The organism is Parasedimentitalea maritima, assembly GCF_005771405.1.
Taxonomy (GTDB): Bacteria; Pseudomonadota; Alphaproteobacteria; order Rhodobacterales; family Rhodobacteraceae; genus Parasedimentitalea; species Parasedimentitalea maritima.
In genome coordinates this window covers 337,055-391,465 of the sequence record NZ_VAUA01000003.1, presented here as the reverse complement: position 1 = coordinate 391,465, position 54,411 = coordinate 337,055, and the positions used below count along the sequence as shown (strand labels likewise).

Here is a 54,411-nt window from a genome sequence, read left to right as displayed (position 1 = left end):
GGTCGGAAGCCTTTTTGTCTGATATCCCTGGCGCGGCACCCTGGGCCGGTCAACGCCACTGGAACATGGAATCGATCTATGAATATGGCGCGCGGGCCGGTTTCTGGCGCTTGCACCGGCTGTTCACCGGGGTGGATATCCCGGTTACCATTTACGGAGTCGCCACGGCACTGGCACGCTGTCCCGACCAGTTGTCAGCGATGAAATCAGCAGGTTGGGAGATCGCCAGCCATGGCCTGAAATGGGTCGAACACAAGGACATGCCCGAGGACGATGAACGCGCCACTATTGCCGAGGCGGTGCGGCTGCATACGGAAGTGGTCGGAGAGCGCCCGCGGGGTTGGTACACAGGCCGTTGCAGCGCAAACACCGTGCGACTGGTAACTGAAGAGGGTGGATTTGATTACATCTCGGACACCTACGATGATGATCTCCCCCATTGGCGAGAGCAGGGCGATCGCGATCAATTGATCATCCCTTACACGCTGGAAGCCAATGACATGCGCTTTGCCACGGCACCCGGATATACAACGGGTGAGCAGTTCTTCTCATATCTCAAAGATGCCTTTGACGTGCTCTATGCCGAGGGCGGTCAGGGTGCGGCTAAGATGATGAGCATCGGCTTGCACTGTCGTTTGATTGGGCGTCCGGGTAAGATCGCCGGGTTGAAGCGCTTTATCGAGTACATCCAAGGGTTCGAGGGTGTCTGGTGTCCGCGTCGCATTGATATTGCCGAACACTGGGCCAAGACCCATCCGCATCAGCGGTATGAGCGTCCGAGCCAAATGGAGCGCGAGACCTTTGTGGGCAAATATGGTTCCATTTTTGAGCATTCAGCTTGGATTGCCGACCGGGCCTTTGATCTGGAGCTGGGCCCTGCGCATGACACGGCTGGCGGTCTGCACAACGCGCTGTCGCGGATGTTCCGCAGTGCCAGTGAGGACGAGCGGCTCGGCGTGTTGACGGCGCACCCGGATCTGGCCGGGAAACTGGCATCGGCTGGACGGTTGACGGCAGAAAGCACGGGCGAGCAAGCTGGTGCCGGGTTGGACATGCTGACGGATGAGGAGCGTGACACCTTTACCCGGTTGAACAGCGAGTACGTAGAAAAGCACGGTTTCCCGTTCATCATTGCGGTACGCGATCATGATAAGGCGAGCATTATGGCGGCGTTCCATCGTCGGATTAATAACAGTCGCGAGGTTGAGTTTGCCGAGGCCTGTAAACAGGTTGAACGCATTGCCGAGTTCCGGCTGCGCGATGTTTTGCCGTCGTGATTGTAGCTGCGGTAGCCCATTCCCTTACTTATCTCCCGGATTGCTTGCGATCCGGGATGCGCCCGCCCGCCCCCAAAGCGGGCGCATTCGCGCCCACCACGGGCAAACGCATCCCTACTGTTGAGTGCCAAATCAAATGACAGCAATCCTCACCCAACCGCTGACCGCCGCAGCCTTTGCCCCCTTTGGTGATGTGCTGGAGCTCAAATCTCAGCCCGACAAATTGATCAATCAGGGCCTCTGTGGTCGCCATCATGATCTGGCCGAGATGGACTTCCACGGCGGTCGCGCCGGGATCTCTCTGTTTGATGCGCAGCCACGCAGTTTTCCTCATACGCTGGATATGGTTGAACGGCATCCCGACGGCAGTCAGGCTTTTATCCCAATGTCACAGACCAGCTTTCTGGTCATTGTGGCCCCGGATCAGGACGGCAAGCCCGGCACACCACTGGCGTTTGAAACCGCGCCGGGGCAATCAATCAACCTGCATCGCGGCACTTGGCACGGGGTACTGACACCACTGTCGGCACCGGGGATGTTTGCTGTCGTCGACCGGATTGGGGACGGCGACAATCTTGAAGAATACTGGTTCGACACGCCTTATACGGTGTCGCGCCCATAAATCCAAAGCTACCCGCATGAGAGGTGGCAAGGACCAACACGGAACGACCATTAGGGAGGACACTATGTCAACTGGTTCCATAGGGACGCCGCAGCAACTGCGCGATCCCAATTATACGCCTGCGTTATCGCGGGCCATTCCGCTGGGCATTCAACATGTGCTGGCAATGTTTGTATCCAACGTCACGCCAGCCATCATCGTGGCGGGGGCGGCTGGATTTGGCTTTGGCTCCAACTCACCCGATTTTCCGGAACTGCTCTATATGATCCAGATGTCGATGCTGTTTGCCGGCGTTGCGACGCTGTTGCAGACGGTGACTGTTGGTCCTGTAGGCGCGGCGCTGCCGATTGTACAAGGCACCAGCTTTGCCTTCTTACCAATTATGATCCCGCTAGTGGCGGGCAAGGGCGTTGATGCGCTGGCGGCCCTGTATGGCGGTGTCATCATTGGCGGCATTTTCCATGCTGCTTTGGGAACGGTGATCGGCAAGATCCGCTTTGCCCTGCCACCACTGGTCACGGGGCTTGTGGTGCTGATGATTGGTCTGATGCTGGTCAAAGTTGGCATTCAATATGCGGCTGGTGGTGTCCCTGCCAAGATGTCAGGTGCGGCTGAGTATGGCTCGCTTTTGAACTGGTCTGCGGCGCTGGTGGTGATTGTTGTAACCCTTGGGCTCAAGTTCTTTACCCGTGGCATGTTGTCGATCTCAGCCGTGTTGCTGGGCCTGGCCGTCGGCTATGTTTATGCGCTGATGATGGGTATGGTCACCGTTGAAGCCATTGGGACCAGCTGGTCGCGTGCCTCCGCCTTTGCATTGCCAGTTCCATTCAAATACGGCTTTGAGCTGTCCATCGCTGCGATCTTGGGGTTCTGTCTGATGGCCTTTGTCTCGGCTGTTGAAACGGTTGGTGATGTCAGCGGTATCACCAAGGGGGGTGCCGGTCGTGAAGCAACCGACAAGGAAATCGAAGGGGCCACCTATGCCGACGGTATCGGTTCGGCAGTTGCTGGCCTGTTTGGTGCCATGCCCAACACTTCGTTTAGCCAGAACGTTGGCCTGATTGCTATGACCGGTGTGATGAGCCGCCACGTGGTGACAATTGGTGCGATTTTCCTCATCATTTGCGGGCTGATCCCAAAGGTGGGGGCCATCATCCGTACCATTCCAATTGAGGTGCTGGGCGGTGGTGTCATCGTGATGTTTGGCATGGTTGTTGCCGCAGGTATTTCGATGCTGTCAGACGTAAACTGGAACCGTCGCAACATGGTGATCTTTGCCATCTCGCTGTCGATTGGCCTCGGCCTGCAGTTAGAGCCGGGTGCTGTGCAGCACCTGCCAGATACGCTGCGCATCCTGATGACCTCGGGGCTGTTGCCTGCTGCGGCCCTGGCGATGGTATTGAACCTGCTCCTGCCTGAAGAGCTGGCAGATGAATCCACCGACGAGGTCTCTGGTGGTCATGCCGGCCATGGAGAGGGCAGCCTGCCGGGAGAGTAAGCTACAGGCGCGAGGGGGCAGCCCCTCGCGCTCTCACAAGTTGCTGATCGAATGTTTTTTTGGGCGTTGGGACGGTTGCAGCGTTTTGATGTAAGCTTACAAGGGGAGTGATGGGGAATCGTGTAGCGGAGAATTTGTTGGTGCGCATAGGGCGTCATTGGGTGAAAGAGCCGAGCTTAGCCGCCCGCTTTGCGTCTATTGTTGGTGCGGCCTGTCTTTGTAGTGCGATGTTTTGGCAGGCAGCGATTGCTAAGGGCCACAAGGATGGTTGCTCTATCAAGTTCTTTGCAGAAACAGCGGAAATCATAAGCGTGTTTCGCAAAATTGGGATGCTGTCGAATACTCTGCTACATGCGCAGTCTCAGGCTCTTATCGAAATGCAGTCTGGTCTTGTGCTTGGGATCGACGATGGCGGTTTTTTCGGGCCAACCGGAACACTTAGTAAATCGACAGGCAAAGCCCAATCCGACCTTAGGAACCTGACATTTGTGGTCAAACGGTTAGCGCTTGATGCAGATGCCGCCAGCCGTCTTTCCAATGCGTTTGCGGAAGTGGAAGGGCTGGTAACAGCAGGGTTCGAAATGACAGGGCAGCTTGAAAAAGATCAACTTGCAGAGGCCGTGCGCATCTACGCTCAGAAATCGCTTCCACAGTACAAGCAAGTATTTTCAACAGTTTACACTGAGGTTTCAGGGCGCGAACGCGAGCTATCTCTATTGGCGGCTAAGTGTAGATAGCATTTATTCCGCTGCCATTCGCCGCGCCACATCCAGCATCCGGGCGGAAAATCCCCATTCGTTATCATACCACCCAAACACCCGGACCTGACGATCCCCCACCATTCGGGTCTCGGGGGCAGCGATAACCAGTGATTCCGGTCGTGCACGCAGGTCTGATGACACCAGTGGCATTTCTGTCCAACCCAACACAGGTGAGTTGGCAACGCCCTCTTTCAGGGCAGCGACAAATCTATCCTCAGCGAAGGGTTGTGACAGCTGAGCGACCAGATCAACAGCTGAGACAGAGGCCGACGGGACCCGCACTGCTGCACCGCTGATCCGGCCTGCCAGATGCGGCAGAACCTGGTCAATCAGATCTGTTGCTGAAGAGGTTGTAGGCACCATGGACTGAGCACCACCGCGGGAACGGGCAAAGTCACCACGCGGTGCGTCGACCATGGGCTGGCTATTGGTATAGCAGTGAATGGTGGTCATATGGGCGGTATCAATACCCGCGATTTGATTTATCAGATTGACCAGCGGGGCCAGCCCATTGGTCGTACAGGATGCGTTTGACACAATCCGGGCGCCTTTCAGCGCCTCGTCATTGGCGCCCAGAACCACGGTTTGCTCGGCAGCGGGCGAGGGACCTGAGATCAACACCTTACCTGCCCCCGCTGCCAGACCACGCTCGGCCACGTCAGAGGTTCGGGCAATGCCGGTACATTCTAACACTACATCAACACCAGATAGGTCTGCCTGCGTCAGGTCAGCATGGTGGCTCATCGGGATAGAGTGACCCAAAACGTTCAGCGTGCTGTCGCCCACCTCAACGGGTGCAGGGAAGGGCCCAAAGGTGCTGTCGTACTGAAACAGATAGGCGCACATCTCTTGTGTCGCGATATCGTTAATCAGTACCACTTCAATGCCTGCACCTCGTGGAGAGGTCAGGATTTGGCGCAGAATTGCGCGGCCGATGCGGCCGAATCCGTTGATTGCAATCTTCATGACGTAGCTATGGCAGGGGTTGTGGTGCGGCTCAATCCACTTTGGCGGTGAATTTGATCACATTTTGTGAACGGCGCAATCCAGCTCACAACTGGGTCGCGCCGTTTTGCCCAAGCTGGATTAATTTGGGCAGATCATTTGGGCAGAGTAAGAGCCGTCGATCGACTGTACTAAGGTGTCAATGTTGGCGCTGCATCCGGTGGCGGCCTTAAAAGCGCGCACAGCCTGACGGGATCCAATCATCGCTGGTGGGCGAAAGGGAATAAGTTCCACATTCAACCGTTCTGCACGGTAACGTCCTGGTGCGTCCTCGACAGCAGTCACCACCCAATTGCGGCCCAGCACTGTGACCTGTTTGCCAGGGGCCTCTTTGGCCTGTGCCAGAGGCGTCAGTGCCAAGCCCAGTGTCGCGGCTAGGGTCAGGTGTTTTAACATGGCAAATCTCCGGCTTAAATGTTTGCCCCAACCCTAGCGTTTGCGCCGTCACATGCAATGGTGATCAGCCCGTTGGTTTCAACCCAGCGGCATGTGACGGTTGACGTCTTTGTACAGCAGATAGCGGAACCGGCCCGGCCCGCCCGCATAACAGGCCTGCGGGCAGAAAGCGCGCAGCCACATAAAATCGCCGGCTTCCACTTCGACCCAGTCCTGGTTCAGCTTGTAGACGGCCTTGCCTTCAAGCACGAAAAGTCCGTGTTCCATCACGTGGGTTTCAAGGAACGGGATCACGCCGCCGGGTTCAAAAGTCACCACTGTGACGTGCATGTCGTGACTCATGTCTTCAGGATCCATGAACCGGGTTGTGGCCCAGCGGCCTTCGGTATCGGGCATCACATTTGGGGCGATGTCCTGTTCGTTGACCACATAGGCCTTGGGCTTTTGAACGCCCGGTGCAGATTTCCACTGTTTGCGAATCCAGTGGAATGAAGCATTGGCAGTGCTTGTGTTATGGATTGTCCAATTGCCGCCAGCGGGCAGGTAGGCAAAGCAGCCCGGTGTCAATGCATGGGCTGATCCGTCGATGGTCAGCTCAAGATCACCTTCAGTGACAAACAACCCGGCCTGCGCGGTTTCATCGCTCTCGGGGGCGTCTGATCCGCCACCAGGTTGCAGCTCGACGATGTACTGAGAAAATGTCTCGGCAAAGCCGCTAAGAGGGCGGGCAATCACCCACATCCGCATTCCATTCCAGCCGGGCAGAAATGAGGTCACGATATCGCGCATGGTGCCTTTGGGGATCACCGCATAGGCGTCAGTGAACATTGCGCGATCGGTCAGCAGTTGCTCTTGCCCCGGATGGCCCCCGTGGGGAGTGTGATAGGTGGGCGACGCCATGTGCGGATCCTTTCTCTATGATTGGCGCAACTATGCGAGTGTCGCCGACCGGCTGAAAGATGGCCTAATGAAATAGCATTCTTCGCAAATATTTGAATATCGCGCGGTGGGCTTTGGACAATCCCGCGGGAGAGGTGTAACGCTGGAGAGAGCTGCGTTGGTGGCATCGCTGAATTGAGGGATATTTATGAAAAAGCTTCTTTGTGCTTGCGCTGTTCTGGTCACCGTTGGGGCCGTTGTCCAAGCAAAACCATTGTCGCGTATTTTGGCCGAAAGTGGTCTTAGTAGTGAAGATTTTGACCTGATGGGGCAATATGCTGCCGGGCTGTACGAACGCGGTACGCCCAAAGCGGGGGCCTCGGTCCAATGGAGCAATAGCGAGTCAGGTGCGGCAGGCACTGTGCGGCTTCAGGAAGCCAGTGGTAATTGTGTTTTGCTACGCCATGAGGCGACGGCGGGTGGCAAAGACAAGCCAATACTCATCCATACTCGTCGCTGCAAAAATGCTGATGGGATCTGGGTGCTGCAGCCATGAGGAAGACGCTATAACCCCGCGACAGCGCCAGCCTGGCGGAGTTCAGCAGCGCAGAGCTGTAGTTCCCGTAGGATTTTCTCGGGTTGGTGCTGCGCATTCAGACCTCGCGGGGCTGAACTTCCCACCACGACAGGTGTGTCGCCCGGGCGTGAGACCACAACAGCATATCCAATGATGCCAACTTCAAATTCACTGTCGGTGACGACAAGCCCGTTGCGGCGGGCCTGTGAAATCCGCTCAAGGATGGTGCCGGGATTTTGGATTGATTGTTCCGTATGACTGGGAATTTCGGCGCTGTGTATTATTTTTTCGACCTGCTCCTGGGGCAGGCAGGCGAGTAGCATCCGGCCTAGGCTGGTGTGGATCAGTGGGATACGCGCGCCCGGCGTAAAGCCGTAGGTTACAGGCCCGTGGTCTACCGTTGATTGCGCCAGCAGTAGCACCTGACCATGGTCCAGCATTGCCAATGTCATCTCAGCCCCCAGACTGGTGGCATGGTGATCCAATAGGGGTTGCACATGGCGGCCAAATTGATTGGCTTGCAGAAAGCCCCCGGCCAGTTCCAGCACTCTTGGGGTCAGCGACAACATGCGGCCGTCTTGACGCAGATATCCCGCCTGAACCAATGTGAGCGCGCCGCGCCGTGCAGTCGCCCGGTCCTGACCTGTGCGACGGGCAATCTCTGCCAGGCTCATGCTGGGGGTTTGGGCGTCGAACACAGCCAACACGGCCAAGCCTTTGGCAAAGCTGGACGAAATGTTACGGTCCTGCACAGTGTTTGGCATCTTTAACCTCATTGGACTGTCCGGTCTTGACAGAACGGAGTGGCTCTTGCAATTTGATCGTATAGGCAGCGATTAGTTCGTTATGCGAACTAAGTCAAGGCTAAGCTTTCCGATTTGCCAGCGAACAGGAGCCCGCAATGATCAGCCAAGAGATGAACGATAGTCTCACCAGAGTGGGCAAGGGCAGTGATGCCGGCGAGGTCCTGCGACGATATTGGCAACCAGCCGCGCTGTTGGATGAATTGGATCAAAAGCGCCCAGTGGTGCCCGTTAAGCTGCTTGGCGAAGACCTGGTTCTGTTTCGCGACAGTTCTGGCGAGCTGGGATTGATCGGTCGACACTGTCCGCATCGCGGCGCTGACATGTGCTTTGGTCGGCTAGAGGACAATGGGCTGCGCTGTCCGTTCCACGGCTGGCATTTTGACCGCACTGGGCAGTGTGTTGAACAACCGGGTGAGCCTGAGGGCAGCCGGATGCACGAGAAGATCCAGTCCACCTCTTATCCGGTGGTGGAAAAGAACGGTATCATATGGGCCTATATGGGGCCGGGTGAGCCACCTGCCTTTCCGAACTTTGATTGCTTCCGTGCGCCAGGTACGCATGTCTTTGCCTTTAAGGGCTTGTGGAAGTGTAATTGGTTGCAGGCACTTGAGGTGGGCATCGATCCGGCCCATGCCTCGTTCCTGCACCGGTTTTTGCAAGATGAAGATCCGGCCGACAGTTATGGTAAGCAATTCCGCGACAATGCTGCAGATACAAATATCCCAATCACCAAGGTGTTGCGCGACTATCCACGACCCGAAATTCAGGTCGATGAGACTGATTACGGGTTAAAGCTGACCGCATTGCGCCACCTCGATGGCGGACAGACCCATGTTCGGGTGACCAACCAGATATTCCCACAGGCAATCTGTATCCCAATGTCGCGTGAAATGACCATCACCCAGTGGCATGTGCCGATTGACGACGAAAACTGCTATTGGTTCTCGATGTTCACCAGCTACACCGACCCGGTCGACAAAGAGCTGATGCGCGAACAGCGACTGCAAGAACACAGCCTGCCGGATTATGCACCACTGAAAGGCGCCCATAACAATTATGGTTATGATGCTGCTGAGCAGGAAAGCGAAACCTATACGGGCATGGGTTTGGACATCAACGTGCATGACCAGTGGGCGGTTGAAAGCATGGGCGCTATACAGGATCGAACGCAAGAACATCTGGGCAAGACAGATGTGGCGATCGTCCGCAATCGTCGGATGCTGCGCGCGGCCATCGCGGCCGTCAAAGAAGATCGTGACGACGCGTTGCTGATGCGAAAGGGGCTGGACCTTTCCACCCTGTTTGGCCCAGTCTCCAACGATGCCATTGCCAAGGATGGTGACTGGACCAAGGCCACTGCGGAGTCCGACGCTGCGCGGCGTGATGCCTGCCCTTGGGATGCGTCTGTCTAGGGCATGTTACTGCGGGAGGATGCGCATCATGCGTGAGACATTTAAGGCGGGCAAGCTGGCCCAAATGGGGCTGTTGTCAGCTGAAGATGGAGCGAGGGCTGCCGATCTGGTGGCGCAGGTACAGTCTGACGGTATTGAAACAGTTCGGGTGCTGTTTGTTGATCAGCATGGTATTTTGCGCGGTAAGACCATCGTTGCCAGTGCCTTTGCTTCGGTGTTTAGCGCCGGTATCGCTGTACCCTCCACATTATTGTTGAAGGATACCTCACATCGGACAGCCTTTGATGTGTGGTCACACAACAGTGGCATTCAGGCGGGTCCGATGCAGGGGGCCAATGACGTGTTGCTGGTGCCGTGCCCAGAAACGTTTCGGGTGTTGCCCTGGTCGCCGCATTCCGCATGGATTTTTTGTGATGTCGTGTTTCGGGATGGACGCCCGATCCCGTTTAGTGCGCGCCATGTGCTGCGACGTGCGATGGACCGGTTGGCCGATCAGAACATGGCCGCTGTGATTGGGTTGGAAGTTGAGTTTCACATCTTTGAGCGCACGGATACTGCCACGAACCACAGTCAGTCTGAAATGCCTGGCGCCCCGGTTGAGACCCGCAATCTGGCGCAGGGCTATCAGTTTCTGACCGAAAACCGATATGGCGAGCTGGAAGGCATTCTGGACGTTCTGCGACGCTACGCCCAGGGGCTGGGGCTGGCCGTACGGTCGGTTGAGATCGAAATGGGTCCCAGCCAGGTTGAATTTACCTTTGACCCAGCTGACCCGATGACCCAGGCGGATGCGCTGGTGATGTTCCGCACTATGGTGAAACAGGTCTGCGCGGCGAAGGGGTTGCACGCCAGCTTTATGGCCAAGCCAAGGTTGGAAAACACCATGGCCAATGGCTGGCACATTCACCAGTCACTGCTGGATGTGAACAGCGGTCGTAATCTTTTCATGCCGGATGAAGGTGGCGGGTTGACCCCGCAGGCCAGTGGCTGGATCGCCGGGTTGCTGACCCACGCCGCTGCTGCTTCGGTGCTGATCGCACCCAGCGTCAACAGCTATAAACGCTACCTGCCGTTTCAACTGGCACCGAACAAAATTCAATGGGGCGAAGACAACCGGGGCGCCATGCTGCGGGCCCTGCTGCAGGAGGGGGACGGCGCAAGCCGGATTGAAAACCGCGCCCCTGATACCTCCGCCAACCCCTATTACGCGTTGGCAGCGCAGTTGATTGCCGGCGGGGAAGGCATTTCCAATGGTCGGGTGGCACCTGCTCCGACGCAATCCCCCTATGAGGGCGAAGGTGAACAGCTGCCGCGCTCATTAGGGGATGCCCTACAGGCGTTTGAGGCCTCTTCGCTGTTCCGGCGGGCCCTGGGAAGTGATTTTTCGGACTATCTACTGCATCTCAAACGGTTTGAGTGGAACCGCTATTTGAACACCGTCAGCGAATGGGAGCAGACGGAGTATTTCAACTTATACTGAGCCTTAGTGCTGCGATGTTGCTTGAACGGATGTGGTGGGATTGATAGATTGTCGGCAACGTATACTCCTTAGGTCCAAAGGAAACCAAAGATGAAATTCACCGAAGAACATGAATGGTTGTTGCCCGAAGACGATCTGATTGTGGTTGGCATCACCTCACATGCTGCCGAGCAGCTGGGCGATGTTGTGTTCATCGAACTGCCCGAAGCGGGCATGGAAGTGACAAAAGACGAAGAAGTAGTGGTGATTGAATCGGTCAAAGCCGCGTCTGATATTCTGTCGCCTTTGGATGGTGAGATTGTTGAAGTCAACGAAAGCCTGGCCGACACACCCGGTCTGGTTAACGAAGACGCCCAAGGTGGTGCATGGTTCTTTAAGATCAAGGCATCAGACCTGTCGGTGATGGATGATTACATGGATGAAGCTGAGTATCAGAAGTTTATCGGCTGAGAGTAATCTCCTTATTTGATCTAGAATATTGTGGCGGGCCCAACAGGGCCCGCCGCTTTGGGTTTTGGACCTTTTTGTAAAAGGGCCCTGGCCTCCGGCGGGGATACTTTTGGCTAGATGAAGAGATCCGCTGAGCAAGGATTGTCGACGTTTGACGCGGTTACGTTTCGTCACTCTGGTAGACAGGCTGAGGTGGCTGAGACATGGTTCCCCATACGCAGAGCGGTTGTTGGGAAGGTCGAGGCTGATGGACATGAATTTTGGAATGCGGCAAGAGATACGCACCCTGTTGGATCGGGTCACTGCGATGATCCGTGATGAGATTATGCCGCTGGAGGATGATTATCACGCTGAGATCGGCAAAGGAGACCGATGGACCTATACGGAGCGTCAGGCTGAGATTCTGGAAGGGTTGAAAGCCAAAGCCAAGGCGGCGGGTCTGTGGAATTTCTGGTTGACTGACAGCGACAAAGGTTTTGGTTTGAACACGGTGGAATACGCTTATTTTGCCGAACAGATGGGCAAGACTCCCTTGGCGGCTGAAGTGTTCAACTGCGCCGCCCCCGACACCGGCAACATGGACGTGTTCGAGCGTTATGGAAGTGCGGCCATGAAAGAGCGCTGGCTCGCGCCGTTATTGGCTGGCGAGATCCGCTCGGCCTATCTGATGACCGAGCCGGATGTGGCCAGCTCAGACGCGACCAATGTGGCGATGTCCTGTGTGCGCGACGGCGATGACTATGTTCTGAATGGCGAAAAGTGGTGGGCCAGTGGGGCTGGGGACCCCCGCTGTAAGGTTTACATCGTGATGGTGCGGACCGCCGGTGAAGAAAAGCCCAAACATCAGCGACAATCGATGATTGTGGTGGCAGCGGATACGCCGGGGATTGAAGTGCTGCGGCCCATGCAGGTCTATGGCAGTGATGATGCGCCACATGGCCATATGCATATCCGGTTTACAAATGTTCGGGTGCCAGCCGAGAATATCCTGTTGGGTGAAGGGCGCGGGTTTGAAATTGCCCAAGGGCGTCTTGGACCTGGCCGTATCCACCACTGTATGCGGGCGGTGGGGCAGGCGGAAATTGCGCTTGAACAGATGTGCCGACGGTCGCTGGAGCGCGAGGCTTTTGGCAAAAAGCTGGCTCAGCTGGGCGCCAATTACGACATCATCGCCGAGTGCCGGATGGAGATCGAAATGGCGCGGCTGCTGTGCCTGAAGGCGGCCTGGTACATGGATCAGGGGGATGCCCGTGCGGCGGCACCGTGGATCAGCCAAATCAAGGTTGTGGCCCCACGGGTGGCGCTGAAAGTGATCGACGAGGCCGTGCAAATGTTTGGCGGGCAAGGGATTTCCCAAGACACTCCGCTGGCGCAGGCCTGGACCCATGTGCGCACCCTGCGGCTGGCAGATGGGCCAGATGCGGTGCATCGGCGTCAGGTGGCGCGGGTTGAGCTGAAGAAGTACACGCAAGAAAGGATGTAGGTGGTGCGCCTAGCCTGCTTTGATCCAGACTCAGGGTCGGATTGTGGTGCGTTCAGCGTTTGTCTTTGGCAACCTTGGCCACCTCTTGCGAGATCACCTTACGGATCAGCTTGTCATAATTCTTGATCTGGGTATCGACCAGTTTCACGTGCCGTTTTTCCATCTCCGAGATTAGTTTCTTTAGCTCGGTGATCTTCTTTTCGAGTGTGGTGTCGTGGTCGTCGACGTATTTGCGCGCACGGACCAGAGCCAGCCTGTTTTCTTCCGCTTCGTGGGCGTTGGCCTTGACCTGAGACCCGATCCCTTGAACCGCTGTGTCGACATATTTTCGCGCGCGGATCAGGGCCTGGCGGTTGCCTTCGGTGTCTTGGGTGTTTGCCTTGATTTGTGAGTCATTGGTTTTTAGATGACTGTCGATTTCGGTGAATTTTTTCACGAGGGTTTGTACGTTCTGCGCCGACTGATCTGCCTGACTTTCAATCTTGGCCGCGCGTTTTGCATCTTCTTGTTTGTTGGCCTTCAGCTTGGCTTCTAGCGTCTTCTCGATGCTCTGGACTTTTCTCTCGAGGGTTTGGATGTCATCGGGCATTGTATCACCTTTGGTTGCGATCCCATGTGATGTTGGCTGGCATTTGCCAGCCTGTCTCTCCAGTTTTCGAGATAGCGGGACTCTGCGCAAAGGCAATTTGAATTGGGCGCAATAGCGACCCTAACCTAGTTTTTCTTAAACAGGATTGTAAAAACCGAAAAGCTAAGCTGTGCGGGAAAGATAATGCTTCAGGTCTGAGTTAGAGAAATACCAATGTGAAATGTGGCTCACATTATCATGTAAATAGCCAAAAAAGCTCTCTGGGGATGAGAGGTTCAAATAGTAAAGAGCCAGTTCCTCGCCAACTGTGCCGTCTTCGTATTGCACGAAGTGGCGTTCGTTGAAGTTCTCGGGGCGAATGGTAACATTCATAAACCTCTCGGTGAGATAGACACCATCAGAGGCGTCCTGCGGAAAATCTTCAAGGAGAGCTTGTTTTTCAGATGTATCGCCAGCGTGTTCAGACGGGACTATGGGATATAGCCACAGATGCCCAATACCATTCTCGGCCAATTCGATACTTTTAAAGATGGCTGTTGTGCGTCTTTCATTCAGAGCGAGATTTATCGCCTTTGTCCACTGTGCCTTGTAGTCGTCACACGAGTAATCGCTAAGATCCGAGCAGAAGGTTTCCACGGTGCTGCCCAAAGAAATGGACCCTTTAGCTCTATCATCGATTGCATCATCAATGAATGAAATCGCAAATGTCATGTAAACACGTCCTCAGGATATCCAACCCGCGCCAAATAAAGCCCATGACCAGGACAGACTGGGCCACAGGCCGCGCGTTCCCGGGCGGCCAGTGCATCGCCAACGTCTTGGGGGGACCAGGAACCAGCGCCAACCCGTTCCAGGGTGCCGACAAAGCTGCGCACCTGGTTGTGTAGAAAGCTCCGGGCGCGGACGTGAAAGTGGATTTCCGGGCCCGAAAATCCATTAACGCGCTCAACCCGCAATTCATCCAGCGTTTTGACCGGGCTTTCGGCCTGACAGATGGTCGAGCGGAACGTGGTGAAGTCGTGGCGACCAAGCAACATGTCAGCGCCAGCCTGCATGGCCTCCACATCCAGATCATGTTTCAAATGCCAGACTTGGCCTTCGTCATGGGTGGGTTGTGCTCGACGTGTCAGGATGCGGAACAGATATTGCCGCTCCAGCGCCGAGAACCGTGCGTGCCAGTCATCCGCCACCTGAACACAGGCAACAATGGCCACAGGGGCGGGTTTTAAGTGATAATTCAATGCCTCGGACAAGCGAAAGGGATCCCAATTGCGCGTCAGATCACAATGCGCCACCTGACCGACAGCATGTACGCCTGCGTCGGTACGACCGGCAGCAGCAATGGTGTGGGGGCCAGGCTCCAGACGTGCCAATGCCGTCTCGATCGCGCCCTGCACCGAGGGCTGATCTTTCTGGCGCTGCCATCCGGCGAAAGGTGCACCTTGGTATTCGACTTTTAAAGCAAAACGAGGCATGGCGGGGCAAGTACCGCGCTATGTTAGCTCGCACAAGTCTTGTCTTTGCACACCCGATTAGGGTGGTAACCAAGGTTTAGCATGACTATCTTAGCGGGTAAGTATTTGGATAAGGTGCAGATTTGGTGATTTCTTCATTGGCCGACGGGATTGCACGTGGTGTTGAGAGCATCGGCGATTCCGTGTCTGAACGGTTTTTTGAACCCACCATCCGGCTGGGTGTAACTGGTCTGGCACGTTCTGGCAAAACTGTGTTCATCACATCTCTGGTAGCAAATCTGTTGGATCGGGGCCGTATGGTGCAACTGGCAGCAGCGCGGGATGGCCGGATTAATGCGGCTTTCTTGCAGCCTCAGCCAGACGATACTGTGCCGCGGTTTGATTATGAGACACATCTGGCAGCACTGACCGGGCCTGCGCCACAGTGGCCAGACAGCACACGGGCAATTTCCGAATTGCGGTTGAGCCTGCGGTTGGCGCCGTCGGGGCTTTTGTCTGGGTTGCAGGGGCCGAGGACGGTCCATATCGACATTGTTGACTATCCGGGTGAATGGCTGCTTGATCTGGCGCTGCTGGATAAAAGCTATGACGCCTGGTCGGCAGAGGTGCTTGAGCGAATTCGGAAACGGGGCTCTGCGCGTGACTTTCTGAAACGGGCAAAATCCGTCGATGCCACCGCAGCACATGACGAAGACACCGCACAGCAACTGGCCAAGGCATTTACGGATTACCTGAATGCGGCACGTGTGGATGGCTATTACGATTGTACGCCGGGGCGGTTTTTGCTGCCCGGGGATCTGGCGGGCTCACCGGTGTTGACCTTTGCGCCAATTCCCTTTTCTGCCGCGTCACAGCGTGGTTCAATCCACCGCGAGATGCAGCGCCGCTATGAGGCCTATAAGCGCAAGGTCGTAACACCATTCTTCCGCGATCACTTTGCCCGAATTGATCGGCAGGTCGTTCTGGTGGATGCCCTCACCGCGATCCATTCCGGGCCACGCGCATTAGAAGATTTGCGGCATGCGATGGGCGATATCTTAAGTGCATTCAGGCCGGGCGGTAATGCGCTATTGTCACGATTGTTGCGCGGTAAGCGTGTTGAAAAAATTCTGTTCGCAGCCACCAAGGCGGATCATCTGCACCACACGCAGCACCCGCAAATGACATCTATCATCAAGGCCTTGACCCGTGAGGCACAAGATCGGGCTCAGTTTTCCGGGGCTCAGACATCGGCCCTTGCGCTGGCTTCGCTACGCGCTACAACAGAGGAAATTCGCAACCATAGTGGGGCTGATCTGCCCTGCGTTCGCGGTACTTTGTTGGACAGCGGAAAACAGGCAGCTTTTTACCCCGGAACATTGCCGGACGATCCCGGCGAACTTTTGGGCGCGGCGCGTACCGGCGCCAGGGACTGGTTGAGCGGAGAGTATCAGGCAATGGCGTTTGCCCCGGCAAAAATAAAGATGAAACCAGGCTATGGGCCACCTCATATCCGGCTGGACCGGGCGGCTGAATTTCTGATCGGAGATCGGTTATGACCGTGCATATCCGCGCGGCAATTGCCGATGATGCACAGGCCGCCGGGGAAATCGTGCATCAGTTTCAGCAGGGCACCAATTGGATGCCAAACCTGTACACGCTGGACGAAGTGACCAAACTTTGCCGCACCATGATTGATCGTGGGTGGGTTACTGTGGCAGAGGTTCAGGGGCAAATGGTTGGTTTTTTGGCACGCGACAGGAGTGAAGTCTGTTCGCTTTATCTGGCGGATGATGCCCGGGGGCAGGGCTTTGGCCGGGCGTTGCTAGAGGAAGCCAAGGAGGTCAGCCCAGAATTGGTGTTGCGAACTTTCGAAGCAAATGAGGCCGCGCGGCGGTTCTACCATCGACAGGGGTTTATTGAAATCGGGCGCGGTGACGGCACGAACAACGATGAAGGCCTGCCGGATATTTTCTTACAATGGGCACAGGGGAACTGGCATGAGCAATAAGCCGGTTGTATTTGACCTCGAAGAAAATGACCTTCTGCCAGATGTTGCTGCCGCGCAAGCGGTGCCCGAACTGACGTCGGAGCCGCAAACTGCCGCACTGCAACAAGCGGCCAAAATGGTGGCGGGCAAGCCGTCCCGGCTGTCCCGTTGGTTTTGGAGTGTCATTGCGGCGCTGGTTGGCGCTGTCATTTCAGTTGCCGCTTGGGATTTTGCCAGCGATTTGATTTTGCGGATACCGATACTGGGCTGGGCGGTGACGGTTGCCTTGGCGGTGGCTCTGGGGCTGGCCCTGTTTATGGGGTTGCGTGAACTGGCTGCGCTGGCGCGATTGCGCCGGGTGGACGGGCTGCGCCGGGGCGCGGATAAGGCGCAGGGCGATCTGGCCTTGGCCAATGCCTATGCTACCCGGATCGACCGTTTCTATTCCCATCGCGAGGAACTGTCCTGGGGACGGGCGCGGCTGGCGGAACGTCGGCAGGACCTGATGGACGCCGATGCCGTGTTACATCTGACCGAGGCAGAATTGTTGGTGCCCTTAGATGCTATGGCGCTGCGTGAGGTCGAAGCCGCCGCGCGGCAGGTTGCCATGGTGACTGCCCTGGTGCCGCTGGCGCTGGCGGATGTGGTGACGGCGCTGGTGTCGTCGATGCGGATGATCCGGAAGGTGGCCGAGATCTATGGCGGGCGCGGTGGGTTCTTCAGCTCTTGGAGGCTCACCCGTGCCGTGCTGTCACATCTGGTGGCAACAGGGGCCGTTGCGGTGGGCGATGATTTGCTGGAGCCGGTCCTGGGCGGGTCCGTTTTGTCAAAACTGTCGCGCCGGTTTGGCGAGGGGCTGGTCAATGGTGCTCTGACGGCCCGCGTTGGCATCGCCGCGATGGATGTCTGTCGGCCGATGCCTTTCTCGCAGGAGCGCAAACCCAAGGTGCGCGCTGTTGTGAAACGGGCACTGACGGGCTTGTTTTCCAAAGCATCGCAATAACAGGTTATAGGCTAAAGCCCTGCCTAAACTTTGAGCTTCACTGCTAGAACAGTTTTGGGGGCTCATCTTTTGGTTGGCGCATAGAGACAATTCCGGCGCGAAACCCCTCGCCAATGCGGTCAGCCAGAACGCCCCAACTGCTGGCGGTTGGCTCTGGCAGTTCTGCCTTCAAAACCTGATGGAATAGCCCCAGCCACAGTGGAAAATGCTCTGCTTTTACATCCGGGCGCGAGAGATGTACCCGCATTGGATTGCCATTGTAGCTCTTCTCGCGCAGGATCGCATTACGCCAGAACCGGGCGATTTTGTCTTCATGCTCGGGCCAGTCAGCGTCCTCTAGATGGGCACCAAATACAGGGCCCAGATCCGGATGACGGCGAATATGTGCGTAGAACACCGTCACCACGCGGTCGATTTCACTCGCGGTGATGTCAAATCGTTTCAGTGGGTTGTCCAAAGTGGTTTCGGGCATGGGCAGGCCTGTATGTGATATTTGTTTGGCCATAGATAGGGATCGGCATGACCAAGGAAAAGAGACAAACCGCCGCGCGGGTCCTGGTGCTGGGGGGCTATGGGTTTATTGGCACCTCTGTTGTTCGGGCATTGCGCAGCAGCGGATGCGAGGTTTGCGCCGCAGGGCGCGATGATCAACTGGCTGCGCGGGTGTTGCCGGGGGTTGACTTCGTCCGGGCCGATTTACGCCACTTGCAGGCCGTCAGTGATTGGCAGGACCTGTTGGTTGGGTTTGACACAGTGGTGAATTGTGCCGGTGTGTTGCAGGACAGCCCGGACGATGATCTGTCTGCCGTCCATCACAGTGCGGTTGCAGCCATGGCACAGGCGGCTGAGCAGTTAGGGGTTGGCGTGGTGCAGGTCTCGGCGGTGGGGGCGGCGAAGACTGCTGCGACCGAATTTCTGCGCAGCAAAGGGCGCGGTGATGCAGAGCTGATCCAGTCAGGCGCCAAAGTCTGGATCTTACGACCGGGACTGGTGATCGGGCAGGGGGCCTATGGGGGAACCGGGCTGTTGCGGATGTTGGCGGCTATTCCTTGGGTGCAGCCCCTGGCGTTGGGGCAGGCGCCGGTGCAGTCGGTGGCACTGGCTGATCTGGCGCAGGTGGTCGAGGCCGCCGTTGTTGGTGACCTTCCCCCGGGGGAATATGATCTGGTTGAGGACAACGCGCAGACCCTGAAAGAGGTGGTGGCTGAAACCCGCAATTGGTTGGGTTTTGCCCCGGCGCGGGTCACTTTGCCAGTTCCGACTTGGCTCGCGAAATTGGTAGGGCGAGTGGCGGATCAACTGGGGCGGCTTGGATGGCGGGCCCCACTGCGGTCGACTGCTTTGCAGGTTTTGGAACAGGGAATTAGTGGTGATCCGCTGCCCTATCGCCGGGCCACCGGGCAGGTTTTGCAACCGTTGGGGCAGATCTATGCAGGACTGAGCGCCGGGCAAGAGCAACGTTTGGCAGCGCGTATGGCCCTGATGATGCCACTTTCGGTGGCGGTATTGTCCTTGTTCTGGCTGTTGTCCGGACTGGTTGGCCTTTGGCAAATTGGCAGTGCAGCTGCGGTCTTGACGGATGTTGGTTGGCCACAATGGGCCGCGGTGTCCTCGGTTGCGCTATGGTCGCTGGTTGATCTGTCGCTGGGCGCGGCCATTCTGTGGCGTCGCTGGGCGGCGTCAGCCTGTCTGGCAATGGCAGCGGTGTCGGTGTTCTATTTGACGGCGTCCACGGTGTTTGTGCCATCCCTATGGGCAGATCCACTGGGGCCACTGGTCAAGGTGCTGCCGACACTGGTGCTGGCCCTGATCACACATCAGTTGGTGCAGTCGCGTTGATAGAGTTGGATCTGATCCTGCGCTGGCTGCATGTCATCGGCGCCTGCGTGTTGCTTGGGACCGGTGCGGGCATTGCCTTTTTCATGTTGATGGCACATCGCAGCCGGCAACCGGCAATCATTGCCCATACCGCCGGTGTTGTTGTGTTCGCGGATTTGGTGTTCACCACCAGTGCTGTAGTGGTGCAACCCGTGACCGGAGCAGTGCTGGCCTGGCGGTTGGGGTGGGACTGGAACGAGGGCTGGTTGTTGCTGTCACTGATGCTGTACGTGTTGGTTGGGCTGTTCTGGTTGCCGGTGGTCTGGATCCAGATCCGCCTGCGCGGTCTGGCGCGGCAGGCGGAGCAAGCACAGATTCCTTTGCCAGCCGAATATTTCCGCCTGTTTGCAATTTGGTTTGCCTGTGGCATCCCGGCTTTTGTGGCGGTGTTGGTCATCTTGTGGCTGATGCTGGCGCGCCCGGATTTGGCACTGGGGTATTAATCGTGGAGGACCTGGGGTGGAGCATGAGCGGGGTTAGGGGCGCTGCCCCTCTTGGCCTATCGGCCAATTCACCCTGGGATACTTTTGGCTAGATGAAGCTGTTCTGACGGGCTAGCTGGAGAGCGGGTCAATCTGAGCCTCGCCCGAGCGGGCATAGGCCAATGGACCAAAATCGGATGGTTGTTCAATATGGCTGAACATGTTCAAAAATAGTGACCGCATTGCATGGCTGATCAGGTGGAGGGCCTTGGGCCCTGGGTGGTAGGTTTCGAAGTCGAGGCCGCCGATGTTGATGACGGAATGCCCGTCAAGGCAGAGATGGAACATTTCCACTGGCGTTGGAGGTGCAGTTTCAACAATGTTCATGCCGTCATGAAATTCTTCGACTGAGGTCAGGAGTGGCGCATCACTGGAAGGGGTGCGCAGGTGTGGCGGCGTGCGCAGCAGGCGCGCTGCAGGTCCGGCCATGACGCAGGACATCGGCTTCTGCATGCCAAAACAGTCGCCCATGAAGCTGGTCAATTTGTGGCTGCGGCCACGATTATCGGGGCGTCCGGGGATCAGGCTGGTGCAGCCCTTCCACATCAATGTTTTGGCGCCGCCGCCATGGGTGATGATGCGATCACCCGGCAGCAGATCTTCGACTGCAATTGGGCCGGTTTCGGTTGTCACCAAAGAGCCGCGTGTAAAGGCACAAAAAGCGGATTCAAATAGGGGCAAGGCAGGGGCGATGTGACGGGTTTCAGCAACGTTGCCGTTGGGTAGTAAGCTGGCGACCTCATACCGACGCAGCTGCGGCCGGTTGGCAGCGCGCAGAGCTGCAGGATCCTGCAGAATGGCTGCAGTTTCGACTGAGTTGTTCGCTGCACGTTGCAGCGAGTGGGGGATGGTCATGGCAGAAGGACCTCTCTCATTCGCGTCACTGGATCGGCCCCCACCGATAACCCAAAAACACATGATGATTGTCTATATGGTGGCAATAATGGGGGCATTTGCTTCTAATTGTCAAAAAATCAAGGCGATTATAGTTAACCCGCATCCAATGTTTGCAGGCCGTGCAGACTGTTTCCAGTTCCGCCAACAGTATTGCCACAATGTCCTAAAAAATAATGAGTGCGGGGTCCGCCGTGGGTTTGAGGCAGACCCCAGGTCCCGCTCCGCGATGGGCAGCTGTCGAAGCGGGGCCCCGGCGCAAATGGCGCTGGGGTAAGGGCGGGTGTTCAGGCGCGCTTGGCGGTTGGAGCCTCCGTGGCCTGAGTGTTGTTCTGTGCATTTCGGCGCCGGGCAATCGAAGCGCGACGGGCAGAGCCGCGTGTCCAGGGCATGATGATATCCTGGGTTTTGGCACTGGTGACTATCGAGTTCAAAAAGCGGGTTTTGGCCGTCATTGTTTTCCTCCTGCCGGGCAAGATCGGTACCCTTTGCTGTGATGGCTTAGTTATGGAGGTCCAATGCGCCGGCAATATGGCTGTTCGGGGGAATTTGATTTAATTTCGCCCAATTGATTTACGTGCATGCAAAGGGGACAGGAGAACGTCTAAATATCAGAAGAAAATACGTATTTCGAAACGTGGCTGAGAAGCGCAGTTGTTTCTGAGCAGTGACACATAGAAATTGTGGCAACAGTTCTACGATTTCGCCGCAATTGTTCTGGTTCGCTGACTTATAGTCGGATGCAAGAGATCAATCGACCGTAGTCAGCTTCTTTGGCGTGGGTCGTGCGCCGGTAAGAATAGAACCGATCTGGGTCGCTGTAGGTGCAGTGGCGGATCCATTCTGCAGTCCCGATGCCAGCTTGACGTAACTTTTGCAGGCCCAGCCCGGGTAGGTCGAACATATATCTACCTCCCTCGCCATTGGCAAAAAAGCGGGCGTTGTCGGGGTCCTGCATCATGAAATCGTCAAAGAAATCCGGCCCGACCTCATAAGCGCGCTGCGAGATGGCCGGCCCAATGACTGCTACGGTATCGTTACGGTTGGCGCCCAGCGCCTCCATGGCCTCTAGCGTGGCTTCCAGTACGCCGTCCAGCGCCCCGCGCCAGCCCGCATGGGCCGCGCCAATTACACCAGCCTGTGGGTCTGCAAACAACACAGGCTGGCAATCGGCGGTTAGGATGGACAATGCGATGCCTGGCACATTGGTCACCATGGCGTCGCCTTTGGGGCGCTCATCACTAGGTTTGGTGACAGTCACCACATCCGGGGAGTGGACCTGATGCACCCCGGCCAGAGACTGCAGGTCAACTTGCATTGCCTCGGCCACACGGGTGCGGTTCATCCGAACGGCTTCGCTTTGGTCCGATGATCCGGTGCCGCAGTTGAGCCCTTGGAAGATGCCGGATGAGGCCCCGCCATGGCGGGTAAAAAAGCCATGCCGAATGGGGGTGAGCAATTCAGAAGTGAGAATTTCCAGCGTCATGCGTTTAATCCCGGTGGAGGCGTGGTCTGGTCTGGGTAAAGACCCAGCACCTTGAACAGGTTTCCCATTTCTTCCGGGTGCGTCAACCTCTGATGTGCGGCAATGAGGTTGTCCAATGCTGGACCGTTTAGCTGCTTCGCCAAAGTCTGGGCGCGGGTGGTGATGCCAAGGCGCTCCAGAAATACGCCCTGTGGTGTCACGCGACTATAGGCACAGCCTGCGGTCTGGGCCACCTGGGCTAGGGCTTCAAAATCCACATGCGCCGTCAGGTCCGCCTGTCCGGGATCATCGAGGGTGTCGGTGGACTTATGGCTGCGCAAGGCCTGTAAGGTATCCCCTAATGCGCGCCAGTCACCGTAGTCGACAATCAGTGCTGCGCCCCCGTGCGTAGAAATGCGCTGGGCAACAGTGGCCAGTATCGGGGCAGCGGCTTCACAAATTTCGACCAGATCGCCATCTTGGGTGTCATGCTGGCGATGATCCAGTGCGGGTTGCGGGGTCGAGGGGCCTAGGCCAAAGGCAAGTTGTCCCTGTTGCAGCCCGACCCGCTTTTCGCGCCATCCATCCCCGTCACGCAAGAACTGGCGGATAGGAAGCGCATCAAAGAATTCATTGGCCACCAACCATAGGGGCGTGTCTGCAAGTGATGATACGGTGTCCTCCCACTGGACGGTATACCCGGCCAGCGCCTGTTGTTGGGCTGCCTGCAATGTGGGCGAGGCCTCGACCAGCACAATCTGCGCGGCAGCGTGAAAGCCGGGAACCGATTTGGTGGCGCGCAACAGATCTGCCATCAGTGTGCCGCGGCCGGGGCCAAGTTCGGCGAGGGTGAACGGCGCTGGAGATCCCTGATCCAGCCAGCTTTGTGCCAGTGACAGGCCCAGCAGTTCGCCAAACATCTGGCTGATTTCGGGTGCAGTGATAAAATCGCCCGCTGCGCCCAGTGGATCACGGGTGGTGTAATAGCCGTATTTCGGGTTCAGCAGGCATTCATTCATATAATCGGCCACTGACATTGGCCCATCCGCGTCAATGCGCGCAATCAGGTGGTCGCGCAGGCTCATGCCAGGCTCTCGGTTTTGGTGCGGGCGCGCTGAACGAAATACAGCCCCAGAATGATCATCGGCAGGGACAGCATCTGCCCCTGGGTGATGCCAAACCCGTCGATCTGCCAGGCTAGCCCCAGCGGGTTTCCGGGTGAGATGAAATGCGCGTCTGGCTGGCGAACAAATTCAACTATGAAACGCGCTGCACCGTAGCCAGCTAGAAATGTGCCAAGCACCAAGCCCGGCTTTTGAAATGCGCCGCGCCGATAGACCAGCCACAACAAGACGGCGCCGAGCACCAATCCCTCGAGCAGGGCTTCATACAATTGTGAAGGGTGACGGGCGCAGAGCTCTCCGACGGCTTGGCTGCAATCCTGTGCAGCGTGGCCCGGAAAGGCGACGCCCCAGGGCAGGGTGGTCGCGCGCCCCCAAAGTTCAGCGTTGACGAAATTTGACAGCCGCCCCAACAGCAACCCACCGGCAACTGTATGGGCCACGAGATCAGCCATGGCCAACTTGTCGATGTTGTGACGCGCCGCATACAGCCAGCTGGCCACAACCACCCCGATCAAACCGCCATGGAAGGCCATGCCACCCTCCCAAACTTTCAGGATCTGTGTGGGGTTGGATAGGTAATAGCTGGGTTGATAAAACAACACAAAGCCAAGTCGACCACCCAGAATGACGCCAAGAATGATCCAGGTCAGCAGATCTTCGACTTGCTCGGGACGCATCGGTGGGGTTTGGTTCGGCCATAGGGCAGGGCGCTTTAGGGCCGCTACGGCCAGCCTCCAGGCTATGACAATGCCTGTGATATAGGCCAGTGCGTACCAGCGCAGGGCGAACTCCATGCCTCCAATGGAAATCGAGAAAATCTCGGGCGAAAGGTCGGGGAATTGGATCATTGCCTGCATGTGGAACTGAATGCCTGTGCTGTTGATGCAAAGTCAACGTCTTGCCGTTGACCAATTGCTTGCCCATATAGGGAGAAAGCCAGACATGGAGAAGATGATGCAGAGCCGAAATAAGATCATGGACGATATTTCACAGCTTATGACGAACGCTATGGGCGTGGCCCAAGGCGCTAAGGATGAAGCAGAAACTGCGATGAAGAGCCTGATGGACCGCTGGTTGGCAGATCGCGACCTTGTGACCCGCGAAGAGTTCGACGCTGTCCGTGCGATGGCCCAAAAGGCGCGCGAAGAAAATGAAGCCCTGAATGCTCGCTTGGCGGCGCTTGAAGCCAACAAAGACTGAACGCCCCGCCTATGCGAACCGGTGCAACGTTGGACACTGGTCTGGGCTAAGAAATGGGTGATCCCGTGTTGGATGGGGTCACAATCCAAATGACATTGGACAAGCTGAGGTGCTGAGACCTGCCTGATGGTCCCGATATAGAATGGCCTGTATCTTGCGGTGATATGCCATTCATCCACAACTTATTGCAGTTATCCCCAAAATAAGGGTTGCCAGAGTGCGCCTTGAACTCCACCATATCTAGTATGGATACGGGGAATAACCCCGGTCAATTGTGCAATCAGCTAGCAACTGTGGACCTTTGGACCCGCATAGCTAGAGATAAAGTGAGGTGGCACCATGACCCTTTCCGAGCATCCTCTGGAAGACGAAATTCATCCAATCGACATCGTCGAACATATTGCGGCTGACCGTGATTGGGAATTTGACCGCATTGGCGACGATCAGATCGCCATGGCGGTTGAGGCGCAATGGCGCACTTACTCGCTGACCCTGGCATGGTCAGGCTATGACGAAACCCTGCGTATGGTGTGCAGCTTTGAAATGGAGCCGCCTGAAGGCAAGGTGCCCAAGCTGTACGAACTGATCAACCGGATGAACGACCAGTGTTGGGCCGGCGCCTTTACCTATTGGCCAGAGCAAAAACTGATGGTCTATCGCTATGGGCTGGTACTGACCGGGGGGCAGGTGGCCGGTTCAGGTCAGATAGACGCCTTGATCAACACCGCCGTGAGCAGCGCCGAACGATACTACCCGGCCATCCAACTGATGGTTTGGGGGGATCGTTCCCCTGAAGAAGCAATGCAGGTGGCCATTGCAGAGGCCTATGGCCGCGCGTAACACTCTTCTCTGAAAGACGACGCAGGGAAGGGCGAGCAGATGGATATGGCAGATATTGCAGCGCGGGGGCTGGTTTTACTAGGCTGCGGTAAGATGGGGTCAGCGATGCTGGCAGGTTGGCTGGAAGGTGGACTGCCTGCGGCCTCCGTTTCCGTCATTGACCCGTACCCGTCTGACTGGCTGCAAGGGTCCGGTATTCACATTAATCAGCCCCTGCCAGAATCTCCGGCAATTGTGTTGATTGCCGTTAAGCCGCAGATGATGGGGGCAGCACTGCCCAATCTGCAACTGCTGGGAGGCGGCGACACGCTGTTTATCTCGGTGGCCGCGGGCACATCAATTGCCACCTACGAAGATATTCTGGGCGCAAATACACCGTTGGTGCGGGCTATGCCCAACACACCCGCCGCGATCAGCCGTGGCATCACTGCAATTGTTGGCAATGCCCGTGCAAGTGCTGCAGATCTGGACAGCGCAGAATTGTTATTGTCAGCAGTTGGGCAGGTGGTGCGGTTGGACAGTGAAACGCAGATGGATGCGGTAACCGGCGTGAGCGGTTCTGGTCCGGCCTATGTGTTTCATTTGATAGAAACCATGGCAGCAGCAGGCGAGACCCAGGGGCTGCCGGCGGAATTGGCCATGCAATTGGCCAAGGCCACCGTTGCCGGGGCAGGCGCCCTTGCTGAGGCATCCGAGGATAGCCCCAGCCAACTGCGCGTGAACGTCACCAGCCCAAATGGAACGACCCAAGCCGCGCTTGAGGTGTTGATGGACAAAGAATCTGGGTTTCCGACACTTCTAAAATCCGCTGTTGGCGCCGCAACCAACCGATCCAAGGAGCTTTCTCGTGACTGAAATTACGTTTGATGATTTTCTGAAAGTCGACGTGCGGGTTGGCGAGGTCATCCGTGCCGAGCCCTACCCCGAGGCGCGCAAACCTGCGATTAAGCTGTGGATCGATTTTGGTGGCGACATTGGCGAGAAAAAGACCTCGGCCCAGATCACCGCGCATTATCAGCCCGAGACACTTGTGGGGAAGCAGGTCATGGCCGTGGTGAATTTTCCACCCCGCCAGATCGGCAAGTTCATGTCAGAGGTTCTGGTGCTGGGATTGCCAGACGAGAGCGGTGAAATTCGTCTGATTGGTCCTGATGGCGCTGTGCCATTGGGCGGTAGGATGCACTGATGCGGGTCTTGATAGCACGGCCAATGACGGCAGAGGTGGAAGCCCGCGCACGGTCAGAATTTGATGTCGAGATCCGCACCAATACGTCGGTGATGTCGAGGGCTGAAATGCTGCGTGCCTTGGCAGAGTTTGATGTTGTCGTGCCCACCCTGGGGGATGCGTTCGACGCCGGGGTGTTTTCTCAGGTTCCTGAGCCCCGCTGTAAGCTACTGGCCAACTTTGGAGTTGGGTATAATCACATCGATGTGGGGGCTGCGATGGCTGCCGGTGTCGAGGTAACCAACACCCCCGGCGCTGTAACGGATGCCACCGCTGATATTGCGATGACCCTGATGCTGATGTCGGCCCGTCGCGCCGGCGAGGGCGAGCGTTTGGTGCGCTCGGGTCAATGGCAGGGCTGGCACCCCACCCAGATGTTAGGGCTGCACCTGAGCGGCAAGCATGTGGGTGTTGTTGGTATGGGGCGCATTGGCCAGGCCATCGCCCGGCGCTGTCATTTTGGGTTTGGTATGCAGGTGAGCTATATCGCCCGCAGCGCCAAGCAGCTGGATTTTGAGGCCCACCATGCGGGCGATTTAACAAAGATGGCGGCTGAAGTGGATGTGCTGGTGGTGGCTGTGCCAGGTGGGGCTGAGACCCATCACCTGATTGACGCCGGTATACTGGCAGCCATGAAGCATTCGTCGCATCTGATCAATATAGCCCGGGGCGAAGTGGTGGATGAAACAGCGTTGATTGCAGCGCTACAGACGGGGCAGATCGCCGGTGCTGGTTTGGATGTCTATGAGTTTGAACCCAAGGTGCCGCAGGCGCTGATGGATTTGGATAACGTTACTCTGCTCCCGCATCTGGGCACCGCGACTGAAGAAGTGCGTAGCAATATGGGCCATATGGCTTTGGACAACGTAGCGGCCTTTGTCGCCGGGCAGGCGTTGCCAAATCCAGTCTGAACTTAGGTGCTTAGCCGGTCTAAGAATGGCTTTGGGCTGGGTTACTGTTTCGCGTTTTCAGCGGCGAGATCACCGACGGCCTCGCGCCAGTGGCGGCGACACAGCGAGACATAGGTTTCGTTGCCGCCAATTTGCACCTGGGCCCCCTCTGTGATGGCATGTCCGTTGTCATCCTGGCGGATCACCATAGTGGCCTTGCGCCCGCAGGGGCAAATAGTGCGGACTTCGCGCATTTCGTCTGCCAGCGCCAGCAGTGCAGCCGATCCGGGGAACAACTGCCCCTGAAAGTCGACCCGCAACCCATAGCACAATACCGGTAACTTCAGGTCATCGACAACACGGGCCAATTGCCAGACCTGAGCATTGGTGAGGAATTGGGCTTCGTCAACAAAAACACAGGCCAGCTTGCCCTGTTTCAGGCGGGTATCGACCATGGCAAAAAGATCGTCTTCATGGGCAAACATATCAGCCTCTGCGGTGATACCGATGCGAGAAGCGATACGTCCGCTGCCTGCCCGATCATCAATCTGAGCGGTCAGCAGATAGGTGTCCATGTTGTTTTCGCGGTAATTGTGCGAGGCCTGCAATAGAACCGTCGACTTGCCCGCGTTCATGGTGGAGTAATTGAAGTATAGTTTTGCCATGCTGCTGATGTAACCGCTGGCTGCAGGGGGGGGAACCACAAATTCGGGTGCAATTGAAAATTATGCCCAAGGCAACGCGCGCTAAAATATAGCGCTGTCTGTTTGCTTACCCAAACCGGGTGGAACAACCCTGGGGATGGACGGAACAAGACAAAACAGACAGCGCTATTGGGTCGCAAAAACGACCCAGGATCAGGTAACTCACTCACTCCCTGTCCCTGTTGGGTACCTAGATGGTTAAATTCCACCATTGCACTCTTTAAAAATCCCTGAAAACCTGAGGGATAGCAAAGGTATCGCATTTAGCATAGAAGACCATAATGGGAAAAAGATCGGGCGGTTCCCCTTGGGGCGCCGGACCGCAAGCCGGGAACAAATGTATGGCGGAAATTGGCACTTATCTGAAGAAACATACCGAGGCCCTGGTTAAGGATGTCGGCATCGAAGCGGCTTGCCAGATCACCGGTAAATCCAAGGCTACGTTGGGCCGGTATTACTCTGATAACGCCGAACATGCTGATCGTTTCATGCCTGTGGATGCAGTTGCCAAGCTGGAAGAATCCTCTTCTTATCCGCATGTGACATCGGCATTGGCGGATCTGAAAAAGATCTCTTTGTCCTATGATGACCGCAAGCCCAACTCGCCCAGCAGTGGTGGGGTGAACGCGGATGTCATCGCGCTGAGCCAACGATTCGCCATGCTGATGAGCGAGTATCAATCGGCGATGGAGGACGGCATTATCACCGTCAACGAAGCCAAGCGCCTGTTGCGCGAGACTGTAAATTTGCAACACGTCCTGATCGACATGAAGCTGCATCTGGAAGAAGAAAGCGGCTGAATTTTCTTAGACCGTTTTACCCACGCTAGCACTTTTCAGTACCGATAAGAAAACCACCCACGATTGGATGATGCATTCCAAGTTGTGGGAGGCAATTTGAAAATAGATGCCGTATTTTTGTTGGCTCCTCTGCCTTCGGCGGGGCCAAGTTTCTTTGAAAAAAAGAAGGGGCGAGGAGCAGGCCTTCGCTGCAGAATGCGTCAAGGGCTGCATAGCGGACAAAGCTAATGTTCGATAATAATTGGCGACCTAGCGTGAGCGGAGCTATTAGGTTCGAATGAAAATTGTTATTTTGCCAGGCTTAGATGGAACTGGGATACTCTTGTCAGAGATAGAAGAACTACTGGCACCAAAGCACGTTGTTGTATCTCTTCAGTACCCCACTAACTTATGCAGATATGAAGACCTCCAAACATGGGTTGAGGAACGTCTACCCAAGGGTGACTTCATCATTGTTGCGGAATTCTTTTCGGGGCCACTCGCAGTCATGCTTGCCTCAAAGAGAATTGCCAGTTTAAGAGGCGTGGTATTTGTCGCGACGTTTGTGAAAGCACCACGAAATTTGCCCTCATTCCTAACTTATGCGATCGAATACATGCCAGTTAAGTCTCGACTACTGACATGGTTGGCTCAGCCGATCCTGATGGGAAAGTGGTCAAAAACGATTTTTACAGCGAAGTTTAGGCAAGCGATGAACCTCGTTCCAACATCGACAATTGCGGGACGACTGAGAGAGGTTCTTAAGGTGGATGTGGTTGAGAAGCTTGGCCGCTTGGATACCCCCTTCATCTATCTTCAGGCAACTCATGATCGACTAGTACCTGCAAAAATGTCGCATGATTTCCAAGTCTCTCCCGACACTGTCGTCGCGATTGAGGGGCCGCACTTTCTGTTGCAGGCGAGTTTTCTTCAGTCCGCCAAGCAAATTTCGGATTTTGCAGCTCGTTTCAGTTGAGCCTTTTTGCTCAAAATCAGTCAGTATGGACACTGATCAGTGGTTTGCTGTGGACCGTTAGAAGTTTTGGCAAGGGTCGAGCATTGACGCTCGAGAAACCAAACCAACGAATAGTCACAAGCCAAAGTATTTTCCACTGATTGTTACTCTGGCAAAAGGTCACAAAACCAAGACTTGGGCTACGCGGTTTCTACTATTGGCAATTTCACCGGAGGTTTTAGGCGTTACGACGCAGGATCACCGACCCAACAGAATAGCCGGCACCAAACGAACAGATCAGTCCTAAATCGCCGACACTCAAATCATTGGAATTCTGCGAGAAGGCGATGATCGAGCCGGCCGAGGAAGTATTGGCATAGTCCTGCAGGATATTGGGCTGTTCACCATCTTTCGGGGTGCGACCTAATACCTTTTTGCCAATGAAATCATTCATCGCCTTGTTGGCCTGATGTAGCCACAGACGTTTCAGATCGGTGTTGGCAATCTCGTTGTCGGCCATGTGGTCTGCAATGTGCTTGCTCACCATCGGCAGCACTTCTTTGAACACCTTGCGGCCGTTTTGCATGAACTGCATGTCGCGGCGATCCTTGACCCCATCTGGACGCGAGCGGCGCAAGTAGCCGTTGTTGTTGCGAATGTTGTTCGAAAACTGGGTGGCACAGCGGGTCGACAGGATTTCAAAATGAGCGCCAGTTGCGTCTTCTTTGCGTTCAATCAGGGTCGCAGTGGCAACGTCGCCAAAGATAAAATGGCAGTCCCGGTCGCGCCACTCCAAGTGCCCTGAACAGATCTCGGGGTTGACCACCAGTGCCGCGCGCACCGAGCCCGAGCGCACCATATCCGCCGCAGCCTGAATGCCAAAGGTGGCCGAGGAACAGGCGACATTCATATCAAAGGCAAAGCCGGGACAACCCAAGAGCTGCTGAATTTCGATTGCCACAGCGGGATAGGCCCGTTCCAGGTTCGATGCGGCACAGATCACCAGATCCACATCCGCCGCCGAGCGTCCAGCCTGTTCCAGTGCCTTCTTCGCCGCATCCAGCGCCATTTCAGCCATGATTGACGGCTCGTCATCTTCACGCTGGCGCAGCTTTGGATGCATGACATCGGGATCTAACACGCCTGACTTGTCCATGACGTAACGCTGTTCAATGCCCGATGCCTTGAGAATGAACTCCTCAGACGAATGCGCCAGTGGTTCCATCTTACCCGCCTCGATCGCCCCAGCATTCTGGGTGTTCGTCTTATCGGCATAGGCGTTGAAGGCTTTCACCAGTTCGGCGTTTGTGATGATCTGAGAGGGGGTGAAAACCCCGGTGCCGGTGATGGCAGGAGTATACATGGCGTGGCGCTCTGGCTTTTTCAAAAGTGCCTGCGATTTGGTCATTTTAGTAGGGGGAGGTCAAGGTCAGCAGGCGGGTTCCGCTGGGGAAGGCTACAGGTTTGCTCTGTAGTTAGGGCAGCGGCTGACCTTGGGGAGGCGTGTATGCGCCTTCCCGTGGGGAAGGTCAGGCGCAGCCCGGCGGTGCCGGGTAGGTGGCATATTGAGAGCGAAGGTGTACGGCGAGGTTGGAGGAGCTCACGTTCAGGAACTCTAACATTGACAATTATCTTGCATGGGTGAAGTGTTCGGCATCGTCACACTAATGCACAAGTATGTGCCAAACGGTAGCCATTGCGTACCGATCACCTATGCCAAAAAATCGCTATGACGCGTTGTTGGACTTTGTTTGCATCAAACATGGGTTCTGTGGATGTGTCAAAAATGGAAAAAGGCTGCACGTCAATCACTTCACGCCAAGTAGTGGGCCTGTAACCGCAGCTCAGTTTGCTGAATGGGTTTTGTTGGCTGACGATGTAAATCCGAACGACCCGTCACCAAGAGTACAAAAATGGAAGCGAACCGTCAGAGACGGATTTGTAGAGCAAATGGGCGCTGAAATTGTAGAGGCAGGCGAGCTTACTTGGAACCATGATGAACAGTAGATCGGAAAAGAACGTCATTGCCTCTCTGAAGCTGGTTTTGGAACAATGTGAAGAGACTGGCCAGTTTACCGCCAATAGCCGCCGATTTTATGGCGTTGGCGAGTGGCTGCTCGCATTTGAGGGGATCTATAGGTTTGTAGAAGGAAACGTTGCATTCAAGGCTTTCGTTGAACCGGCTTACGGTGAGTTGCTTGAGCTTTTTCGCGATGACTTAGACTTGTCGAGACTCCCACCCCGGGCTTGGAAGTGGCGTAAGTGAAGGCATGAAGTCCGATGCTGGAGTCGAGCTTTGAAAACTTGCCTAGAATGCCCGTTGACAATGACAACCCCGGCCACATGGGCCGGGGTTTCTTTATTTTTCAATTGGGGTGTTTGTTTACCCCTGAAGCGATTTTACCTCAACCTCACCCTCAGCCTGGGCCTTGATTGCCAGAGCGGCTGCATTAGAGCCGGCGGCGGTGGTGAAGTAAGGGATCTTGTCGTACAGGGCGACGGACCGCATGTCTTTGCTGTCCTCAACCGCCTGCGCGCCTTCGGTGGTGTTCATCAGCAGTTGCACATGGCCGTCTTTCAGCAGGTCCACCACGTGGGGGCGGCCCTCGTAGACCTTGTTGACCAGCTCACAGGCAACGCCGTGGCCGCTCAGCCAGCTTTGGGTGCCGCGGGTGGCAAGCAGGGTAAAGCCCTGTTCGACCAGAACCTGCGCCGCCTCTAGCATCAGGGCACCCTTGTCAGCATCCTTGATCGACACAAAGGCCTGACCGGAGGACGGCAGCACCATTCCAGCGCCCATTTGCGCCTTGAGGAAGGCGCGTGGGAAGTCGCGGTCCCAGCCCATGACTTCACCGGTAGAGCGCATTTCTGGCCCCAGGATGGTGTCAACGCCGGGGAAGCGAGCGAAGGGCAGTACCGCCTCTTTCACCGAGAACCACGGCATGTTGGGATCGGCCAGTGTCATCGGATCGCCCAGTGGCAACACGTCGTCATATTTGGCGTCAGCCTTATATGGCTCGCGCATCGGGAAGTTGCTGAGCGGCTCACCGGCCATGACACGCGCCGCGATTGACGCGATGGCGCTATCTGTGGCCTTGGCGACAAACGGCACGGTGCGGCTGGCGCGTGGGTTGACCTCGATCAGGTAGATCACGCCGTCTTTGATGGCGAACTGGATGTTCATCAGGCCAACAACGTTCAGCCCTTTGGCCAAAGCGTAGGTTTGTTCTTTGATTTCTGTCAGGATTTCGTCCGACAGTGAATAAGGCGGAAGTGAACAGGCGCTATCGCCCGAGTGCACGCCAGCCTCTTCGATGTGCTGCATGATGCCAGCAACATGCACGTCTTTGCCGTCACAGATGGCATCTACGTCCAGTTCCACCGCGCCGGACAGGTAGCTGTCGAGCAGAACAGGGCTGTCGCCGGACACCACCACCGCCTCGGCGATGTAGCGTTCGAGCTGGGCCATGTCGCGCACGATTTCCATCGCGCGGCCACCCAGCACATAAGACGGGCGGATCACCAGTGGGAAGCCGATTTCGCCAGCAATTTCCAGCGCCTGCGCGTCGGTTGAGGCAATGCCATTGGTTGGCTGCTTTAGGCCCAACTCATTGACCAGCGCCTGGAACCGCTCGCGGTCTTCGGCCAGGTCAATCGCATCCGGGGTGGTGCCAAGGATTGGAATGCCTTCGGCCTCTAGTGCGTTTGCCAGCTTCAACGGTGTCTGACCGCCAAACTGAACGATCACACCGTGCAGGGTACCGTTTTGCTTTTCGGTTTCGAGGATTTCCATCACGTGTTCAAACGTCAGCGGCTCAAAATACAACCGGTCCGAGGTGTCATAGTCGGTCGATACGGTTTCCGGGTTGCAGTTGACCATGATGGTTTCATAGCCCGCGTCAGTCAGTGCGTAACAGGCGTGACAGCAGCAGTAGTCAAATTCGATACCCTGGCCGATCCGGTTTGGACCACCACCTAGAATGACCACTTTCTTGCGGTCACTTGGGCGTGCCTCACATTCCGCCTCGCCCATCATTGGGGCCTCGTAGGTGGAATACATGTACGGGGTCTGTGCTTCGAACTCAGCCGCACAGGTGTCGATGCGTTTGAATACGGCAGTAACACCCAAGGCACGGCGGGCTTTGCGCACGTCGGTTTCGGCGGCTTCAGTCAGATTGGCCAGACGCGCATCGGTAAAGCCGAGCATCTTCAGATTACGAATGCCGCGCTCGTCAGTGGGCAACCCATTGGCGCGCACTTCGGCCTCTGCCTCGATGATCTCGCGGATACGGGCCAGGAACCAAGGGTCAAACATGGTGACGCCGTGGATTTCATCATCTGACAACCCGTGGCGCATCGCCTGGGCAATGGTACGCATGCGGTCTGGGGTTTGCATGCCGATCGCCTTGATCACGGCGGCTTTGTCAGCGCTGGCATCTTCCCACAGCCCAACAGACACACCCGGAATGTCGACTTCGTCAAATCCAGTCAGGTCAGATTCCATCGACGCCAGTGCCTTTTGCAGGCTTTCGTGGATGGTGCGGCCGATTGCCATCGTTTCACCAACCGACTTCATCGCAGTGGTCAGGTAGGGTTTGGAGCCGGGGAATTTCTCAAACGCGAACTTGGGGATCTTAGTGACGACATAGTCGATGCTTGGTTCGAACGACGCCGGGGTGACCTTGGTGATGTCATTGTCCAGCTCGTCCAGAGTATATCCGACAGCCAGTTTTGCAGCGATCTTGGCAATCGGGAAACCGGTCGCCTTGGACGCCAGCGCAGAAGAACGGCTGACCCGTGGGTTCATTTCAATCACAACCATTCGGCCGTCGGCAGGGTTTACCGCCCACTGAACGTTTGACCCGCCAGTTTCCACGCCGATTTCACGCAGAACATTGACCGAATGGGTCCGCATGATCTGGTATTCTTTGTCGGTCAAGGTCAGCGCCGGGGCAACTGTGATCGAATCACCGGTGTGAACACCCATCGGATCGATGTTCTCGATGGCGCAGACGATGATGGCGTTGTCGGCCTTGTCGCGCACCACCTCCATCTCAAATTCTTTCCAGCCCAGCAGGCTCTCGTCGACCAGGATCTGGTTCACTGGAGAGGCGTCCATGCCGGTACGGCAAAAGTGGACATAGTCGTCGCGGTTATAGGCAACACCGCCGCCGGTTCCGCCCATGGTGAATGCAGGGCGGATGATGGTTGGCAGGCCGATGTCTTCCAGCGACTCGAGGGCAATGCGCACACCCTCATCCAGGTCAGCTTTGCCGTCTTCCAGTTTGGGGGCGGTGACGATTGTCGCGCGCGGGTTTTCGATGCCCAGACGATCCATCGCTTCGCGGAACAGCTTGCGATCTTCTGCCATTTCAATGGCATCGCGGGTAGCACCGATCATCTCGACGTCAAATTTCTCCAGCACGCCCATCTCTTCCAGCGCCAGCGAAGTGTTCAATCCGGTCTGTCCGCCCATGGTTGGCAGCAGTGCGTCGGGGCGCTCTTTCTCGATGATCTTGGCGACCACTTCAGGAGTGATTGGTTCGATGTAGGTGGCGTCTGCCAGACCGGGGTCTGTCATGATTGTGGCGGGGTTTGAGTTGACCAGAATGACCCGGTAACCCTCTTCGCGCAGCGCCTTACAGGCCTGTGCACCCGAGTAGTCAAATTCGCAGGCTTGGCCAATAACAATGGGCCCCGCACCAATGATCATAATCGATTGGATGTCGGTTCTTTTTGGCATGGCCATGTTCCTTTGATGTGCGCGAGTCGTGGCGCCCCCAAGCGCCAAATTGTCATGGGTTATAGGCCCCGCGAAGAAAGGTGCAAGGGGCATCGGAAATAGGTTCTAAATTGCCGCAATTACCCTATTCGTGCGTTATGCGAACATATATGTAGCGTGGTTACAGCCAATGGGATGGAACTAAGTGCGTATCAGTTTTGATCAAGGGCCGTTGGGGGCAGGGACAGTGTTTGCTGACCCGGGATGGATCATTCGAGCGGATGACATCGGTGCGGTGCCTGCTGCGCTGGATGCGCTGGATGCGGTACGTGCGGATGGGTGTTGGGTGGCAGGTTATGCCTCCTACGAGCTTGGTTATGCGCTGGAACCCAAACTAACGCCCCTGATGCCGACCAACCGACGGCTGCCCTTGATCTGTTTCGGCGTGTATGAGACCCCGGTCGCACAGGTGCAGACGTCACCGGGCAAGCTGGGGCTTCGCAATCTAGCCCCTCGTTGGGATTTTGATCGCTATACTTCGGCCTTTGCACAGGTCAATCAAGATATCGGGGCTGGCGACATATATCAGGCCAACCTGACCTTCCCGTTGGATGCCGATTTGCAGGGGAACAGCCGCGATCTTTATACCACGCTGGCTGAGTTGCAGCCCGTGGGGCACGGCGCGCTGGTCGAACAGGCCAATCTGCCAGATCTGCTCTCACGCTCGCCGGAACTGTTTTTCCGAACAGATGCAAATGGTGTGATCGAAACTCGTCCCATGAAGGGCACCCAGCCGCGCAGTGACGATCCGGTAGAAGATGCTGCCCTTCGTGAATTTCTGCAACGTGATGAAAAGAACCGTGCTGAAAACCTGATGATCGTAGATCTGCTGCGCAATGACATCAGTCGCGTGGCAAAAATCGGCACTGTGCATGTGCCGGAACTGTTTGCCGTCGAAAGCTATGCCACTGTCCATCAGATGGTTTCGACTGTGCGCGCCCAGTTGAACGACGATGCTGGGCTGGGTGACATTTTTCGAGCGCTATTCCCCTGTGGTTCTATCACCGGTGCGCCGAAAATCCGTGCGATGGAGGTCCTGCGCGGGCTGGAGCCCTGGCCGAGAGACATCTATTGCGGTTCTATCGGTTGGGCTGCACCTGATGGGCGGTCTTGCTTTAACGTCGCGATCCGTACGTTGCTGGTTGAAGATCACAAGGCGGTGCTGAATGTCGGCGGTGGAGTGGTCTGGGATAGCACAGCTGAATCCGAATATGAGGAAGCCATATGGAAGACCAGATTTGCCCAACCTCTGACCAAGACTTTCGCCTGATCGAAACCTTTGGTTTTGTACCTGGCCAGCGTGTCGCGCGCGCATCCCTGCATGTGCAGCGGTTGCAGGCCTCGGCCGCGGCGCTGGGCTTTGAAATTGATCTGGATGCCGTGTTGCAGCGGCTGAATGGTCTCTCTGCGAATGTGCCGTTGCGCTGCAGGCTGACCCTTGGCCGGGCAGGGGATCTGGGCCTGGAAACCGCCCCGATGCCCGCCCCGACGGATCTGATGCGATTTGTAATTGCCCAGGAACGGCTCGATTCCGAAACTGCTTTGTTGCGTCACAAAACAACTCTGCGAGACCAATTTGACCGGGCAAGGGCCGCGCTGCCCAAGGGCGTGAACGAAGCGGTTTTTCTGAATGAACGTGACGAGGTGTGCGAAGGGACAATCACCAACGTTTTAATCGTCACACCGGACGGGGACCACCTTACGCCACCGCTTAGTTCGGGGTGTTTGCCCGGTGTCTACCGGCAAAATCAGTTGGAACTGGGGCTGTTGCGCGAGGCAGTCCTGACACTGTCAGACCTAAAGGGCGCACGCCGTATCGAACTGGTCAACGCGCTGCGCGGGGCAACGCAGGCCATTTGGGCACCAGAATGCAGTCATTTCACCCAGTTTGCTTGACAACCGGGCCGCAACCCTGTGTATCGGCCCGGACGAATTCCGCGCTTTGATGCGCCGATACCGAGTGACGAAAGGTCAAACCATGCACGCCTATCGCAGCCATACCTGCGCCGCCCTGACTGCCGCCAATGTTGGCGAGACTGTTCGCCTGTCTGGCTGGGTCCATCGTGTCCGCGATCACGGCGGCTTGTTGTTCATCGATCTGCGCGATCACTACGGCATCACGCAGGTCATGGCCGACCCGGACAGCCCGGTGTTTGCCGAGCTGGAAAAGGTGCGCTCTGAGTGGTGCATCAAGATCGAAGGCAATGTTCTGGCCCGCGACGAAAGCCTGATCAACAAGGCGATCCCAACCGGCGAAATCGAAGTTTTCATTCGTGATATCGAAGTTTTGGGCCAGTCCGAAGAGCTGCCACTGATGGTCTTTGGCGATCAGGAATACCCAGAAGAGACCCGTCTGAAGTACCGCTATCTGGATCTGCGCCGCGAGGCGATGCAGACCAACATGAAGCTGCGTTCGGACGTTGTGACCTCGATGCGCAAGCGTATGTGGGAAAAAGACTTCCGCGAGTATCAAACACCGATCATCACCGCATCTTCCCCCGAAGGCGCACGTGACTTTCTGGTCCCTTCGCGTCAGCATCCGGGCAAATTCTACGCCCTGCCACAGGCGCCCCAGCAGTTCAAACAGCTGATGATGGTTGCCGGGTTCGACAAGTATTTCCAGATCGCACCCTGTTTCCGCGACGAAGATCCACGCGCCGATCGCTCGCCTACTGATTTCTACCAGCTCGACCTCGAAATGTCCTTTGTCGAGCAGCAGGATGTGTTCGACACGATCCAGCCGGTTCTGCAGGGCGTGTTCGAAGAGTTCGGCGGAGGTCGTAAGGTTGACGATGTCTGGCCGCAGATTTCCTACAAAGATGCCGCACTGTGGTATGGCTCGGACAAGCCTGACTTGCGCAACCCGATCAAGATGCAGGTGGTCTCAGATCACTTCCGTGGTTCTGGTTTTGCTATCTTTGCCAGCCTGCTGGAGAATGAGGGCACCGAAATCCGCGCCATCCCAGCCCCCAAGGGCGGCAGCCGCAAGTTCTGTGACCGGATGAACAAATTTGCCCAGGGTGAAGGCCTGCCGGGTATGGGTTATATCTTCTGGCGCAAGCAGTCTCCGGATTCGATCGCTCAGGAACGTGGCATCACCGTCAAAGAAGTGAACGCGCTGGTTAAATCCGGCGAGATTACCTTGGGCAACGAGGCCGCAGGTCCGCTGGCCAAGAATATCGGCCCCGAGCGCACCGAAGCCATTCGTCAGCAGCTGGGTCTGGACGTCGGCGATGCGGCCTTCTTCCTAGGTGGTAAGCCTAAGGTGTTTGAACCCGTCGCAGGCCGTGCGCGTGCCGTGATTGGTGATGAGTTGGGCCTGACCGACAAAGATCGTTTTGCCTTTGCCTGGATCGTCGATTTCCCAATCTACGAGGCGGACGAAGAAACCGGTAAAATCGATTTCGAACACAACCCGTTCTCGATGCCGCAGGGTGGCATGGACGCGCTGATGGGCGATCCGCTCAAAGTGCTGGGTTATCAGTACGATCTGGCTTGTAACGGCTACGAGCTGGTGTCGGGTGCGATCCGGAACCACCGTCCGGAGATCATGTTCAAGGCGTTTGAAATTGCGGGTTACGGCAAAGACGAAGTTGAAAAACGCTTTGGCGGTATGGTCAACGCATTCCAATACGGCGCCCCGCCCCACGGCGGTTGCGCCGCTGGTGTAGACCGTATCGTGATGCTGCTGGCCGACGAGGCCAACATCCGCGAAGTGGTGATGTTCCCAATGAACCAGCGCGCCGAAGACCTGATGATGAACGCCCCAAGCGATCCGACCTCGGATCAGCTGATGGAGCTGGGGCTGCGGGTGATCCCACAGGATCAGTAACTTGCGACACAGTTAGAACTAAAATTCAAAGGCCCGGGAAATTCCCGGGCCTTTTTTGTGAGCGAGAAGAAGCCTGCTGTCGAAAAAGCGACAGAATTTCAGTTGAGGCACGTGTAATCTGGGAAGATCCACTTTGAAGCGACCAGCCGGGTCAGAGGTGCGAAAATTGTCTGGGGGGAAGATCATGGCATTTACACCAGAGTTGGCAGAGATCCGCTTTGGATGTGGATTGTCACCCATTCTTCCCGCGAAAAACTCTGCCGAAGAAATATTGCAGCATCTAGCTGGACCAGATCACATGGCCGTTGCACACCCAATCGATAGTTCCGACAGCCTGTTGCCGTATTTGTCTGAACTCAACGCATTGCGACGTAAGCGTAGAAAAGCGCAGGGGACTGATGCTTATGAGGCATTGAACAAGACGTACAAGGCGATGCGAAAGTATGAGCGCGCCACCTGGACGCGCTGGTTTAGCCAAGTCATTCTGCGTCACAGTCAAACGAATGATGGCTTCCGTGAACGATTGGCGTTGTTCTGGGCCGACCATTTTACGGCACTTGGCAAAGGCGGTTTGCGTCGCCAGATGAATGCGCCCTATGTGGAAACAGCTATCAGACCACATTTGACAGGTCGTTTTGCAGAATTGTTAATTTCGGCTGTCACCCATCCATTGATGTTGAGTTATTTGGACCAAAACCGATCTGTTGGCCCTGGTAGCCGCGCCGCGCATCGCACGCGTAAGCCAAAGGGATTGAACGAAAACCTGGCCCGCGAGGTACTGGAACTGCACACGCTTGGGGTTGACGGACCGTACAGTCAGCAGGATGTCCGTCAACTGGCTGAACTTTTCACAGGGCTGAGTAGCAATCTCAAAAAGGGGTTTTTGTTCCGTCCTGATATGGCCGAACCGGGATATGAAACAATTCTGGGAAAGCAATATGGGGGGGACCCAGCCCGGTTGACCCAAATTTATGCCGTGTTGCAGGACCTTGCTGTGCACCCTGCAACGGCTGACCATGTCGCCCGCAAACTGGTGGTGCATTTTGTAGAGGACACCCCAGATCCTGAATTGGTCGACCATGTTGCAGCCCGGTTTCGCGATACCGGAGGCGATTTGGGGCAGGTCTATGCAGCGCTGTTGGAGCACCCGGCTGCCTGGGTGCCAGAGTTGCGCAATGTAAAACCACCTTTGGATTTTGTTGCCAGCGCCTGCCGGGCTTTGGCGGTGTACCCGGAAAAGTTGCAAGGGACATCTCCACAAAATGTCGTCAGGAAACTGATCAAACCGATGACCATGATGGGGCAGAAGTGGGAGCATCCGCTGGGTCCGGATGGCTGGCCGGAAGAGGATGACGCTTGGATAACGCCTCAGAGTTTGGCGGCCCGAATCCGCTGGGCCATGTTGGCGCCGCAGCGCCTTGTCGATCGTTTGCCGATACCTGAAACGTTTGCCATGACCAGTCTTGGCCCCTTTGCCACCGGTCCGGTCCTGTTTGCTGCGGGTGCAGCAGAAACCCATTCTGAAGCGATCGGGCTGGTCTTGTCCTCACCCGCATTTCAGCGTCGTTAACAGGAGGCGTGTCATGACCCTGACCCGACGCCATTTTTTGACCCGTTCTGCTGCTATCGGTTGTTCTGCCGCCGCGAGCCCGTTGCTGACGCCGGTTAGTTTTGCTGCTGCCCCTTGGGATACGCGACTGGTGGTGATCATTCTGCGCGGTGGACTAGATGCTTTGGATATGGTGCAGCCCTATGGTGATCCTGATTATGCGGGGCTGCGAGTTAAACTGGCCGGCGGGCCCCTGAAGGGGGGCTTGGATCTGGATGGGTTCTTTTCTTTGCATTCTGAACTGTCTCGGTTGATGCCGCTTTGGAGAGCAGGTGAATTGGGGTTTGTTCATGCGGTTTCCACGCCATATCGAAACAGGCGCAGCCATTTCGATGGTCAGGATTTACTGGAGGCCGGCAGCATGGGCATAGGGCAGGTGCCTGATGGCTGGTTGAACCGAATGCTGCAGCACATGGGAGGGGTAGAGAACCGGACCGCATTTGCCATCGGTCAGGGTGAGATGAAGTTGCTGCACGGTGGGGCACCGGTTTCGGAGTGGGGCCCAGATGCGGCGCTCATTCTCAGTCCTCAGGCACAATTACTGGCAGAGCAAATGATGCAGGGTGATCCGTTGTTCCATTCGGCTTTGGCTGAAGCCCTGACCCTGTCTCAGGGGGGGGGGGCGCAGCAGGATCCTGAAGGTGATGACAGTTCCATGATGGAGATGACCATGCCAGTGCCCAGTCGCGGCAAAGCCCATCAGAAGATAGCCGAATATGCAGCTGAAAGACTTCGCAACGAGACCCGGGTTGCGGCGTTCTCGATTAACGGATGGGATACGCACTCACGACAGGTTGCTGGGCTCAAGGCGGGGTTTGGCCGGTTGTCGGATTGTATCCTGACGCTGCGAGACGGCGTTGGTCCGACAGTGTGGAACAAGACAGCGGTTCTGGCGATGACTGAATTTGGTCGCACTGTGCGCGAAAATGGGACCGGGGGTACCGACCATGGCACGGGGGGGGCGATGTTACTGGCTGGGGGCGCCATTCGCGGCGGTAAGGTCCACGGCCGCTGGCCCGGATTGGCAGAGGCCGATCTATTTGACCGCCGGGACCTTATGCCGACCGCCGATGTGCGCGGGCAGGCGGCCTGGGTCTTGCAGGGTTTGATTGGGGTTGGCCGGGAAACGCTGGAACAGGTGGTGTTTCCTGGGCTGGAAATGGGCGAAGATCCGGGGCTTCTCTTGTAAGCAGCCAAATTTGACAGCTTCCTTCCCAAAGATCCCTAACTGAAGGATCTATAAATGTTCGACCCCGTAACAGAGAGCCTTAGATCTGCGATCTGGCATCTCAGGTCCAGATCCTACTGAACCCATCAAACGGCGCTTTACTCAACTGGAACTTTGACCACCAAAACATGCGTGAGCAGGGCGGTTCGGCTGAGATCTGTCAAGCAACAGTCATGCGACGTATATGCTAGCTGTCCTGCGACAAAATGAGCAGAGATTCGGATCTGTACTGATAGCTGTTGGTCCGATTGCGGCGGATTTCGCGCGCCGCATGCCGGGCCTGACCATATAACACAATGACCAGGGTAACACCTGTGATCAGAACAGCCTCCAGCATATCAAATGGCCAACCTCTGGTTCATGCGCTCCTGTACCAGCCCGGCAATGCGTGCAGCTTCGGCGTTGACCGGACTGCCTGACGATAAGGCATGCGCCAGCCCGCTCGCGGCGTCGGCAAGTGGGTTATCCCCAACACTGCGGGCAACGCCACCCAAAAACTGCGCAACATAGTTCAGGATTTTCTCTTCATGCGAGTCGTTCAGTACATCGGCGACATGGGCCATGTCGTCCTGAAAGGCCAGTCGATCTGGGTGGATGACTTCATCCTGCAGTTCGCGTGGGCCCATGGGTTGACGGTCGGCAGGCAGGCGCGACAGGATTGCCTCTTGGAAAGTGGCAAGTGAGGTTACGGGTTTGGCCAGAAAACCGTCTGCACCAGCGGCAAGTGTGGCGTCTTGACCAGTATCATCGCCAGAAGTGCCAAGCACAACGCTGACCCGTGGGCTGGCGGCGACGGCTTCTTCAATGAGGTCTACGCCTGACCCATCCGGCAGGCCCAGATCAACAATCAGCACCGAGGGTCGATAGACCTGTAAATGCCGACGCGCGGATTTCAAACAGTCCGCTCTGCGTATTCTGGCACCACTGCGCAGACATAGCAGTCGCATGGCCTCGCAGGCATAGCGACTGTCCTCAATCACCAGAATGGTCAGCCCCAACAGGGGGCGCCGTGAGGTGGGTTGGCGGTGTGCGGCGGCAAACAGGTCCGAATCGTCCATAACTCTTGCTCCTTTCGGTAATGGACATGACGCTAGGAAATCGAGGCTAATTCTGGGTTAACGCAGCGCGTGGTCTTGTCATATGAAAAATTCCGGCGCGGGACTGGGCGCATTCGCGCACTTGCTCCATCCGGTGACAGACCGCATAACCGCACCACCAAACCAAACAGGAGAAGCGATGATGATCGGCCGGTTAAACCATGTGGCCATTGCGGTGCCCGACCTAGAGGCATCGATAGCGCAATACCGTGACACCCTTGGGGCTGTTGTGGGGGCGCCACAGGACGAGCCAGATCATGGTGTGACCGTGGTGTTCATTGAATTGCCCAATACCAAGATCGAACTGCTGTACCCCTTGGGCGACAGCTCGCCGATCACTGGATTTCTTGAAAAAAATCCAGCTGGCGGTATCCATCATATCTGCTACGAGGTCGATGATATCTTGCAGGCCCGTGATCATCTTCTGTCTCAGGGCGCACGAGTTTTGGGGACAGGCGAGCCAAAAACTGGGGCGCATGGCAAACCGGTGTTGTTCTTGCATCCCAAAGATTTCAACGGCTGCCTGGTGGAACTGGAACAGGTTTGACACTACTTTGGTCTAGCCCCGCATTTGCGGGGCGGGCCGTATATGGAGACGCGCGACATGGCAATTACATCAGCATTGGTGCTTTATGCAGTGATCTGGTTCCTGAGCTTCCTGGTGATCATTCCGATCCGCCTGGAAACCCAGGGCGATAAAGGCAAAGTGGTGCCCGGCACACACTCCAGTGCGCCAGAAAATCACTACCTGAAACAAAAAGCCATTATCACAACCGTGGTTGCGGCGGTGTTGTGGGCCGTGATTGCTGGGATCATCCTGTCCGAGGTGATCAGCATCAACGATTTCGACTGGCTGGATGTCTACCCGGACCCGCAGTGATCGTTCGGTTTAAACCACCAAGCTGAGCAACAGGTAGCTGGCCAACCCAAACATGGCCAGCAAGCTCAGGCTCATAAAAACACCCCGAAGATTATCCCGACCGGCAATGTAGCTATAGGTGTATCCCAAGCGGGCGATGGCAAAGCCGATCAACCAGACCTGCGCCGCCAGCGTGGATGGGGATGTGACGGTAAATAGTGCCGCCAGCAGGCAAAAATAGACAGCATTCTCAGTGGTGTTTCGATGGGCATTGTGGCGACGTGCCAATTCCTGCATGCCAAGCGCCGAGGCGCTCTGCGGGTCGACCCCACTTTTTGCCCATTCTTCTGGAGTGGCATACAGAGTGTGTTTTAAACGGGTTAGCTCCGTTGTTGTCATCAGCCACGCATGATTGATGACAAGCAGAACACTGGCAATAATCAGTGCCGAAACGATCTCGATTGATGGCATCGAGACAGTGATGAGCTCAATACCAAAGGCCAGCATATTTATCGCAAGGCCGATAATCAGGAGGCAAAACGGGTACCCTATGATGATCAGCGCGATCTGGCGTTTGTCCCGTTTTGGCTTGTCCATGTTGCCTGTCCAATATGTGTTTTGCACCAATCACCTGAACGTGTGGGGGAGATCACCCCCGCCGATTGAGCGCGTGAAATATATGCGTGAAAGTGGCGGCACCAAGGATCGGGATCACCAAGTTGATCAGCGGAATGGACAGGGGCATGGCCATCAGCGTACCTGCCATCCAAATGGTTCCGGCGTGTTTGCGGCGTAGCCTTTTGGCTTCGGGCAAGCCAATACGTCGTGCTGCAGCAAGGGTGAAATACTCTCGCCCCAGCAAGAACCCGTTCAGGCCCCAAAAAATGAACACCGCTGCAGGTGGGAAAATCACATAGAGGATGAGCGCCAACACGTTGGCTGTGATCAAAACACCAAGAAAGTTCACGGTGTCCTTTGCCGCCTCCCATAATGGGGTCTTTCTGACATGGGGCAAATGCGGGAAATGTTTGTCCTCAACCGCCTGCGCCACTTCGTCCAGGAACATCGAGGTTATGGCTGAGGCCACCGGGACCATCAGAAACACCGACAGGATCAGCATGAAAATCAGCGAGCCAATCGACATCAGGTCGTCTAACCAACGCACCTCACCCAGCACAGGCACGGTTGCATCAGGTCCCACCAACCACTGGATCAAGACCAGAAAACAAGCGTAGGCCGCGACCAAAAGGGCCAGGGTCAGACCAATACCAAGGGCGAGGACACGGCGGAACCTTGGATCGCCCGTCTGTGCAATGGCTTTGAAGAAGGCATCAAAAATCATTGGGTCATCCAGGTTGTCTTGGCGTTCAGATCCGGCCGTGGCCGCTCGGGTGGGATCGGACCTTGGGTTGCGATATGGATCAGCCCGGCGATGCGCTCATTGTCTGCTAGATCAAACGCCGCTTTGCAAAACTCAGGGTCATGGCTGACCCAGCCGGAAAGCCAATTGGCCCCCCAGCCTGCTGCGAGGGCCGCATTCAACAAGGCCAAACAGACTGCCCCGGCAGAATAGGTTTGTTCAAGGGCAGGAACTTTGACGCTGGGGGTTTGCACCTCCACCACAACAACGGCCAGGTGCCCCAGCTCAAACTGGCTGCGCCCTTTGGCGATATCTTCCGGGCTTTTGTCTAGCCGTTGCCCAGCCTGACTGGTCAGATCGGCCAGTCGTGCCATAGCACCTTTTTCCACTACGATAAATCGCCAGGGTTCCAGCTTGCCATGATCCGGGGTGCGGGCGGCTGCGGTTAGCAGGGGTTCTAACTCGGCACGGTTCGGGGCGGGTGCGACAAGTGTTTTGGCAGGGCGTGACCGGCGTGTCAGTAGAAAATCCAGCGCGGCGTCGTTTTGGAGAGGCATATGTAAAACCTTGTTACATCGAATGGCTTCCATTTCGGCAGCCCGGGCAGGAAATTCAAGGTTAAAAGCACGGATCGTCCAGTATTTGCCCGGATCTGCTTCATCTAGCTACAAATATCCCCGCCGGAGGCACAAAATCCATGGAAATCCGTCGCCGTACAGTTCAACACTGCCACAATGGGCAAACCAAAGAAAAAACACCTGCCTGACCTGAGCCACCTGGCTCAGCCCGGGATGGAAATCCTGGTGCGGGTCACCCCCAAGGCATCGCGAAACGCGATTGAGCTTGGCAATGACGGCCTGCGGGTCCTGGTGACTGTTGTACCAGAAAACGGCAAAGCCAACGAAGCGGTGCGGGCCTTGCTTGCAACGGCAATGGGGGTGGCACCCACGCATCTTACTTTGAAACGCGGGCAGAGCGCGCGCGAAAAGCTGTTTGTCTATTCCGTGGCATCACGCAGCTGATACACCCCTTCGGGAAGGTCCAGTGCCACTGAAAGGTCACGCAGCTGGTCCAGTGATAGGGTAATCAGCTGCACCCGATCCGTGCGTGGGTCGTATTGTTCGATAGTGACACATTCAGCAAAGGAATTGATGGTGATATCTTCTTGCAGAGGCGCGGTGCCTTCGTCCAAGAGGGTGATCACGGTGGCGTCAAACTCATGTTCTATGGTAAACATAATCCCAGCTTGCCGTGAGACGGTCCCTCTGGCAAGGCTTTGTAGCATCACAGTATCTTTAACTGATGTGGGACAAGGATTGACTGGGTGCAATTGATCTCAGTGCTGATAGGTCTTTAGTATCAACTTGAATTGCCAAAGGGATTTTTATGCGCCGCCTTTTGTTACTGCTTCTTTTTGCCGTTGGTGGATGTGAAGTTTATACCCCTCCTTTCCCCGGGGAACAGGTGCGCAGTGGCGAGTCAGGTAAGAATTTAGGAGACATGACGCCACATGAAGTGGGGACCGCATTTGCCACCGTGGCTCATGCGGTTAACCTTGCGGCCGAACAGGAATGCCGTGCCCGGACCAAAGGCGTGAATTGCGATTTTCTGATCCACATCGACCGCAACCCCGATGCGCCAGCTAATGCCTATCAAAGTCTTTCGCGCTCCGGTCGCCCGGTGATAACCTTTACGCGTGCCATGCTGGCAGATCTTGAAAACCGTGACGAGCTGGCCTTTGTGATGTCACATGAGGCCGCGCACCATATTCGTGGTCATCTACGGCGGCAGCACGAGAACGCGGTGTCCGGCGCAATTATCTTTGCAGGATTGGCAACTGCAGCGGGCGCCAGCGCCGGAGAAATCGCCGAAGCGCAAGATCTGGGCGCTCTGGTTGGTGCCCGTAGCTATTCCAAAGAGTTTGAATTGGAGGCGGATGAACTGGGCACCATCATAACCCATCAATCTGGCTATTCGCCCAGCATTGGTGTGTTGTTCTTCAACCGCTTGCCAGATCCCGGCGACCGGTTTCTGGGCACCCACCCTTCCAACCATGACAGGGTCAAGGTCGTGCACCGCACCATCGCTCTAACACCAGGTCTGAATTAACTGATGACACAGATGACACCACCTGAACCGCAGCTGGTACAGCTGGGCGTGATCCTGACGGATCGTGGCTCACGCTATGCCGTCTCCGGCGCCACCGTGACTTCACGTGTCGAAATTGATGCGGTGCTGGCGCGGCTGAAACGCGACAAGGCTTACGCCAAGGCCACCCATAACACCTGGGCAGCACTTCTTCCCACTGGCGGGCTCAAGGCCGACGACGGTGAAAGCGGCGCTGGTATGGTTATTCTGCGCATGTTGGAACGGTCCGAGCTGAAAGATCATGTGGTTATTGTCACCCGCTGGTATGGGGGCAAGAAACTGGGTGGTGATCGGTTCCGGCGGGTCCAGGATGCCGTTCGGGCTTATTTGTTGGATCAGGGGTTTGCGGAATAAGGCTCTTTGCTGTTTTGACTTGCATCAATGCAAAGCGCGACGGCGGCATCTATTCAGATCGGTATTGGACCAGATCAGGAGATAGCCGTGCCCGACCTTGCCACTCTGAAAAAACACGCAGCCCTGTTTGATGACATGGGCACCGCAACAGGGCTAGACCTGCAACAACAAGCGATTGATGGCGCACTGGCGCTGGACGAGGTGTCCGAGGCGGTGCTGAGGTGCACCAAATGCGCCCATCCCGGCCAGTGTGGTAAGTTGCTGGCCACAGACAGTATCTCTTCGATTTCTCCGCCGGACTATTGCCGCAACCGTGACCTGTTGGACTATCTGCATGAGCAAACCATTTGAGCAGAGGAGCCGGAGGTATGCAGATATTGGGCGACCCTCTGTATCATTTGCGTCTGCTGGGCCGCATGGGCCACACAGTTGGTGCTGATCTGGTGCAGGCCTTTGAGGCCGGGAAAATCGACAACGAAACCTGGACCCAAATGATCACAAATTGTCGTGGCTGTCCGTATCCACAAAAATGCCATGCCTGGCTGGACGCTACTGAACAAGCCGCGGCACCACCGTCTGGCTGCTGCAATGCTGAGCCATTGCTACAGCTTCGCGATGCCGCAAAAAAGGACCTAGGTAAATGAAAGACGGAAGCACCAAGTCCATACCGGCCGGAGATATCTACCGGCACATGTGGCTGACGAGTTCCGTAGCCAAGGCCGTTGGTGTTGATCTTGGGGCTGCCCGGGCCGAGGGCACGCTAAGCGCTTCAGGCTACAGCCGTATGTTGACCAACTGCCGCAACGCCGGTTGCGACAAAAGCTGCGCGCTATGGCTGTCGCAACAGAATGGCCCCTCCAGTTCCGCGCCTGAGTTCTGCGTCAACGGGGCCTTGCTCACGCAGTTAAAGCGCTAGGTCAGGCCCTTCATTCCTGTCGCGCCGCGCCTTAGCCCAGCGGGTTAAAGCTTAGAGTGACTGCCGTCGCAAAGCGGCGCCTTGCCAGTGTGTTTACATCCACAAAAGAACAGCTTTTTGCTGGCTTCGGCGGTGTATTGAACGGGTCCAAAGGGGCTGCCGTTGTGAGACCCATCACAAAACGGCTGTTTCTTGGACATACCGCAAGCGCACCAGAAATAGATCTTCCCCTCTGTGACCTCGACGGCAAAGGGGGCTTTTTGAGCGATATTTGGGGGTGTTGACATGGCTTGCGGTTCTCCCAAAAGGGGTTGCGTTCCCCCAAGACGTGATCCGCAAGGGCCACAGGTCAAGTCGACCGCTTGTATCCCTGGCACCACCGCGCCAGTCTGGCGGTATGAAATACTTTTTGAACCGACTGAAACACCGCATCCTCTGGAGCTGGTCCGGCTGCCGAGATGCCTGGATCAACGAACACAGCTTTCGCACGTGGGTCTGGGCCAATCTAGCCTCAGCCGGGTTCGCCCTGTGGTTACCGCTGGAAACCGGCGAGCGCGCGCTGATCCTGGCGCTGGGCGTGCTGGTGTTGGCGGCCGAGCTGTTCAACACCGCAATTGAGCGGGCGGTGGATTACATATCGCAAGAGCAGCACCCGCTGGCCGGGCAGGCCAAGGATGCGGGCAGTGCCGGGGTGTTTGTGACGTCGCTTGCAGCTGGGGTTGCTTGGGTGGTGGTGCTGATGGGGATGGTTTGAGGGTCTAAGAACCAGACCTGCACCTTACCCTCGCAACGGGAGTGAGCATCGGAAAAGAAACCGTCTATTGGACACTTTCATGTGCGGCCGGGAGGAGTCCTTTCGCTTCGTAATCACCCAGATTCAACCACTAGGGGAGCTTGCCAAGTATTCGGATCCTCGCTAGCGTTTTCTGTAATTGCAATAGAAGAAATTTCGAGAATGACTCCGCATCTAGACCAAGAAAAAAACAGAGGCTGTACAGATTCCGGCCATGCACTGGTGAGCACGTCCAAGCCGAACTACAAGCGTTGTTGAAAAATGAGGCGTGGTTTGCGCCAGTTAATGAGTTGAATGACCCTGCTGAGTGCCGGCCGAGATGCGTAAAAAGTAGTTTCAAGGAATTCCGCGATGAGTTGGAAATGCTTCAGAAAAGGTTCACCACCGATCCGAAGACCGGCTCGAATGCTCGCTTGAAAGGGAATGGTCATTTTGAGGATTCTGAGGATCTAGATCTTCCAGAAGCGCAACTAGAGATCTATCGTTCGTTCCAGTATCAATATGGGGAAGCAATTGTCCAGCACACTGGATTGTTAGATTGGCTTCGGGGGCAATTCAAGAGCATCAGTTTTTCGTCTGATTGGAACGCGCCGTTGATGTGGGGCATTATGCCAATGGGTCTAAGGGCATGTGTATTGAATATGTACACGACGATGGCGTGCAAGCCGATCAAGTTTTCGAGGCGGAAGTTCGATACGCAGATCGCAGGCCGAAGCTCTCGACTGTAGAAATGATGCGCTACGATATCATTTCTAAATGTCTTGGGCCTTCAAGCTCCGAAGCCCGGGAGATTCAACGCTTGGTGGCTGAACGTCTCATGGCAATAAAATCAACCAGTTGGAGTTCTGAAACTGAGTGGAGGCAATACACTTTGAAGGTCTCGGATGCGTTTGGAAAAAACTACCATAAAGTAGACCGTTACCGGCCTAACAGAGTCATCTTTGGATTGGAGACTCCTAAAGAAACACAAAAACTGGTCAAAGGTGTGTTAGCCGATACTGTTGGGTATGCGCGGATCTCTTGGGCCAAGGATTTTGGACTAGGCTTAATTTCTACTTAAACCGCCAGAGCGTGACTCGAAACTTTTTCGGGGGGGCGGGTCAGATACAAAATTTCAGTGGTAGCAAAGTGAACTCCGCCCGCGCCTCCCTAAAATGCATCCTTAGCGCCAATGCGCCGACGCTTTGGGCTCCGCCCGTAAACTCGGGAAACTCTCTCCCAGAGAGTTTCTTTAACCGAGTTTACCCCATAAATCATACTCGCCGGCTTCATCGACTTCGACGGTGACGATTTCACCCACCTTCAACCCATCGGTGCCTTCGTCGATGAACAGGTTGCCGTCAATCTCGGGCGCGTCGGCCTTGGTGCGGCAGGTGGCGATGCCGTCTTCGTCGATGTCGTCAATGATCACATCCATGGTCTGGCCAACCTTGGCCTCCAGCTTGGCCTCAGAAATCGCCTGGGCCTTTTGCATGAAGCGTTCCCAGCGGTCCTGCTTGACTTCCTCGGCGACGTGATCAGGCAGGGCGTTAGACCGCGCACCATCGACGTTTTCGTATTTGAAACAGCCCACACGGTCCAACTTCGCCTCGTCCATCCAGTCCAGCAGGTGCTGGAACTCAGCCTCGGTCTCACCGGGATAGCCAACAATAAAGGTCGAGCGCAGGGTGATATCGGGGCAGGTGGCGCGCCAGGCGGCGATCTCGTCCAGGGTTTTGGCCCCAGCAGCAGGCCGCGCCATGCGCTTTAACATATCCGGGTGGGAATGCTGGAACGGGATATCCAGATAGGGCAGCACGGCGGTGTCAGGATCCGCCATCAGTGGGATCAGCTCACGCACAAACGGGTAGGGGTAGACATAGTGCAACCGGATCCACAGATCCTTGGGATTGCCCAACCGGCCCAACTCGCGTGTCAGATCGGTGATATGGCTGCGCACCTCATCGCCCTTCCAGGGGTTCAGATCGTGCTTGCGATCCATGCCATAGGCCGAGGTATCCTGCGAGATCACTAGCAATTCTCGCACGCCAGCCGTGACCAGCTTTTCAGCCTCGCGCAGCACCGCATGGGCCGGACGCGACACCAGACGGCCACGCATATCCGGGATTATGCAGAACTTGCAGCGGTGGTTGCAGCCTTCGGAGATTTTCAGATAGCTGAAGTGGCGCGGGGTCAGCTGCACACCGGTGGCCGGTAGCAGGTCCACAAACGGGTTGGGATCAGGCGGTACGGCGGCATGCACCGCATCCAGAACCTGTTCGTATTGGTGCGGGCCGGTGACAGCCAGAATGCGCGGGTGATGCTCGCGGATGTAATCCGGTTCCGCGCCCAGGCACCCCGTCACGATGACCTTGCCGTTCTCCTTCAGCGCCTCGCCAATCGCGTCCAGACTTTCGGCCTTGGCACTGTCCAGAAACCCGCATGTGTTGACGATCACCGCATCCGCACCGGTGTAATCAGGCGAGATACCGTAACCTTCGGCCCGCAACCGGGTCAGAATGCGCTCACTGTCCACCAGCGCCTTGGGACAGCCCAAAGAGACCATGCCCAGCGTCGGCTGGCCTGCGCGTGGCGTTTCCTGCACTTGCAGCTGAGGGGCGAGGTCGGGGCGGAGTTCTGGCGGATTGCTGGATGGGTTCTGGGTCATGTGCGCGCATATATCAGGAATGCCGCAATAGGCAAGAATGACGGGGGTGATATGCGTGCACCAAGCGTGCACCACCCGTGCACCGGGTTGCAGCTATGTGTTACCGCCCGGCCGTAAGGCCGGGCAACGCCCAACCCTCCCGTCAAACCGGAGGTTTGCCTTGGGCAAAACGGGGAGGGCGTTTCACGCCCACCCAGGGTCAGGCGCTGCCTTTTGTTATCTGTTGCTAGGTTACAGCAAACACCCTTAACGTGTAGCGAAAGCCATTTTGGAATGACGAGATTGATTGATGCGGGACGAGATTACAGAGGCAGCAGCGCCGAAATTGGATCTGAAACCAGCGAATGAGAACCCGTGGTATGTGCTGATGACTCTGTATGGGGAGCAAGAGGGGGAAGTGGTTGACGGGGTCTGCATGAGCAGAACCGCAAAGCGTGGAACGCTTGGGCGGGGCAGGCGCTGAGTGAGAAGGCGCGAGAGGACGCGGCAAAATCGTCGGAAATCGAGGTTGCGGAGCTTTGTGCCTGGACGGAACTGGGCGACGAGATCGAAGCGAAGTTCAAATCAGTTTTTGAAACACGCAACCCCGGCACCACAGCCCCCGAATTGCCAGATCCACACGACCATATCGACATGTCAAAGATCACCTGCCCCAATACAGTGGTATTGGGGCAGGTGATCTTTGCATCTGATGCCGATTTCCATTCAGCGACGTTCACGGGGCCTGCCGATTTCCGCTCAGCTACGTTCACTGGGGATGCCTATTTCAGTTCAGCGACGTTCACTAGTTTTGTATATTTTTCTGAAACAGAGTTTGGTGTTTTTGACCCCGGTCACCGATGCCTGCCGAAGTTTCGGGATTGCCAGTTTGAAAAACCCACCAGTTTCCGCGCGGCGGTGTTTCGCGATGGCTATCCGGACCTTTCTGGTGCGGTGCTGCATGAAAAAACGACCTTTAGCATCGATACGACGCGTGAAAGCTATTGGCCCGATCAGACGGAACAAGACCCCGAAGCCGCCAAGGACTCCTGTGCCATCATTCGCCACGTGGTGGCCAAACAGGGCCTGCCCGAAGAGGAACACTTCTTTTTCCGCCGTGAGATGCAGTTTGCCGGGCAGATTGGCAGCTGGTGGCAGCGGCTGCCGTACCGGGCCTTTGGTCTCATCTCGGACTATGGCCATTCCATCGCCCGCCCGGCGATCGCCCTGTTTGCGCTGTGGCTGATGCCGGCGTTGATCTATCTGGCCGCATTTGCTTGGGAAGAGGCGCGTCATGGGGTAGAGCATGGCATGTTCGAGCCCTTTGGCCTGTCCTTTGCCAGTGTATTTCGGATTTTTGGCTTTCAAGGGGTGCATTTTGGCGCTGAATATATACAGGGTCTCCATAATGCGCTTGAGGGGCTTGCAGCGGGGCAAACCATTTTGGGGTTTGTGTTCCTGTTCTTCCTTGGCCTTGGTCTGCGCCAGCGGTTCCGGTTCCGGTTGCGGTAGTGGGTAAATCTTTGATTTGGCTTTGGTACCCTAGATGCAAACGGGCACAGGCATTGCACCTAGGCTCTGACGCGTTAATCTGATGCCAAACAGACGAGGAGACGCGTCATGCGATTGTTATTTCGGATTTTTGTAGCGCTGTGCATGACGGTGATTGTTGTCATTGGCGGCTTGTTG

The 54,411-nt window shown here is 56.3% G+C and carries 62 protein-coding genes (2 of these 62 only partly in view); 38 read left to right on the top strand and 24 right to left on the bottom strand.

Annotated features, from left to right (window positions below; genetic code table 11):
• From puuE to FEE96_RS08185, 4 genes are all read left to right on the top strand, one after another.
• On the top strand, positions 1–1,277 hold the 3' portion of the coding sequence (gene puuE / locus FEE96_RS08200; protein ID WP_138162531.1) for an allantoinase PuuE. It extends 142 nt beyond the left edge of the window; 1,277 of the gene's 1,419 nt are visible here — the last part of the coding sequence; the start codon falls outside the window, past its left edge; it ends in the stop codon at positions 1,275–1,277.
• Between the two features lie 136 nt (positions 1,278–1,413).
• Positions 1,414–1,899 carry an ureidoglycolate lyase gene (locus FEE96_RS08195; RefSeq protein ID WP_138162530.1) on the top strand — a complete coding sequence of 162 codons (486 nt, stop codon included), beginning with the start codon at positions 1,414–1,416 and terminating at the stop codon, positions 1,897–1,899.
• Between the two features lie 64 nt (positions 1,900–1,963).
• A complete protein-coding gene (locus FEE96_RS08190; RefSeq protein WP_138162529.1) occupies positions 1,964–3,397 on the top strand; it encodes a uracil-xanthine permease family protein in 1,434 nt (477 codons plus the stop codon).
• Between the two features lie 110 nt (positions 3,398–3,507).
• Entirely contained in the window at positions 3,508–4,134 is a 627-nt protein-coding gene (locus FEE96_RS08185; protein ID WP_138162528.1) for a hypothetical protein, read from the top strand.
• Positions 4,135–4,137: 3 nt separating this feature from the next.
• Here the strand turns inward: FEE96_RS08185 and FEE96_RS08180 are convergent, their stop codons facing one another.
• The 3 genes from FEE96_RS08180 to FEE96_RS08170 form a co-directional block, all read right to left on the bottom strand.
• Positions 4,138–5,124 carry a type I glyceraldehyde-3-phosphate dehydrogenase gene (locus tag FEE96_RS08180; RefSeq protein WP_138162527.1) on the bottom strand — a complete coding sequence of 329 codons (987 nt, stop codon included), beginning with the start codon at positions 5,122–5,124 and terminating at the stop codon, positions 4,138–4,140.
• A 120-nt stretch (positions 5,125–5,244) separates the two neighbouring features.
• The gene (locus FEE96_RS08175; RefSeq protein WP_138162526.1) at positions 5,245–5,559 is read right to left on the bottom strand and encodes a hypothetical protein; all 315 of its coding nucleotides are present in this window, start codon (positions 5,557–5,559) and stop codon (positions 5,245–5,247) included.
• Between the two features lie 78 nt (positions 5,560–5,637).
• Positions 5,638–6,459 carry a bifunctional allantoicase/(S)-ureidoglycine aminohydrolase gene (locus FEE96_RS08170; protein WP_138162525.1) on the bottom strand — a complete coding sequence of 274 codons (822 nt, stop codon included), beginning with the start codon at positions 6,457–6,459 and terminating at the stop codon, positions 5,638–5,640.
• Between the two features lie 187 nt (positions 6,460–6,646).
• On the opposite strand from FEE96_RS08170, the gene FEE96_RS08165 reads away from it, so the two are divergent.
• On the top strand, positions 6,647–6,994 hold the full coding sequence (locus FEE96_RS08165; protein ID WP_138162524.1) for a hypothetical protein: 348 nt from the start codon (positions 6,647–6,649) through the stop codon (positions 6,992–6,994).
• A gap of 8 nt (positions 6,995–7,002) precedes the next feature.
• On the opposite strand, the gene FEE96_RS08160 is transcribed toward FEE96_RS08165, so the two are convergent.
• On the bottom strand, positions 7,003–7,779 hold the full coding sequence (locus FEE96_RS08160; protein WP_138162523.1) for an IclR family transcriptional regulator: 777 nt from the start codon (positions 7,777–7,779) through the stop codon (positions 7,003–7,005).
• Between the two features lie 137 nt (positions 7,780–7,916).
• Between FEE96_RS08160 and FEE96_RS08155 the strand changes: the two genes are divergently transcribed.
• The 4 genes from FEE96_RS08155 (at position 7,917) to FEE96_RS08140 (ending at position 12,646) form a co-directional block, all read left to right on the top strand.
• Positions 7,917–9,233: an aromatic ring-hydroxylating dioxygenase subunit alpha gene (locus tag FEE96_RS08155; RefSeq protein ID WP_138162522.1), complete on the top strand. Its 1,317-nt coding sequence runs from the start codon at positions 7,917–7,919 to the stop codon at positions 9,231–9,233.
• Positions 9,234–9,261: 28 nt separating this feature from the next.
• Complete coding sequence (locus FEE96_RS08150; RefSeq protein ID WP_138162521.1) at positions 9,262–10,713, top strand: glutamine synthetase family protein; 1,452 nt, start codon at positions 9,262–9,264, stop codon at positions 10,711–10,713.
• Positions 10,714–10,803: 90 nt separating this feature from the next.
• The gene (gcvH, locus tag FEE96_RS08145) at positions 10,804–11,163 is read left to right on the top strand and encodes a glycine cleavage system protein GcvH (protein ID WP_138162520.1); all 360 of its coding nucleotides are present in this window, start codon (positions 10,804–10,806) and stop codon (positions 11,161–11,163) included.
• 247 nt (positions 11,164–11,410) lie between these two features.
• Complete coding sequence (locus FEE96_RS08140; protein ID WP_138162519.1) at positions 11,411–12,646, top strand: acyl-CoA dehydrogenase family protein; 1,236 nt, start codon at positions 11,411–11,413, stop codon at positions 12,644–12,646.
• Between the two features lie 52 nt (positions 12,647–12,698).
• On the opposite strand, the gene FEE96_RS08135 is transcribed toward FEE96_RS08140, so the two are convergent.
• The 3 genes from FEE96_RS08135 to truA form a co-directional block, all read right to left on the bottom strand.
• Complete coding sequence (locus tag FEE96_RS08135) at positions 12,699–13,235, bottom strand: hypothetical protein (RefSeq protein ID WP_138162518.1); 537 nt, start codon at positions 13,233–13,235, stop codon at positions 12,699–12,701.
• A 162-nt stretch (positions 13,236–13,397) separates the two neighbouring features.
• Positions 13,398–13,946, bottom strand: a complete 549-nt coding sequence (locus tag FEE96_RS08130) for a hypothetical protein (RefSeq protein ID WP_138162517.1) — start codon at positions 13,944–13,946, stop codon at positions 13,398–13,400.
• On the bottom strand, positions 13,943–14,710 hold the full coding sequence (truA, locus tag FEE96_RS08125; protein WP_138162516.1) for a tRNA pseudouridine(38-40) synthase TruA: 768 nt from the start codon (positions 14,708–14,710) through the stop codon (positions 13,943–13,945). Before truA ends, FEE96_RS08130 begins: the two co-directional genes overlap by 4 nt.
• Before the next feature lie 122 nt (positions 14,711–14,832).
• Between truA and FEE96_RS08120 the strand changes: the two genes are divergently transcribed.
• The 3 genes from FEE96_RS08120 to FEE96_RS08110 are packed head-to-tail and all read left to right on the top strand — an operon-like array spanning position 14,833 to position 17,682.
• Positions 14,833–16,248: a YcjX family GTP-binding protein gene (locus FEE96_RS08120; RefSeq protein ID WP_138162515.1), complete on the top strand. Its 1,416-nt coding sequence runs from the start codon at positions 14,833–14,835 to the stop codon at positions 16,246–16,248.
• Positions 16,245–16,700: a GNAT family N-acetyltransferase gene (locus FEE96_RS08115; protein ID WP_138162514.1), complete on the top strand. Its 456-nt coding sequence runs from the start codon at positions 16,245–16,247 to the stop codon at positions 16,698–16,700. The genes FEE96_RS08120 and FEE96_RS08115 overlap by 4 nt, the downstream gene beginning before the upstream one ends.
• Positions 16,690–17,682, top strand: a complete 993-nt coding sequence (locus tag FEE96_RS08110) for a YcjF family protein (RefSeq protein ID WP_138162513.1) — start codon at positions 16,690–16,692, stop codon at positions 17,680–17,682. The genes FEE96_RS08115 and FEE96_RS08110 overlap by 11 nt, the downstream gene beginning before the upstream one ends.
• A gap of 43 nt (positions 17,683–17,725) precedes the next feature.
• On the opposite strand, the gene FEE96_RS08105 is transcribed toward FEE96_RS08110, so the two are convergent.
• A complete protein-coding gene (locus FEE96_RS08105; protein ID WP_138162512.1) occupies positions 17,726–18,154 on the bottom strand; it encodes a group III truncated hemoglobin in 429 nt (142 codons plus the stop codon).
• 47 nt (positions 18,155–18,201) lie between these two features.
• On the opposite strand from FEE96_RS08105, the gene FEE96_RS08100 reads away from it, so the two are divergent.
• Positions 18,202–19,521 (top strand): SDR family oxidoreductase, encoded by a 1,320-nt coding sequence (locus FEE96_RS08100; RefSeq protein ID WP_138162511.1) that lies wholly within the window; start codon positions 18,202–18,204, stop codon positions 19,519–19,521.
• Entirely contained in the window at positions 19,521–20,003 is a 483-nt protein-coding gene (locus FEE96_RS08095; protein WP_171021658.1) for a DUF2269 family protein, read from the top strand. Before FEE96_RS08100 ends, FEE96_RS08095 begins: the two co-directional genes overlap by 1 nt.
• A 111-nt stretch (positions 20,004–20,114) precedes the next feature.
• On the opposite strand, the gene FEE96_RS08090 is transcribed toward FEE96_RS08095, so the two are convergent.
• From FEE96_RS08090 to lgt, 5 genes are all read right to left on the bottom strand, one after another.
• Positions 20,115–20,897 (bottom strand): Hint domain-containing protein, encoded by a 783-nt coding sequence (locus FEE96_RS08090; protein ID WP_138162509.1) that lies wholly within the window; start codon positions 20,895–20,897, stop codon positions 20,115–20,117.
• A gap of 326 nt (positions 20,898–21,223) precedes the next feature.
• Positions 21,224–21,391: a hypothetical protein gene (locus FEE96_RS23450; protein WP_171021651.1), complete on the bottom strand. Its 168-nt coding sequence runs from the start codon at positions 21,389–21,391 to the stop codon at positions 21,224–21,226.
• 275 nt (positions 21,392–21,666) lie between these two features.
• On the bottom strand, positions 21,667–22,422 hold the full coding sequence (gene pgeF / locus FEE96_RS08085; protein ID WP_138162508.1) for a peptidoglycan editing factor PgeF: 756 nt from the start codon (positions 22,420–22,422) through the stop codon (positions 21,667–21,669).
• On the bottom strand, positions 22,419–23,486 hold the full coding sequence (locus FEE96_RS08080; RefSeq protein WP_138162507.1) for a class I SAM-dependent methyltransferase: 1,068 nt from the start codon (positions 23,484–23,486) through the stop codon (positions 22,419–22,421). The genes pgeF and FEE96_RS08080 overlap by 4 nt, the downstream gene beginning before the upstream one ends.
• Positions 23,483–24,382 (bottom strand): prolipoprotein diacylglyceryl transferase, encoded by a 900-nt coding sequence (gene lgt, locus FEE96_RS08075; protein ID WP_138162506.1) that lies wholly within the window; start codon positions 24,380–24,382, stop codon positions 23,483–23,485. Before lgt ends, FEE96_RS08080 begins: the two co-directional genes overlap by 4 nt.
• 97 nt (positions 24,383–24,479) lie before the next feature.
• Between lgt and FEE96_RS08070 the strand changes: the two genes are divergently transcribed.
• The 5 genes from FEE96_RS08070 to FEE96_RS08050 all read left to right on the top strand — a co-directional run bounded on the left by FEE96_RS08070 (position 24,480) and on the right by FEE96_RS08050 (position 27,701).
• Positions 24,480–24,725: an accessory factor UbiK family protein gene (locus tag FEE96_RS08070; RefSeq protein ID WP_138162617.1), complete on the top strand. Its 246-nt coding sequence runs from the start codon at positions 24,480–24,482 to the stop codon at positions 24,723–24,725.
• 339 nt (positions 24,726–25,064) lie between these two features.
• The gene (locus FEE96_RS08065) at positions 25,065–25,565 is read left to right on the top strand and encodes a type III secretion system chaperone family protein (protein ID WP_138162505.1); all 501 of its coding nucleotides are present in this window, start codon (positions 25,065–25,067) and stop codon (positions 25,563–25,565) included.
• 39 nt (positions 25,566–25,604) lie between these two features.
• Entirely contained in the window at positions 25,605–26,420 is an 816-nt protein-coding gene (gene proC / locus FEE96_RS08060; RefSeq protein ID WP_138162504.1) for a pyrroline-5-carboxylate reductase, read from the top strand.
• Positions 26,413–26,751, top strand: a complete 339-nt coding sequence (locus FEE96_RS08055) for a tRNA-binding protein (RefSeq protein ID WP_138162503.1) — start codon at positions 26,413–26,415, stop codon at positions 26,749–26,751. Before proC ends, FEE96_RS08055 begins: the two co-directional genes overlap by 8 nt.
• The gene (locus tag FEE96_RS08050; protein ID WP_138162502.1) at positions 26,751–27,701 is read left to right on the top strand and encodes a 2-hydroxyacid dehydrogenase; all 951 of its coding nucleotides are present in this window, start codon (positions 26,751–26,753) and stop codon (positions 27,699–27,701) included. The genes FEE96_RS08055 and FEE96_RS08050 overlap by 1 nt, the downstream gene beginning before the upstream one ends.
• Positions 27,702–27,742: 41 nt before the next feature.
• On the opposite strand, the gene FEE96_RS08045 is transcribed toward FEE96_RS08050, so the two are convergent.
• Positions 27,743–28,345 (bottom strand): thymidine kinase, encoded by a 603-nt coding sequence (locus tag FEE96_RS08045; RefSeq protein ID WP_138162501.1) that lies wholly within the window; start codon positions 28,343–28,345, stop codon positions 27,743–27,745.
• Between the two features lie 380 nt (positions 28,346–28,725).
• On the opposite strand from FEE96_RS08045, the gene FEE96_RS08040 reads away from it, so the two are divergent.
• Positions 28,726–29,184 (top strand): hypothetical protein, encoded by a 459-nt coding sequence (locus FEE96_RS08040; RefSeq protein WP_138162500.1) that lies wholly within the window; start codon positions 28,726–28,728, stop codon positions 29,182–29,184.
• A gap of 277 nt (positions 29,185–29,461) precedes the next feature.
• The gene (locus tag FEE96_RS08035; protein WP_138162499.1) at positions 29,462–30,139 is read left to right on the top strand and encodes an alpha/beta fold hydrolase; all 678 of its coding nucleotides are present in this window, start codon (positions 29,462–29,464) and stop codon (positions 30,137–30,139) included.
• A 217-nt stretch (positions 30,140–30,356) separates the two neighbouring features.
• Here FEE96_RS08035 and FEE96_RS08030 read toward each other — a convergent pair whose 3' ends face one another.
• A complete protein-coding gene (locus FEE96_RS08030; protein WP_138162498.1) occupies positions 30,357–31,481 on the bottom strand; it encodes a beta-ketoacyl-ACP synthase III in 1,125 nt (374 codons plus the stop codon).
• Between the two features lie 1,020 nt (positions 31,482–32,501).
• The gene (carB, locus tag FEE96_RS08025; protein ID WP_138162497.1) at positions 32,502–35,861 is read right to left on the bottom strand and encodes a carbamoyl-phosphate synthase large subunit; all 3,360 of its coding nucleotides are present in this window, start codon (positions 35,859–35,861) and stop codon (positions 32,502–32,504) included.
• Positions 35,862–36,045: 184 nt separating this feature from the next.
• Between carB and FEE96_RS08020 the strand changes: the two genes are divergently transcribed.
• The 5 genes from FEE96_RS08020 to FEE96_RS08000 all read left to right on the top strand — a co-directional run bounded on the left by FEE96_RS08020 (position 36,046) and on the right by FEE96_RS08000 (position 42,530).
• Entirely contained in the window at positions 36,046–37,170 is a 1,125-nt protein-coding gene (locus tag FEE96_RS08020; protein ID WP_138162496.1) for an aminodeoxychorismate synthase component I, read from the top strand.
• Positions 37,125–37,796: an aminotransferase class IV family protein gene (locus tag FEE96_RS08015; RefSeq protein WP_138162495.1), complete on the top strand. Its 672-nt coding sequence runs from the start codon at positions 37,125–37,127 to the stop codon at positions 37,794–37,796. The genes FEE96_RS08020 and FEE96_RS08015 overlap by 46 nt, the downstream gene beginning before the upstream one ends.
• A gap of 82 nt (positions 37,797–37,878) precedes the next feature.
• Positions 37,879–39,732: an aspartate--tRNA ligase gene (aspS, locus tag FEE96_RS08010; RefSeq protein ID WP_138162494.1), complete on the top strand. Its 1,854-nt coding sequence runs from the start codon at positions 37,879–37,881 to the stop codon at positions 39,730–39,732.
• A 184-nt stretch (positions 39,733–39,916) separates the two neighbouring features.
• Positions 39,917–41,302: a DUF1800 domain-containing protein gene (locus tag FEE96_RS08005; RefSeq protein ID WP_138162493.1), complete on the top strand. Its 1,386-nt coding sequence runs from the start codon at positions 39,917–39,919 to the stop codon at positions 41,300–41,302.
• Positions 41,303–41,315: 13 nt separating this feature from the next.
• Positions 41,316–42,530 carry a DUF1501 domain-containing protein gene (locus tag FEE96_RS08000; protein ID WP_138162492.1) on the top strand — a complete coding sequence of 405 codons (1,215 nt, stop codon included), beginning with the start codon at positions 41,316–41,318 and terminating at the stop codon, positions 42,528–42,530.
• Positions 42,531–42,756: 226 nt separating this feature from the next.
• Here FEE96_RS08000 and FEE96_RS23440 read toward each other — a convergent pair whose 3' ends face one another.
• Both FEE96_RS23440 and FEE96_RS07995 read right to left on the bottom strand, forming a co-directional pair.
• Positions 42,757–42,906 carry a hypothetical protein gene (locus tag FEE96_RS23440; protein ID WP_167740282.1) on the bottom strand — a complete coding sequence of 50 codons (150 nt, stop codon included), beginning with the start codon at positions 42,904–42,906 and terminating at the stop codon, positions 42,757–42,759.
• A gap of 1 nt (position 42,907) precedes the next feature.
• On the bottom strand, positions 42,908–43,627 hold the full coding sequence (locus FEE96_RS07995; protein WP_138162491.1) for a response regulator: 720 nt from the start codon (positions 43,625–43,627) through the stop codon (positions 42,908–42,910).
• 181 nt (positions 43,628–43,808) lie between these two features.
• Between FEE96_RS07995 and mce the strand changes: the two genes are divergently transcribed.
• Both mce and FEE96_RS07985 read left to right on the top strand, forming a co-directional pair.
• Positions 43,809–44,213: a methylmalonyl-CoA epimerase gene (mce, locus tag FEE96_RS07990; protein WP_138162616.1), complete on the top strand. Its 405-nt coding sequence runs from the start codon at positions 43,809–43,811 to the stop codon at positions 44,211–44,213.
• Positions 44,214–44,270: 57 nt separating this feature from the next.
• Positions 44,271–44,546, top strand: a complete 276-nt coding sequence (locus FEE96_RS07985; RefSeq protein ID WP_138162490.1) for a DUF1467 family protein — start codon at positions 44,271–44,273, stop codon at positions 44,544–44,546.
• A 9-nt stretch (positions 44,547–44,555) separates the two neighbouring features.
• Here the strand turns inward: FEE96_RS07985 and FEE96_RS07980 are convergent, their stop codons facing one another.
• Genes FEE96_RS07980 through FEE96_RS07970 form a run of 3 tightly spaced genes read right to left on the bottom strand, consistent with a single transcriptional unit; the run spans position 44,556 to position 46,442 of the window.
• Positions 44,556–45,122 carry an MAPEG family protein gene (locus FEE96_RS07980; RefSeq protein WP_138162489.1) on the bottom strand — a complete coding sequence of 189 codons (567 nt, stop codon included), beginning with the start codon at positions 45,120–45,122 and terminating at the stop codon, positions 44,556–44,558.
• A 52-nt stretch (positions 45,123–45,174) separates the two neighbouring features.
• Positions 45,175–45,867, bottom strand: coding sequence for an EI24 domain-containing protein (locus FEE96_RS07975; RefSeq protein ID WP_138162488.1), 693 nt, complete (start codon positions 45,865–45,867; stop codon positions 45,175–45,177).
• A complete protein-coding gene (locus tag FEE96_RS07970) occupies positions 45,864–46,442 on the bottom strand; it encodes a nitroreductase family protein (RefSeq protein WP_138162487.1) in 579 nt (192 codons plus the stop codon). The genes FEE96_RS07975 and FEE96_RS07970 overlap by 4 nt, the downstream gene beginning before the upstream one ends.
• Positions 46,443–46,619: 177 nt before the next feature.
• On the opposite strand from FEE96_RS07970, the gene FEE96_RS07965 reads away from it, so the two are divergent.
• Entirely contained in the window at positions 46,620–46,907 is a 288-nt protein-coding gene (locus tag FEE96_RS07965; protein ID WP_138162486.1) for a DUF167 domain-containing protein, read from the top strand.
• Here the strand turns inward: FEE96_RS07965 and FEE96_RS07960 are convergent.
• A complete protein-coding gene (locus FEE96_RS07960) occupies positions 46,883–47,122 on the bottom strand; it encodes a hypothetical protein (RefSeq protein ID WP_138162615.1) in 240 nt (79 codons plus the stop codon). The genes FEE96_RS07965 and FEE96_RS07960 overlap by 25 nt on opposite strands.
• Before the next feature lie 149 nt (positions 47,123–47,271).
• On the opposite strand from FEE96_RS07960, the gene FEE96_RS07955 reads away from it, so the two are divergent.
• From FEE96_RS07955 to FEE96_RS07935, 5 genes are all read left to right on the top strand, one after another.
• Complete coding sequence (locus FEE96_RS07955; protein WP_138162485.1) at positions 47,272–47,994, top strand: M48 family metalloprotease; 723 nt, start codon at positions 47,272–47,274, stop codon at positions 47,992–47,994.
• Positions 47,995–47,997: 3 nt separating this feature from the next.
• Complete coding sequence (locus tag FEE96_RS07950; RefSeq protein WP_171021649.1) at positions 47,998–48,387, top strand: YigZ family protein; 390 nt, start codon at positions 47,998–48,000, stop codon at positions 48,385–48,387.
• Positions 48,388–48,474: 87 nt separating this feature from the next.
• Positions 48,475–48,738 carry a DUF6455 family protein gene (locus FEE96_RS07945; RefSeq protein WP_171021648.1) on the top strand — a complete coding sequence of 88 codons (264 nt, stop codon included), beginning with the start codon at positions 48,475–48,477 and terminating at the stop codon, positions 48,736–48,738.
• 17 nt (positions 48,739–48,755) lie between these two features.
• A complete protein-coding gene (locus FEE96_RS07940; RefSeq protein WP_138162484.1) occupies positions 48,756–49,031 on the top strand; it encodes a DUF6455 family protein in 276 nt (91 codons plus the stop codon).
• Positions 49,028–49,303: a DUF6455 family protein gene (locus FEE96_RS07935; RefSeq protein ID WP_138162483.1), complete on the top strand. Its 276-nt coding sequence runs from the start codon at positions 49,028–49,030 to the stop codon at positions 49,301–49,303. The genes FEE96_RS07940 and FEE96_RS07935 overlap by 4 nt, the downstream gene beginning before the upstream one ends.
• A 44-nt stretch (positions 49,304–49,347) precedes the next feature.
• On the opposite strand, the gene FEE96_RS07930 is transcribed toward FEE96_RS07935, so the two are convergent.
• Complete coding sequence (locus FEE96_RS07930) at positions 49,348–49,590, bottom strand: CDGSH iron-sulfur domain-containing protein (protein WP_138162482.1); 243 nt, start codon at positions 49,588–49,590, stop codon at positions 49,348–49,350.
• Positions 49,591–49,712: 122 nt separating this feature from the next.
• Between FEE96_RS07930 and FEE96_RS07925 the strand changes: the two genes are divergently transcribed.
• Positions 49,713–50,057: a diacylglycerol kinase gene (locus tag FEE96_RS07925; protein WP_342770960.1), complete on the top strand. Its 345-nt coding sequence runs from the start codon at positions 49,713–49,715 to the stop codon at positions 50,055–50,057.
• Between the two features lie 637 nt (positions 50,058–50,694).
• The gene (locus FEE96_RS07920) at positions 50,695–51,156 is read left to right on the top strand and encodes a DUF2971 domain-containing protein (RefSeq protein ID WP_281278357.1); all 462 of its coding nucleotides are present in this window, start codon (positions 50,695–50,697) and stop codon (positions 51,154–51,156) included.
• 171 nt (positions 51,157–51,327) lie between these two features.
• On the opposite strand, the gene rimO is transcribed toward FEE96_RS07920, so the two are convergent.
• Positions 51,328–52,743, bottom strand: a complete 1,416-nt coding sequence (gene rimO, locus FEE96_RS07915; protein ID WP_138162479.1) for a 30S ribosomal protein S12 methylthiotransferase RimO — start codon at positions 52,741–52,743, stop codon at positions 51,328–51,330.
• A gap of 633 nt (positions 52,744–53,376) precedes the next feature.
• Here rimO and FEE96_RS07910 point away from each other — a divergent pair.
• Both FEE96_RS07910 and FEE96_RS07905 read left to right on the top strand, forming a co-directional pair.
• Positions 53,377–54,234, top strand: a complete 858-nt coding sequence (locus tag FEE96_RS07910; RefSeq protein ID WP_138162478.1) for a pentapeptide repeat-containing protein — start codon at positions 53,377–53,379, stop codon at positions 54,232–54,234.
• A 108-nt stretch (positions 54,235–54,342) separates the two neighbouring features.
• Positions 54,343–54,411: the start of an AsmA family protein gene (locus FEE96_RS07905; RefSeq protein WP_138162477.1), read on the top strand. Its footprint extends 1,869 nt past the window's final position; only the first 69 of its 1,938 coding nucleotides appear in the window; the start codon lies at positions 54,343–54,345; the stop codon falls past the right edge of the window.

Excerpts from the sequence above, each read along its gene's own strand:
- FEE96_RS08195 (WP_138162530.1), top strand. The coding sequence starts at position 1,414 with ATGACAGCAATCCTCACCCAACCGCTGACCGCCGCAGCCTTTGCCCCC.
- FEE96_RS08190 (WP_138162529.1), top strand. The coding sequence starts at position 1,964 with ATGTCAACTGGTTCCATAGGGACGCCGCAGCAACTGCGCGATCCCAAT.
- FEE96_RS08185 (WP_138162528.1), top strand. The coding sequence starts at position 3,508 with ATGGGGAATCGTGTAGCGGAGAATTTGTTGGTGCGCATAGGGCGTCAT.
- FEE96_RS08180 (WP_138162527.1), bottom strand. The coding sequence starts at position 5,124 with ATGAAGATTGCAATCAACGGATTCGGCCGCATCGGCCGCGCAATTCTG.
- FEE96_RS08175 (WP_138162526.1), bottom strand. The coding sequence starts at position 5,559 with ATGTTAAAACACCTGACCCTAGCCGCGACACTGGGCTTGGCACTGACG.
- FEE96_RS08170 (WP_138162525.1), bottom strand. The coding sequence starts at position 6,459 with ATGGCGTCGCCCACCTATCACACTCCCCACGGGGGCCATCCGGGGCAA.
- FEE96_RS08165 (WP_138162524.1), top strand. The coding sequence starts at position 6,647 with ATGAAAAAGCTTCTTTGTGCTTGCGCTGTTCTGGTCACCGTTGGGGCC.
- FEE96_RS08160 (WP_138162523.1), bottom strand. The coding sequence starts at position 7,779 with ATGCCAAACACTGTGCAGGACCGTAACATTTCGTCCAGCTTTGCCAAA.
- FEE96_RS08155 (WP_138162522.1), top strand. The coding sequence starts at position 7,917 with ATGATCAGCCAAGAGATGAACGATAGTCTCACCAGAGTGGGCAAGGGC.
- FEE96_RS08150 (WP_138162521.1), top strand. The coding sequence starts at position 9,262 with ATGCGTGAGACATTTAAGGCGGGCAAGCTGGCCCAAATGGGGCTGTTG.
- gcvH (WP_138162520.1), top strand. The coding sequence starts at position 10,804 with ATGAAATTCACCGAAGAACATGAATGGTTGTTGCCCGAAGACGATCTG.
- FEE96_RS08140 (WP_138162519.1), top strand. The coding sequence starts at position 11,411 with ATGGACATGAATTTTGGAATGCGGCAAGAGATACGCACCCTGTTGGAT.
- FEE96_RS08135 (WP_138162518.1), bottom strand. The coding sequence starts at position 13,235 with ATGCCCGATGACATCCAAACCCTCGAGAGAAAAGTCCAGAGCATCGAG.
- FEE96_RS08130 (WP_138162517.1), bottom strand. The coding sequence starts at position 13,946 with ATGACATTTGCGATTTCATTCATTGATGATGCAATCGATGATAGAGCT.
- truA (WP_138162516.1), bottom strand. The coding sequence starts at position 14,710 with ATGCCTCGTTTTGCTTTAAAAGTCGAATACCAAGGTGCACCTTTCGCC.
- FEE96_RS08115 (WP_138162514.1), top strand. The coding sequence starts at position 16,245 with ATGACCGTGCATATCCGCGCGGCAATTGCCGATGATGCACAGGCCGCC.
- FEE96_RS08110 (WP_138162513.1), top strand. The coding sequence starts at position 16,690 with ATGAGCAATAAGCCGGTTGTATTTGACCTCGAAGAAAATGACCTTCTG.
- FEE96_RS08105 (WP_138162512.1), bottom strand. The coding sequence starts at position 18,154 with ATGCCCGAAACCACTTTGGACAACCCACTGAAACGATTTGACATCACC.
- FEE96_RS08100 (WP_138162511.1), top strand. The coding sequence starts at position 18,202 with ATGACCAAGGAAAAGAGACAAACCGCCGCGCGGGTCCTGGTGCTGGGG.
- FEE96_RS08090 (WP_138162509.1), bottom strand. The coding sequence starts at position 20,897 with ATGACCATCCCCCACTCGCTGCAACGTGCAGCGAACAACTCAGTCGAA.
- FEE96_RS23450 (WP_171021651.1), bottom strand. The coding sequence starts at position 21,391 with ATGACGGCCAAAACCCGCTTTTTGAACTCGATAGTCACCAGTGCCAAA.
- pgeF (WP_138162508.1), bottom strand. The coding sequence starts at position 22,422 with ATGACGCTGGAAATTCTCACTTCTGAATTGCTCACCCCCATTCGGCAT.
- FEE96_RS08080 (WP_138162507.1), bottom strand. The coding sequence starts at position 23,486 with ATGAGCCTGCGCGACCACCTGATTGCGCGCATTGACGCGGATGGGCCA.
- lgt (WP_138162506.1), bottom strand. The coding sequence starts at position 24,382 with ATGCAGGCAATGATCCAATTCCCCGACCTTTCGCCCGAGATTTTCTCG.
- FEE96_RS08070 (WP_138162617.1), top strand. The coding sequence starts at position 24,480 with ATGCAGAGCCGAAATAAGATCATGGACGATATTTCACAGCTTATGACG.
- FEE96_RS08065 (WP_138162505.1), top strand. The coding sequence starts at position 25,065 with ATGACCCTTTCCGAGCATCCTCTGGAAGACGAAATTCATCCAATCGAC.
- proC (WP_138162504.1), top strand. The coding sequence starts at position 25,605 with ATGGATATGGCAGATATTGCAGCGCGGGGGCTGGTTTTACTAGGCTGC.
- FEE96_RS08050 (WP_138162502.1), top strand. The coding sequence starts at position 26,751 with ATGCGGGTCTTGATAGCACGGCCAATGACGGCAGAGGTGGAAGCCCGC.
- FEE96_RS08045 (WP_138162501.1), bottom strand. The coding sequence starts at position 28,345 with ATGGCAAAACTATACTTCAATTACTCCACCATGAACGCGGGCAAGTCG.
- FEE96_RS08040 (WP_138162500.1), top strand. The coding sequence starts at position 28,726 with ATGGCGGAAATTGGCACTTATCTGAAGAAACATACCGAGGCCCTGGTT.
- FEE96_RS08035 (WP_138162499.1), top strand. The coding sequence starts at position 29,462 with ATGAAAATTGTTATTTTGCCAGGCTTAGATGGAACTGGGATACTCTTG.
- FEE96_RS08030 (WP_138162498.1), bottom strand. The coding sequence starts at position 31,481 with ATGTATACTCCTGCCATCACCGGCACCGGGGTTTTCACCCCCTCTCAG.
- carB (WP_138162497.1), bottom strand. The coding sequence starts at position 35,861 with ATGCCAAAAAGAACCGACATCCAATCGATTATGATCATTGGTGCGGGG.
- FEE96_RS08015 (WP_138162495.1), top strand. The coding sequence starts at position 37,125 with ATGGAAGACCAGATTTGCCCAACCTCTGACCAAGACTTTCGCCTGATC.
- aspS (WP_138162494.1), top strand. The coding sequence starts at position 37,879 with ATGCACGCCTATCGCAGCCATACCTGCGCCGCCCTGACTGCCGCCAAT.
- FEE96_RS08005 (WP_138162493.1), top strand. The coding sequence starts at position 39,917 with ATGGCATTTACACCAGAGTTGGCAGAGATCCGCTTTGGATGTGGATTG.
- FEE96_RS08000 (WP_138162492.1), top strand. The coding sequence starts at position 41,316 with ATGACCCTGACCCGACGCCATTTTTTGACCCGTTCTGCTGCTATCGGT.
- FEE96_RS23440 (WP_167740282.1), bottom strand. The coding sequence starts at position 42,906 with ATGCTGGAGGCTGTTCTGATCACAGGTGTTACCCTGGTCATTGTGTTA.
- FEE96_RS07995 (WP_138162491.1), bottom strand. The coding sequence starts at position 43,627 with ATGGACGATTCGGACCTGTTTGCCGCCGCACACCGCCAACCCACCTCA.
- mce (WP_138162616.1), top strand. The coding sequence starts at position 43,809 with ATGATCGGCCGGTTAAACCATGTGGCCATTGCGGTGCCCGACCTAGAG.
- FEE96_RS07985 (WP_138162490.1), top strand. The coding sequence starts at position 44,271 with ATGGCAATTACATCAGCATTGGTGCTTTATGCAGTGATCTGGTTCCTG.
- FEE96_RS07980 (WP_138162489.1), bottom strand. The coding sequence starts at position 45,122 with ATGGACAAGCCAAAACGGGACAAACGCCAGATCGCGCTGATCATCATA.
- FEE96_RS07975 (WP_138162488.1), bottom strand. The coding sequence starts at position 45,867 with ATGATTTTTGATGCCTTCTTCAAAGCCATTGCACAGACGGGCGATCCA.
- FEE96_RS07970 (WP_138162487.1), bottom strand. The coding sequence starts at position 46,442 with ATGCCTCTCCAAAACGACGCCGCGCTGGATTTTCTACTGACACGCCGG.
- FEE96_RS07965 (WP_138162486.1), top strand. The coding sequence starts at position 46,620 with ATGGGCAAACCAAAGAAAAAACACCTGCCTGACCTGAGCCACCTGGCT.
- FEE96_RS07960 (WP_138162615.1), bottom strand. The coding sequence starts at position 47,122 with ATGTTTACCATAGAACATGAGTTTGACGCCACCGTGATCACCCTCTTG.
- FEE96_RS07955 (WP_138162485.1), top strand. The coding sequence starts at position 47,272 with ATGCGCCGCCTTTTGTTACTGCTTCTTTTTGCCGTTGGTGGATGTGAA.
- FEE96_RS07950 (WP_171021649.1), top strand. The coding sequence starts at position 47,998 with ATGACACAGATGACACCACCTGAACCGCAGCTGGTACAGCTGGGCGTG.
- FEE96_RS07940 (WP_138162484.1), top strand. The coding sequence starts at position 48,756 with ATGCAGATATTGGGCGACCCTCTGTATCATTTGCGTCTGCTGGGCCGC.
- FEE96_RS07935 (WP_138162483.1), top strand. The coding sequence starts at position 49,028 with ATGAAAGACGGAAGCACCAAGTCCATACCGGCCGGAGATATCTACCGG.
- FEE96_RS07930 (WP_138162482.1), bottom strand. The coding sequence starts at position 49,590 with ATGTCAACACCCCCAAATATCGCTCAAAAAGCCCCCTTTGCCGTCGAG.
- rimO (WP_138162479.1), bottom strand. The coding sequence starts at position 52,743 with ATGACCCAGAACCCATCCAGCAATCCGCCAGAACTCCGCCCCGACCTC.
- FEE96_RS07910 (WP_138162478.1), top strand. The coding sequence starts at position 53,377 with ATGTCAAAGATCACCTGCCCCAATACAGTGGTATTGGGGCAGGTGATC.